Raw genomic sequence first — 53,247 nt, 5'->3', positions numbered from 1 at the left:
GCACGAGGTCCTCGACTCGACCGAGGGCTTCTCGCTGCTCGACCAGGGCACCCTCCCGTTCACCGGGAACGTCGGCGTGCAGGTGTGGAACGACCTGTCCGAAACGGTGTCGCAGAAGTGGGACACCGTGCTCGACGCGATCGACGGCCTGGTGACGGCGCCGGACGTCGACGAGAAGGTGCTGGAGCAGACCGCCGAGGAGCTGGCGGCGTTCCACGAGGAGTCCGCCGAGGCCGAGGCCGGCGCCGAGGGCGAAGAGGACCTCGAAGCGATCGACGCCGCGGACTCGGATGACGACGAGGACGAAGAAGAGGGCCCGGTCGGCTTCTGGGCCGAGGTCGGCATCGACCCGATCAAGATCATCACGTCCGGCGCGGAGTACTACACGCTGCGCTGCTACCTCGACGACGCGCCGGTGTTCCTCGGCAGCGAGGGCGAGATCGACGTCTTCACGTCTACGGGTGCGCTCGCCCGAGCCCTCGCCGACGGCAAGGACCTGGCCGACACCGACCTCGCCGACGTGTCCACCTGGGACGAGGTCCTGGCGAAGGCGACGGCGGGCGAGCTCGAGATCGAGGTCGACCCGGAGAACACGTACGTGCTCACCGGGCTCGACGCCGACATCGCCGAGGGCCCGGAGTCGATCGACCCGACCCAGCTCGAGCTGGCGGTCGAGCTGATCACGGACGCGGCCGAGTGGGCGGGCGACGAGAGCGTCGAAGGGGCGCTGGCGTCGAACGAAAGCCTGGGCTGGCTGGTGTCGTTCGTGCTGCGCCCGGACCCGACGCGCCTCGAGCCGAGCGCGCCGTTCGACGCCGAGCAGAGCGCGTGGCGGAAGCTCGTGGAGACGTTCGAGAACCGCCTGACGGTCGCTTAGTCCTGACGTCGCGAAGGCCGCCTCCCGGGCTCGGGAGGCGGCCTTCGTCGTGTCGTCCCTCCAGGTACGCGAGCCGACCGTCCAGGTACGCGAGATGCCTCCCCGATCACGTGCGGATCCCGTTCCGGCTCCGATCACGCGAGATGCGCGTCCAATCACGCGAGTTACGGGCCTGATCACGCGAGTCACGCGCCTGGAAGGGGCATCTCGCGTGTCTGGAGGGGCATCGCGCCCTGGGGACAACTCGAGCCGCTGTGGCTTCGGCGGACGGTTTCTGTCGGGGGTGGCCGATACGCTGGAGACGGGGGGCGCCCCCGCGGCCGGGCGTCAGTCGTGTTCGGCGCGGACCGGGACCACCGCGAGCGCCAGTGCCGGGAAGATCGCCGCGACGCAGAAGGCCAGTGCGTACCTGCTGTCGCCGATCACCAGGCCCAGCAGGGGCGGGGTCAGCGACGCCGCGATGTTCTGGCCCGTGTTCTGCGTGCCCATCGCGCGGCCCGACCAGGCCAGGCCGGCCAGCTCGGCCGAGGCCGTGAAGCCGAGACCGTTGTCGGCCACGGTGATCACCGCCGCCAGCGCGAGGGCCAGCAGCACCAGCCACGGCCAGGTCGCGTCGCCCAGCGCCACCAGCAGCATGACCAAGCAGCTGGCGAAAGCGAGCTGCCGCATCGGGCGCAGCCTGCTGCCGACGCGGTCGGACCACCAGCCCGATCCCAGCCGTCCCGCGGCACCCAGCACCTGCACCACCGCCAGGTACCAGCCCGCGGAGAGCGGGCTCCAGTGCTGCACCGCCACCAGGTACACCGGCGCGAACGCCGACACCGCGAACTGCGGGACCACCAGCAGCGCGCTCGCGCCGTGCACCCGCCACAGCGTCGCGTGCCGGTACGGCGAAGGCGGCCTGACACCGGTCGACACCCGAGGCGGCCGCGGCGGGTCCGTGACGAGCCACGCCACCAGCAGCGCGACGACGATCGCCAGCCCGGCCGGCAGCAGGATGGCCGCGCGGAACCCGAACTGCGAAGCCAGCGGCGGCAGCCCGAGCGCGGCGACGCCGACGCCGAGTGGCTGGGCCGTCTGGCGGATCCCCATCGCGACGCCGCGCTCCGACTTCGCGAACCAGCCCATGACGACCCGGCCGCTCGCCGCGTTCACCGAAGCCGTCAACGCACCCGCCGCCAGGAACACCCCGAAGAGAAGCTCGACCGGGTGAGTCCCGAGCCCGGCGTACACCAGGAGTAACCCCGAGGCTCCCAGGCCGAGCGCCATGATCAGGCGCTCTCCGTAACGGTCCGCAGCCGCGCCCCACACGATCAAGGTGAACAGCAGCCCGATGCTCGGCGCCGCGACGACCGTGCCGGCCTGGGCGAGGGTGAGCCCTTCCGCGGCTCGCATGGCCGGGACCAGGAACGGGAGGCCGTAAAGGAAGGAGCAACTCGCGGTCTGCGCGGCGAGGCCGAGCGCGAGGATGAGCCACCGCCGCGGACTCGCCTGAAGCTGCTCGACCGAACCGTCCGCGACCTGCGCCATCGTCGTCACCGTCTCAAATTTTGAGAACAACTTCCTACATGGTGAACGATAGTTGGCGTGCCTAAGGACCGCAACCACCATTCGGCGGCCGCGGTCCCGGGCGGAGAAGTCAGGCCAGGGCGGCGTACCCGGGCTTGATCACGTCGTCGATCAGCGCGAGCCGGGCGTCGAAATCGATGAAGGCGGATTTCATCGCGTTGATGGTGAACCAGCGGAAGTCGTCGAGGCCATAGCCGAACGTCTCGTGCAGCGCGGCGAATTCGCTGGTCATCGTGCATCCGCTCATCAGCCGGTTGTCCGTGTTCACGGTCACCCGGAAGCGCAGCTTGGCCAGCAGGCCGATCGGGTGCTCGGCGATCGAGCGCGCCGCGCCTGTTTGGACGTTCGAGGTCGGGCAGATCTCCAGGGGGATGCGGCGGTCCCGGACGTACGCGGCCAACCGTCCAAGGTGGACCGTGCCGTCCGCGTCGGTCTTGACGTCCTCGACGATGCGCACGCCGTGGCCGAGCCGCTCGGCGCCGCAGTGCTGAATCGCCTCCCAAATGGACGGCAGACCGAATGCCTCGCCGGCGTGAATGGTGAAATGCGCATTGTTCTGACGTAAATATTCGAAGGCGTCGAGATTGCGGGTCGGCGGGAATCCGTCCTCCGGGCCGGCGATGTCGAACCCGGCGACGCCGGCGTCGCGGTAGCGGACGGCGAGGGTGGCGATCTCGAGCGCGCGGGCGTGCTGGCGCATCCCGCAGAGCAACGTTCCGATGCGGATGCCGCGGCCGTTCGCGGCCGCCCGCCGGGTGCCCTCCGCGAACCCCGCCTGGACGGCCTCGACCACTGCTTCGAGTGACAGACCGCGTTCGACGAACAACTCCGGTGCGTAGCGCACCTCGGCGTAGACGACGCCGTCGGCGGCCAGGTCCTCCACCGCCTCGGCGGCGACCCTGACCAGGGCTTCCTCCGTCTGCATCACCCCGCAGGTGTGCGCGAAGGTCTCGAGGTAGGAGACGAGCGAGCCGGAATCGGCCGCTTGGCGGAACCAGCTGCCCAGTTCGGCCGGATCGGTCGTGGGCAACCCGGCATAGCCGGTGGTTTCGGCGAGCTCGGCGACGGTCGCGGGGCGCAGGCCGCCGTCGAGGTGGTCGTGCAGCAGCACCTTGGGTGCGCGGCGGAGCGTCTCGGTGGGCAGAACAGGGCTTTCGTCAGGCATCCCCCAACGGTAACCTCAGTGTCATTCCCCTACACGGCGGTAAGTCTCAGGCTCGGGCTAACCCTCAGCGTTGGCGATCCTGTGACGAATCACCCATCCGGGGGCGACCTCCGTAATACGCACTTCACGGGGGTCATACGCGTAGAAATTTCGCAATCGTTAAGCTTCGTGGCACGTCCCTCCCATTTCCCCGCCGACGAAGGACACACAGCAGTGACCACTGACAACCACATTGCCGCCCCGTCCTTCGACCGGATGCGCAACATGCTGGTGCGCGCGGCCGAAGTGCGTGAGAGCGAGCAGCAGCAGATCTTCGACGCGCTCGACGACATCTACGCCCGCCTCGCGCCGGTGGACTCGCTGGGGGCGGTCCGCAAGCGGCTGTCCGAGATGCCCGACCGCACCGAGGTCAGCGTCCTGGCCGAGCGGCTCGACGAGACGATGTCCCGCCTCGAAGCCCAGGACAACGCGATCGCCGCGCTGACCCGCGCGGTCGAGAGCATCGTCGACAAGCTCGCCAAGCCCTTCGCGCAGCTCGACGGCCGCCTCGACGGCGTCGCCGCGCGCTTCGAGGGCGTCGCCGGGCGGATGGACGGGCTCGAGGACAAGCTGCAGAACATCCACCGCCGCATCGACGAGGTCGGCGGCCACCTCGACAAGCAGGACACGAAGCTCGACGCGATCCCGCAGTCGGTGCAGGGTCCGGTCCGCGAGCGGATCGAGCAGGCCGAGTCGTCGCTGCGCGACCGCGTCGACCACGCCGACCACGAGCTGCGGAACAAGGTCGACGAGCTGAGCCGCGTCACGCAGGAGCGGGTCGGCGAACTCGGCCGCGCCACGCAGGAGCGGCTCGACGCGAACACCGAGGCGCTGAAGGTCGCGCTGACCGAGACCGGCGAGATGATCGACGCCTCGGACCGGCTGGAGAACCTGGGCAACCGCCTCGAAACGGTCACCACCCGCCTGGACGACCTGGCCGGCCGCCTCGACAAGGTGGAGGACGGCTTCCTGTCCGGCATCGGCGACCTCGACGGCGCGCTCAAGAGCGGCCTGGCCAAGGTCGAGGGCACGCTGTCGAAGCAGCCGGACACCGACTCGGTGGACACGCTGGTCCGCAAGAGCAACGACGAGAGCGTCCGCCGGATCGGCGGCCAGCTCGACGAGGCGATGGCGACGTTCGCGGAGCTCATGCTCGGCGGCGGCCCGTCGGTCCAGCAGATCTCCCCGCCCCCGCCGGCCCCGCGCCAGCCGCGTCGCAGCTCCCGCAACGGCCGCGCCCCGAAGCCGGCCGACACGAAGGCCAAGCCGGGCGAAGGCTCGGAAGAAGCCACGGAGTAAGCAAGCCACCCGATTAGGCCCCCACCGGTACGCGGGTGGGGGCCTCTTCGTGAGCGGACCCGGATCTCGCGTGATCAGAACCGTAACTCGCGTGACTGGAGCCGTAACTCGCGTGACTGGAGCCGTGACGGCCCGGATCACGCGAGTTACGGCCTCAATCACGCGAGATCCGGCTACCGAACAGCACTCGGACGGGTGATCATCTTCGCGATGATCCTCACACCTCGCCGCGGATCGTCTCCCGGACGATCGGGCCCGGCGCGGGGGCCGAGGAGGCGATCGAGAACCCGCCCTCGAGAGCGGCCAGCGCGGCCGGGACGGCGGACGGCGTGTCCGTGTGCAGCTCCAGCAAGGGCTGCCCCGCGGAGACGGCGTCGCCCGGCTTGGCCAGGCACAGCACACCGGCCGCGGCCTGGACCGGGTCCTCCTTGCGGGCGCGGCCGGCGCCGAGCCGCCAGGCCGCGACGCCCACCGCGTAGGCGTCCAGCGAAGCCAGGACGCCGGAAGCGGGCGCCGAAACCACGTGGACGTGCGAAGGCGTCGGCAGCGGCGCGGACGGATCCCCGCCCTGGGCCGAGATCATCCGGCACCACGTCTCGTACGCCTCGCCCGAAGCCAGCACCGCCGCCGGATCAGCCGAAATACCGGCCAGGGCCAGCATCTCGCGCGCCAACGCGACCGTCAGCGAGACCACGTCCGCGGGGCCACCGCCCTGGAGAACGGCGACCGACTCGGCGACCTCGACCGCGTTGCCGACCGCCCGCCCCAGCGGGACGTTCATGTCGGTCAGCAACGCCGTCGTCGGGACGCCGTGGCCGACGCCGATCGAGGTCAGGGTGGAAGCCAGGACCCGTGCCTGGTCGAGCGTCTTCATGAACGCGCCCGACCCGAACTTCACGTCCAGGACCAGCCCGGACGCCCCTTCGGCGATCTTCTTGCTCATGATCGAGCTGGCGATCAGCGGGATCGACTCCACGGTCGACGTGACGTCCCGCAGCGCGTACAGCTTCTTGTCCGCCGGCGCGAGCCCGGACGTCGCCGCGCAGACGACCGCGCCGACGTCCTCCAGCTGGGCCTGGATCTCCGCGGTCGACAGCGAAGCCCGCCACCCGGGGATCGACTCCAGCTTGTCGAGCGTGCCGCCGGTGTGGCCGAGCCCGCGTCCGGACAGCTGGGGCACCGCCGCACCGCACGCGGCCACGAGCGGCGCCAGCGGCAGCGTGATCTTGTCGCCGACGCCGCCGGTGGAGTGCTTGTCCACCGTCGGGCGGGACACCGAAAGCGACAGCCGCTCGCCCGAGGCGATCATCGCGTGCGTCCACCGCGAGATCTCGTCCGCGTCCATGCCGCGGAGGAAGATCGCCATGGCCAGCGCCGACATCTGTTCTTCGGCCACCACTCCGCGCGTGTACGCGTCGACGACCCAGTCGATCTGCTCGTCGGAAAGCCGGCCACCGTCTCGCTTGGTGCGGATCACGTCGACCGCGGCGAACTCGCTCACGGGAGGTCGTCCGGGCCGAAGGCGTCCGGCAGGACGTCCGACATCGGCAGCACCCCGCGCGGAGTGTCCACCAGGCAAAGAGATCCGCCCAGCTCGAACAGGATCTGCCGGCAGCGTCCGCACGGCATCAGCAGGTCACCGGCGCCGCTGCGGCACGCGACGGCGACCAGCCGCCCGCCGCCGGACAGCCGCAGCTGCCCGGCCATCGTGCACTCCGCGCACAGCCCGAGCCCGTAGGACGCGTTCTCGACGTTGCAGCCGGTGACGACGCGGCCGTCGTCGACGATCCCGGCGACTCCGACGTGCAAACCCGAATAAGGCGCGTACGCATGGGAAGCCGCTTCGATGGCACGAGAGCGCAGCGCGTCCCAGTCCACAGAGGACACAGAGGACACAGTGGTCATCAGTCCTCACCTCGCCGGTACGGCTGGCCGTCGGCCTTCGGCGGCCGCAGCCGCTGCGAAGCCACCGCCAGCACGATCAGCGTCACGAAGTGCGCGGTGTACGGGATCAGGTCGGACGACAGCGTGTCGTTGGACCAGTAGATCGCGTACAGGATGCCCGCGCCGACGACGCCGAGCCCGGCCGCGATCCACTGCCGCCGGAACAGCTGGACGACGACGATCACGGCGACCAGGATCACCGCGCCGTACAGCAGCGCGAGCACCGCTTCGCCGCCACCGGCGAGCTGCAGGCCGTCCGCGTAGCCGAACAGCGCCGCGCCGCCGAGCAGGCCGCCCGGGCGCCAGTTGCCGAAGATCATCGCCGCGAGGCCGATGTACCCGCGGCCGTTCGTCTGGTTCTCCAGGTAGTCCGCGCCGCCGCGCAGCAGCACCAGCGACGCGCCGCCCATCCCGGCGAAGGCGCCGGAGATCAGCATCGCGATGTACTTGTGCCGGTAGACGTTGACGCCGAGGGACTCCGCGGCCACCGGGTTCTCGCCGCACGACCGCAGCCGCAGGCCGAACCGGGTCCGCCAGAGCACCCAGAAGCTCACCGGCACCAGGATGATCGCGATCATCGTCAGCGGAGCCACCTCGGTGACCAGGCCGCGCAGGATGCCGGCGACGTCGGAGACGCCGACGCGCTGCTCCTTCTCCAGGTCGCCGAGCCAGTCCGAGAGGAACGACGCCGAGTAGGTGTCGAACTTCGGCACCACCGGCGACTGCCGCGGGTTGCCGGAGATCGGCTCGAAGACGAGGTTCGCCAGGTACTTCGTGACGCCGAGGCCGAGCAGGTTGATCGCGACGCCGGAGACGATGTGGTTGACGTTGAACGTCACCGTCGCCACCGCGTGCAGCAGCCCGCCGAGCGCGCCGAACACGAGCGCGGCCAGCAGACCGGCCCAGACGCCGCCGTTGTACGAACCCCAGGCGGCGCCCCAGGTCCCGAGGATCATCATGCCCTCGAGGCCGATGTTGACGACGCCCGCGCGTTCGGCCCAGAGGCCGCCCAGCGCGCAGAGCAGGATCGGCAGGGCCAGGCGCAGCGCCGTCTGCGCGGTGTTCGACGACGTCAGCGCGGCGACGCCGGTGGAGTACGAAGCCGTCGAGAGGACGGCGATGGCGACCACGGCCCAGATCACGCCGCGGAGCCAGCCGGGGAGCCGGGATCGTTTGCGGTGCACCGGCATCGTCGAGCTGCTGCCCGGGTCCGGCCGGGAGACGTCGGTGACGGCCATCAGACCGCACCCCCTTCGGCGACCGAAGCGCCCTTGCGGCCGTTGGCCGCGAGTGCGCGGCCGACCCTGCGTTGTTCGGCCGCGAGGTCGGCGCGCCGCACGATCTCGTACGCCACGACGACCGACAGCACGATGATGCCCTGCATGATCGTCGCGATCTCCTTGGACACGTTGATCTGCTCCAGCGACACCGCGGAGGTGTCGAGGAACGCCCACAGCAGCGCGCCGAGCGCGATGCCGCCGGGGTGGTTGCGGCCCAGCAGCGCGACCGCGATGCCGGTGAAGCCGTACATCTGCGTCGCGGTGATGCCGTAGCTGAAGTCGCGGCCGAGCAGTTCCGGCATGGCGACCATGCCGGCCACGCCGCCGGAGAGCAGCATCGCGATCAGCGTCATCTTCTTGGCGTTGACGCCGCCCGCGGCGGCCGCGGTGGTGGACTCGCCGGACGCCTTGAGCTCGAAGCCGAACCGGGTGCGGTTGAGCATGAACCAGTACGCGGCACCGATCAGCACGGCGATGAACACGAACCCGAACAGCGTGCCCGGGCCGAGCGGGATGCCCGGGATCCGGCCGGACGGCTCGATCACGCGGGTGCCGATGTTGTTGCCGGTCTGCACGCCGAACTGGTCGGCGTTGATGAGGAAGGCGATGATCCCGGCGACGATCGCGTTGAGCATGATCGTCGAGATGACCTCGCTCACCCCGCGGGTGACCTTGAGGACCGCCGGGACCGCCGCGTAGGCCATGCCCGCGACCGCCGCGACCACGATGATGGCCAGGGTGTGGATGACCGGCGGCAGCTTCATGGCGCCGCCGGCGATGGCCGCGACGACGGCGGCGAACCGGTACTGGCCCTCGACCCCGATGTTGAACAGGTTCATCTGGAAGCCGATGGCGACCGCGAGCCCGGACAGGTAGTAGACGGTCGCGAGGTTCACGGTGTCGACCGCGGTGGAGCCCTTGAACATCTGGCCGACCATCGTGCCGTACGCCTGCAGCGGGTCGGCCCCGGAGACGATCAGCGCGATCGCCGACAGCAGCACGGCGAAGACGATCGCCAGCAGCGGCGGCAGTAATTTCGTGCGCCAGGAGGTCATTCTTCGTCACCCTCTCCCGCGCCGGTCATCGCGGAGCCCAGTTCCTGCGGGGTCACGGTGGCGGGGTCGGCCTCGCTCACGAGGCGCCCGCGCAACATGACCCGGATCGTGTCGGACAGGCCGATCAGCTCGTCCAGGTCGGCGGAGACCAGCAGCACGGCGAGCCCGGCCGCGCGGGCCTGCCGGATGTTCTCCCAGATCAGCGCCTGCGCGCCGACGTCGACGCCACGCGTGGGGTGCGACGCGATGAGCACCACCGGGTCGCCGGACAGCTCCCGCCCGACGATCAGCTTCTGCTGGTTGCCGCCCGACAGCGCCGCGGCCGGGACGTCGATGCCCGGCGTCCGGACGTCGTAGTCGCGCACGATCCGCTCGGTGTCCGCGCGGGCGCCCGCGATGTCGAGCAACTGTCCTCTGGAGACCGGCCGTCGGGTCTGGTAGCCGAGGATCCGGTTGACCCACAACGGTTGCGTGAGCAGCAGGCTGTGCCGGGTGCGGTCTTCGGCGATGTAGCCGATGCCGGCCTCGCGCCGCGCCAGCGTGCCCGCCTTGGTGAGGTCGCGGGCTTTGGCGTCCGCATCCACCAGCTCGATCGTGCCACCGGACGGCTTGCGCATGCCCATGATCGTCTCGACGAGCTCGGTCTGGCCGTTGCCTTCGACCCCGGCGATGCCGAGCACCTCGCCCGCGCGCACGGTGAAGGTGACGTCGTCGAGCGCGTTGCGGTCGGAGCCCTCGGCGCCCAGCGTCAGCCCGGTCAGCCGGAGCACGGCGCGGTCGGTGACGGTGGATTCGCGGGTCTCCGGGCTGGGCAGCTCGGACCCGACCATCATCTCCGCGAGCTGGTGGGAGGTGATCGTCTTCGGGTCCGCCGTGCCGACGGTCGAGCCGCGCCGGATCACCGTGACGGTGTCGGCGATCGCGCGGACCTCGTCGAGCTTGTGCGAGATGAAGAGGAACGTGTAGCCGTCGGCCTTCATCTCCCGGACGGTCGCGAACAGCGCGTCGACCTCCTGCGGCACGAGCACCGCGGTCGGCTCGTCCAGGATGATGATCTTCGCCCCGCGGTAGAGCACCTTGACGATTTCGACGCGCTGGCGGTCGGCGACGCCGAGCTCCTCCAGCAGCGTGTCCGGCTCGGCGCGCAGGCCGGTCCGCCGCGCGAGCTCGGCCAGCCGGGCGCGAGCGGCGCGGCCGATGCCGTGCAGGGCCTCGGCGCCGAGGAAGACGTTCTCGCCGACCGTGAGGTTGTCGGCCAGCATGAAGTGCTGGTGCACCATGCCGATGCCGGCGCGGATGGCGTCCTGCGGATTGCGCAGCTTCACCTCTTCGCCGTTGATCGCGATGGTGCCCTCGTCCGGCGGCTGCATGCCGTAGAGGATCTTCATCAGGGTGGACTTGCCGGCGCCGTTCTCACCACAGATGGCGTGCACCTCGCCGGCGGCGACGGTGAGGTTGACGTCGGAGTTGGCCACCACGCCGGGAAAGCGCTTGGTGATCCCGGTCAGCTGGACGGCGGGCGCGCCCCGGTCGGGGACGGCCTCGGCCGGGGCCTCGGCTGTGCTCATGGGCGGGAGAATTCCATATCTTCTAAACGCGTGAGGGCTCGGAGGAGAATTCCTCCGAGCCCCGGCACGCGTTGAGCTACTTCTGCGGCTTGTCCGAAACGGTGATCGCGCCCGAGATGATCTGGGCCTTGTAGCCGTCCAGGACGTCCTTGATGTCGTCGACCTTGCCGCCGGAGGTGGCGTAGCCGACGCCGTCGACCTTGAGGTCGAACCGCTTCGGCAGAACGCTCAGGTCGCCCTTGGCGAGGGCCTGGATGTAGGTGAACACCGCGACGTCGACGCGCTTGAGCATGGACGTGATGATGACGTCCTTGTCGGCCGCGACGGTCTTCTGGTTGTACTGGTCGGAGTCGACCCCGATGGCCAGCGCGTTGCCCGCCTTCGCGGCGTCGAAGACACCCTTGCCCGAGGCGCCGGCGGCGTGGTAGATCACGTCCGCACCCTTGGCGATCTCGGCCGCGGCCTTCGCGTTGCCCTTCGGCGGGTCCTGGAACCCGGAGAAGTCACCGGCCGGGGTGAGGTACTCGTCCTCGATCTTGATCTTGCTCGAAACCGTCTTCGCGCCCTGCAGGAAGCCGGCCTCGAACTTCTGGATCAGCGGAGTGTTGACACCGCCGACGAAGCCGATGTGGCAGCTCTTGCTCTTGTACGCGGCGGCGACACCGGCGAGGAACGAGCCCTGCTCCTCGGCGAAGACCAGCGGCTGCACGTTCGGCAGCTTGATCGAGTCGTCGTCGACGATGGCGAACTTGGTGTTCGGGTACTTCGCGGCGACAGCTTCGACCGACTTCGCGTAGGCGAAGCCGACCGCGATGATCGGGTTCAGGCCCGAGGCGGCCATCTGGTCGAGGCGCTGCTGCTTGGCCGACTCGGCCTCGCTGGCGGAGGCGGTGCTCTCGTTGACCGTCGTCACGCCGAGGTCGGACTTCGCCTTGTCGGTGCCCGCGGCGGCGGCGTCGTTGAACGACGCGTCACCGCGGCCGCCGACGTCGAAGGCCAGGCCGATCTTGAGCTTGCTGCCGTCGACCTTCTCGCCGGCCGCGGCCGAGCTGCTCGCCGCGGCGGGCGCCGCCGGCGGCTTCTGCGCGGTGATGCAGTCCGAGCCACCCGACGAAGGCGCGGCGCTGTTGTTGCTGCTGCCACCGCTCGAGTCCTTGGCACAGCCGGCCAGGGCGAGCACCCCGGACATGGCCACGGCGGCCAGCGCGGTTCCACGCATGCGACGCAACGTGTTTCTCCCTCCCCGCTGATCCAGCGGATGGTCAAGGGCACGACCCGGCCCTACTGCCGGGTCGACCGCCAGACCGTACCCAACTGACAGGAATGCGCCATAGGAAAGGCACGCTACGTAACACAAACGTTTACTCACGAGTTGGACGCGCGACGGGCTGGATACCGTCCGTGATCATCCGAACGGCCCAGCCGACGGCGGGAAAAAGCCGCTCAGAAGGCCACCATCAGGGCATACAGTGCCCGCACAGCGGCCTTCGGAGCCCCATTCGGGCTACTCAGGGGCAGGCCTGCGCGCCGGGCGGGGCCTGACAGAGACGGGCGGTGAATCCACCGTTCGCGGCCACCGGAACGGTGAGGACGCTCCCGGATGTCACGCGCTGTGTCGTCACCTGGAGCTTCCCGTCGGCGCCGTCGCCGTAGACCTCGGCCAGCCAATCACCCGGTGGGAGGAATCCCAGCGGCGCGTCGAGCCGCGCCGCCGGCCCCGCCGCCAGCGCCCCGACGTACCACTGCGCGCCGCTGCGGCGAGCGAGCACCGCGAGCTTCCCGGGGTCGCCGGCCAGCAGCAGCGTGTCGTCCCACGCCGTCGGGATGCCCTTGAGGAGCCGCTCGGCGACCGGGTGGGCGGCGTAGCTCGCGACGCTGTCGGCGAAGTGCTGGACGCCGGATTCGAACAGCACGCTCAGCGCGAGCTCGCCGCCGTCGCTGGTCGGCCGGACGCCGGTGAACGTGACCGGCGTGAAGTCCATCGAGCCGGAGAGGTTCCGCGTGAACGGCAGCGTCAGGTAGTGGTCGATCGGGAACGGCTCGCGTCCCGGCTTCGGCTTCGTGCCTTCGGCGCCCCGCACCCCTTCGACGCTCATCACGTTCGGCCAGGTGCGCTGGATGCCGCGCGGGATCGGCGCGCCGTGGAAGTTCACCATCAGGTGGTACTTCGCGGCCGCGGCGAGCACGGCGTCGTACCAGCGGGTGCGGTCCTGCCGCTCGGACTCGACGAAGTCGATCTTGAGCCCGACGACGCCCCAGTCGGCGTACTGCTTGAAGTTCTTTTCCCGCTCACTGTCGGTGTCGGTGATCTTCGCGTCGGCCCACAGCCAGATGCCGACGTTCCGTTGTTTGGCGTAGGCGACCAGGTCCGGCACCCAGGCGGCGTTCCAGCTCGCGTCGACGAGGTTGTACGCCCAGCCCTCCTTCGCCGCGAGGTCGACGTACTTCTCCTGCAGCGCGAGGTCGCCGGTGCCTTCCGACCACCACGACCACGCGCCGGCGCCGGGCTTGATCCACGAGGTGTCGGCGATCTTCGACGGGCTCGCGAGGTCGGCGCTGAGGTCGGACTGCGTGACGGTGGCCAGGTCGCCGACGATCATCGCGCGCCACGGCGTCGACAATGGTCCTTTCGCGACTTCCGCCGGGTCGCCGAGGGTCAGCTGGAAGCGGTGCTGCGGGCTGAGTGTCAGCCGGGAGCCCGCGTAGCTGCCGTTCAGGTCGGATTCCAGGACCGACAGCCAGGCGTCGCCGACGTGGAACAGCGCCGGGTAGCCGTACTCGGCCGGGGCCTGCTGCGCGACCGGCTTGTGGACGTGGATGCTCTCGTAGTCGCTGCGGCCGTTGTCGAACGGCAGCAGGAAGGAGTCGGCGGTCTGCGGGACGGCGTACTCCGACGCTTCACGGACGACCGTCACCCACTTCGGGGTGTCGAAGACGTACCGGTAGGCGACGCCGTCGCGGGACACTCGGAAGACGACGTCGAACGTGCCGCCGGGTCCCTTGACGTTCAGCGTGGTTTCGGCGGCGTCGTAGGTGTGCCGCAAGCGTTTGCCGGTGGTGGTCGTGTACTCGTCGTGGACCGGCCGCTGGCTGAACCCGGTGACCTTCAGGCTTTTCGTCAGGTCGCCGTTCCCGGTTTCGACGCCGAGGGCGGACGGCTCCAGCACCGTCGTCGCGCCGCGAGTCACCGACAGCGTGAGTTTTCCCTGGTCCAACGCGATGTGCGCTTCGGGCATGGGCGCGAAGGACGTCCCCGGCGCGGTGAGCGTCCAGGACGTCACCGGCGCGGGCTGCCCGGCGGCCGGCAACCCGGCCAGTGCCATCCCGACGGCCAGCACGGCCGCCGTTCCCACTCGTTTCCTCATGCGGAGTCCCTTCAGGCGCAGGTGAGCCGGGCCGCGGCCCAGTCGCCGCGGTCGTAGGAGTTGCCGTCGCCGCCGTCGGTGACGACGAGCCGCAGGTACTGGGCGCCGCGCAGGTCCGCGGCCAGGGGCAAGGCCGGGTCCTGCCAGGTGCGCACGCCCGTCGAGGCCGCCTTCGCGCCGTCCGCGTAGATCTCGAACGTCGCGGAGCCCTGCTTGTTCGTCGCCTCGCGCTCGTCGTCGATGCCGACGTCCGCGGTGAACGCCGTGCAGCGACCGCCCAGGTAGAAGACGACTTCGCTGGGCGCGTGGGCGCCGAGGCCTTTCGGGTGGACGACGCCGTTGATCGTCAGCGGCTTGCCGTCGCCGGCGGGGATGCTGCCGTTGGACATGTTCCGCTCGACCGGGCCGTAGCCGTTCTTCTCGGCCGCCCAGCGCAGGTCGCTCGCCCACGCGGATGCCGTCGGCGGTGCCGTGGGCACGGTGAGCCGCTGCTCGCCGGCCCAGCTCGCCTGACCGAACCCGAGGGCCCGGTACGTGACGCCGCCGCGCAGGACCGCTGTCGTGCCTTCGGTGCCGGCCGGCGGAGTCACCCGCCAGCGGCCGGCCGCGGTGTCGCCGGTGCCGAGCACGAACTGCCGGGGCCTGGCCGGCTGCTCGACGCGCCAGCCGGCGGGCGCGGTGAGCGTGACGCGCGGGTCGAACACCGGGACGCGGGCTTCGTCGGTCGCGGAGACCGTGACCTCGAAGGGCTTGCCGGCGGGCGTGATCTCGCCCGGCACGCCCGGGACCGGCGCGGCCAGCTCGATGCCCGTGCTCACCAGAGGCGCGTTCCGCCACCAGGCGCCGCCCGCGTGCACCCGGTACACGACTGTCGCGTGTGGTGGGACGACCGCGGCGAGCCGGCCGGCGGTCTGGAGGTCGCGGTGGGCCCAGAGGTCGCGAGCGGAGTACCCGGCGGCCTTCGGAAGGCCGATGCCGGCCGCGGTGGTGCCGATCGTGGCGGACGACGTCGTTTCGTTGAACAGCGCGACCGCGACGTCACCGTTCGCCAGGGGCTTGGCGAACACCCAGTGTCCGTCCTGGTTGGACAGCACCCGCGCCTGGACCCCGCGGCGGTCCTGGTCGAGCGCGATGACCTCGGCGTTGCGCAGGACGTCGAAGTTCTCCGGCGAAACTTTGCGCAGGTCGGCGCCGATGAGCAGCGGCGCGGCCATCATCGCCCACAGCGAGAAGTGGGACTTGTACTCCTCGGTCGTCATGCCGCCGTTGCCGACCTCGAGCATGTCGGGGTCGTTCCAGTGCCCGGGCCCGGCGTACTGCGCGAGTGGCGCGTTCGCCTTGAGGATCTGGAGCATCTTGGCCCAGTTGTCCTTGATGTCGCCGGTGGTGCGCCAGAGGTGCCCGACGTCGGCGCCCCACGTCCACGGCTTGTTCTCGCCCCACTCGCAGAGCGAATACACGATCGGGCGACCCGTCTTCTTCAACGCGTCACGCATCTTCGTGTAGCGCTCGAGCGCGGGCCGTCCCTGGTTGTTGCAGTTGTCGTACTTGAGGTAGTCGACGCCCCAGCCGGCGAACGTCCGCGCGTCGACGTCTTCGTGGTCGAGCGCGCCCGGCTGGGTCTTCGCGCAGGTCAGCGTGCCCGCGCTGGTGTAGATGCCGAACTTGAGGCCCTTCGAGTGGACGTAGTCGGCGAGGGCCTTGATGCCGCTCGGGAAGCGGGCCTTGTTCGCCTGCATGCGCCCGTCGGCGTCGCGCGCGGCCTCGGCCCAGCAGTCGTCGACGTTGACGTACTCGTAGCCGGCGGCCTTGAGGCCCTTGGCGACGAAGATGTCGGCGGTGTCGCGGATGATCTGCTCGTCGACGGCGCAGCCGGTGGTGTTCCAGTTGTTGAACCCCATGGGCGGCGTCAGCGCCAGGCCGTCGGGCAGTGCTCGCGCGGACGTGACCGACACCACGGGCAGCAGCGCCGCGACGGCGATCACCAAGCCGAGTCGTCTCACCAGAACGTCACCTCGTCGTGAGAGATCCGATGTATTTGCCCGAGACAGTAGGAACGACGCGATCATCGGTCAACGATTAACCGATTTCACCAGCCTTTTGGCGTAGCGCATCAGATATCAGACTTTGCAGAGGTCAGACCTCCAGGGTTCCCGCTGACCGACACCTCCCCACGCCCAAGTGCGCTGCGCCACACCGCCGGGTGGCGGCACGGGAGTACCGGTGTCTGGTCCATCACAGAGAGGAACCCGGAGGTGAGCTGCCTGCCGGGAGCGGGTCTAGCATCCGATTCATCCAGGCTCGATGACGGAGATCTCGGCACTGCCGCCGCGCCGCGGCGACTGCGGACCTCATGGCCACCGGGCGCACAGTCAGACGTTGGAGGCCGTTCACCGATGTCCACCACGGCGAGCACTGCCCCCCAGGCAGCGGCGAGCGATCGGGCGGGTGCCTCGCGCCGGCAGGGGACCTTCTACCGGGGCGACCCCGGAATGTGGTCCTGGGTCCTGCACCGCATCACCGGCGTGCTCACCTTCTTCTTCCTGTTCGTGCACGTGCTCGACACCGCGCTGGTGCGCGTGTCGCCGAACACCTACGACCAGGTCATCGAGACCTACAAGACCCCGATCGTCAACCTCCTCGAGGTCGGCCTGGTCGGCGCGGTCCTCTTCCACGCGCTCAACGGCATCCGCGTCATGCTGGTCGACTTCTGGTCGAAGGGCCCGAAGGTCCAGAAGGCGATGCTGTGGGTCATCGGCGTCGTCTGGGTGGCCGTGATGGTCCCCGGTGCGTTCTTCATGATGAAGCGCACCGTCGAAACGCTCTTCGGGGGTAACTGACATGACCGAGTCGCTCGCCCTCGACAAGCCCCGCTCCCCGAAGCGGCCCGCCGCCCGCCGGAGCAACTTCGAGCTCTACAGCTGGCTGTTCATGCGGATCTCCGGGCTGGCGCTGATCATCCTGGTGCTCGGCCACCTGCTGATCATGAACATCCTCGACGGCGGTGTGCACCGGATCAACTGGGGCTTCGTCGCCGGCCGCTGGGCCTCGCCGTTCTGGCAGTTCTGGGACCTCTCGATGCTCTGGCTCGCCGAGATCCACGGCGGCAACGGGCTGCGCACCATCATCGACGACTACGCGCGCAAGGACAGCACGCGGTTCTGGCTGAAGATCCTGTTGTACGTGTCCATGGCGCTGATCCTGGCCGTCGGCACGATGGTGATCTTCACCTTCGACCCGAACATGCCCGCGAACTGACTGTTCCTACTTCGGAGAACTCCCACCATGCAGTTCCACAAGTACGACGTGGTGATCGTCGGCGCCGGCGGCGCCGGGATGCGCGCGGCCATCGAGTCCGGCCAGCGCGCCCGCACCGCGGTCCTCACCAAGCTCTACCCGACCCGGTCCCACACCGGCGCGGCCCAGGGCGGCATGTGCGCCGCGCTGGCGAACGTCGAAGAGGACAACTGGGAGTGGCACACCTTCGACACGATCAAGGGCGGCGACTACCTGGTCGACCAGGACGCCGCCGAGATCATGGCGAAGGAGGCCATCGACGCGGTCCTCGACCTCGAGAAGATGGGCCTGCCGTTCAACCGCACGCCCGAAGGCAAGATCGACCAGCGCCGCTTCGGCGGGCACACGCGTGACCACGGCAAGGCCGCGGTCCGCCGCGCCTGCTACGCCGCGGACCGCACCGGGCACATGATCCTGCAGACGCTGTACCAGAACTGCGTCAAGTACGGCACGGAGTTCTTCAACGAGTTCTACGTGCTCGACCTCGTCACCAGCGAGGACGAGAACGGCAACCCGGTCGCCTCCGGCGTCGTCGCCTACGAGCTGGCCACCGGCGAGCTGCACGTCTTCCAGGCGAAGTCGATCGTGATGGCCACCGGCGGCGCGGGCAAGATCTTCAAGACGACGTCGAACGCGCACACCCTCACCGGTGACGGCCTCGGCATCATCTTCCGCAAGGGCCTCCCGCTGGAGGACATGGAGTTCTTCCAGTTCCACCCGACCGGCCTCGCGGGCCTGGGCATCCTGATCTCCGAAGCCGTCCGCGGCGAGGGCGGGATCCTGCGCAACGCCTCCGGCGAGCGGTTCATGGAGCGCTACGCCCCCACCATCAAGGACCTCGCGCCGCGCGACATCGTCGCCCGCTCGATGGTGCAGGAAGTGCTGCAGGGCCGCGGGTGCGGCCCGAACAAGGACTACGTCGTCCTGGACGTCACGCACATCCCCGAGGAGACGCTGAACGCGAAGCTCCCGGACATCATGGAGTTCTCCCGGACGTACCTGGGCGTCGACCCGGTGAAGGAGCCGGTGCCGGTCTTCCCGACCTGCCACTACGTGATGGGCGGCATCCCGACCAACATCCACGGCGAAGCACTGCGGGACAACGAGAACGTCATCCCCGGCCTGTACGCCGCGGGCGAGGTCGCGTGCGTGTCCGTGCACGGCTCGAACCGGCTCGGCACGAACTCGCTGCTCGACATCAACGTCTTCGGCCGCCGCGCCGGCCTCGCCGCCGCGGAGTACGCGCTGGCGCACGAGCACGTCGAGCTGCCGGAGAACCCGACGGCGCTGGTCGAGTCGCAGCTCGCCGGCCTGCTTTCCGAGCACGGCGACGAGCGCGTCGCCGACATCCGCAAGGAAATGCAGCAGACGATGGACTCGCACGCTTCGGTGTACCGGACCGAGGACACGCTGAAGCAGGCGCTGACCGACGTCCAGGCGCTGAAGGAGCGGTACCAGCGGATCACCGTGGCGGACAAGGGCAAGCGGTACAACACCGACCTGCTCGAAGCCGTCGAGCTCGGCTTCCTTCTGGAGCTGGCCGAGGTGCTCGTGGTGGGCGCGCTGGCGCGCAAGGAGTCCCGCGGCGGCCACGCCCGCGAGGACTACCCGACCCGCGACGACACGAACTTCATGCGGCACACCATGGCCTACAAGCAGGGTGCCGGGCTGTCCGCGGACATCCGGCTCGACTACAAGCCCGTGACTTTCACCCGCTACGAACCGATGGAGCGGAAGTACTGATGACCACCGCTACTGCTGAGTCGGCTGTCGCTTCTGACGAGCACACGCCGATCACGGTCACGCTGAAGATCCTGCGGTTCAACCCGGAGATCGACGACGAGCCGCACTGGGAGTCCTACGACGTCCCGGCGCAGCGCACTGACCGGCTGCTGAACCTGCTGTTCTACGTCAAGGACTACATCGACGGCACGTTCGCGTTCCGCCGCTCCTGCGCGCACGGCGTGTGCGGGTCCGACGCGATGCAGATCAACGGCATCAACCGGCTGGCCTGCAAGGTGCTGATGAAGGACCTGCTGTCGTCGTCCGGCAAGCCGACCGTGATCACGATCGCCCCGATCAAGGGCCTGACGACGTTGAAGGACCTGTACGTCGACATGGACCCGTTCTTCGAGGCTTACCGGGCCATCAAGCCCTATCTGATCACTTACGGCAACGAGCCGACGCGCGAGCGGATCCAGTCCCAGGCGGACCGCGACCGGTTCGACGACACGACGAAGTGCATCCTGTGCGCGTGCTGCACGTCGTCGTGCCCGGTGTACTGGAACGACGGTTCGTACTTCGGCCCAGCGGCGATCGTGAACGCGCACCGGTTCATCTTCGACTCGCGCGACGAGGGCGCGGAGGAGCGCCTGGACATCCTGAACGACGGCGAGGGCGTTTGGCGCTGCCGCACGACGTTCAACTGCACGGACGCTTGCCCGCGCGGGATCCAGGTCACGAAGGCGATCCAGGAAGTGAAGCGAGCCCTTCTCTTCAAGCGCGTCTGACGCTCGGCTCGGCTTCAAGTCCGTGAAGGCCACCTTGAGGGACGCTGAGTCCCTCAAGGTGGCCTTCACGGCTTTCCAGAGTTATCCACATCAGGTGGGTTGTCCACAGGCTGGCGGTTTGGGGCTGGCGTCGGTATGGACAAGGTCAGCACCATCGGGAGATGCCGAAGAGGGGAAGATGGGCTCAGCATCCCGAACTGCTGAAAGCACTGAGCCGAGAAGGCGTGATTCGGGCGGTCAGCCTGGAGTCGCTCGAAATGAGCAGCAGGGTCATCTACCGGCGATGCCTTCCCGGCGGCCCGTGGCAACGGCTGCTCCCCGGCATCATCCTGCTGCACAACACCGAACCGACCCGGCGCGAGCAGCTCGTCGCGGCGCTGCTCTACGGCGGAAGCCAAGCCGTGATCACCGGAGCGGCGGCATGCCGACAGTACGGCCTTCATGTGCCCGCCGAGTTCCCCGAGGCCGAAGTACACCTGCTGGTGCCTCATGAGCGGAAAATCCTCAGCAGCGAGTTCGTCACGATCGAACGCACCGTGAGGCTGCCAGGCCCCTGGCTGAGGGACGGCCTTCCACTCGCGCCACTGGTGCGCGCGACGACCGACGCGGTCAGGCGGACACGGGCCGAGGAACCCATCGGCCGGCTCCTCATCGAGGCGGTTCAGCGGGGTCGGTGCTCTCCCAAGGCGATCAGCAGAGAACTGGATCGCGGTACGAAGCGCGGCACCGCCATGCCACGCCGTCTGCTGACGAAGTGGGCCGATCTCCGCTCGATCGCCGAAGCGCGGGCCCGACAGCTGAGCCGGCGATTGCCCGTTCCACCGAGCCATTGGAATCCGGCGATCTGCGACGCGTCGGGGAAGTACATCGGGCGCCCGGACGGTTGGTGGGACAACGTGGCGTTGGCCTGGGAGATCGACTCCGTCGACTTCCACTTCTACCGGGATGGCTACGCGAAGACACTGCACCGGAACAACCGATATGCGGCAACCGGAATAACTGTGGTCCAGACCCTCCCGTCGCGCGTCGAGAACGATCCGGACAGCGTTCTGGAAGAACTCCAGTCGGCCTACCGGGAAGCCTCGATGCGCCCACGGCCTGCGGTCTTCCTGAGTGAGGAAGCTGCGTGAAGGCCACCTTGAGGGACTCTGAGTCCCTCAAGGTGGCCTTCACGGACAAACGGTGAGGGGCTACCGGACCGCGTCCAGGGCGTTGACCAGGCCGTGTCCGTAGTAGGAATTGTTCTTCGCCGGGCCCGTGCACGCCGTCTCCGTCGACGCGCACTTCACCACGTCCGCCTCACCCTCCAGCAGCTGGGCGAGCAACCAAGGCGGCGCCCCGCGGAACCGCGACGCCAGCAGCGCCGCCACCCCCGCCACGTGCGGCGAGGCCATCGACGTCCCGCACTTCGAGCCGTAGAGCCCGCCGAACACCGTCGACAGCGGGCAAGCGGGCCCGGCGCCGTCGGGCGGTGTCTGCGAGAAGTCGCCGCCCGGGGCCGTCACGTCGATCGCACCGTAGTTGCTGAACGACGACTTCGTGCCCGCGTAGCCCACCGAGGACACGTTCATGACCCCGTCGATCGCCTTCGGCAGGATGCCGCAGGTCGAATCCACCGGGTGCGGGCGGTTGGGGTCCGTGGTCTGCGCCGTCGTGTCGAAGCCGGAGTTGCCCGCCGCCGCCACGTTCAGCACGCCGCGGTGCGTCGAGTACTCCACCGCCCGGCGGACCGCTTCGAACGCCGCCGCGTCGCCCGGCTGCTTCGGGCAGTAGAACATCCCCGGGTCGATGTAGTAGCTGTTGTTCGTCACGGCGAAGCCGTGCTTGGCCGCCCACACGAACCCGCACACCGCCGACTCCGGGAAGATGTAGCCGGCGTCGTTGACGACCTTCACCGAGGCCAGCCGCACGCCCGGCGCGACGCCCGTGAAGCCCGCCGCCGGGTCCTTGCCCGCGATCGTGCCCGCCACGTGCGTTCCGTGGTCCGACGTCGTCGGCGCCCACGACGCCGGCGAAACATCGGGCGCCCCGGTGAGGCAGCCCGCCGAAGCGGACGCGGAAACCGCCGCGCGAAGGGCCGGGTGAGTCACGTCGATGCCCGAGTCGAGCACGCCGACCGTCACCGCGCGGCTGCCCTGGTAGACCTTGTTCGCCTCGGGCGCGTGAATCGCCTTCATGTCCCACTGCTGCGCCGACACGTCACCGGCGGCGGCCGTCGACCGCGTGTCCTCCAGCGTCCGCACCGCACCGAGCGAGGAACGCGCCGACGCCTGGCCGGCCACGTCCTTGCCGCCCGAGTACGCCCGGTAGACGCCGATCTTCTGCTGGAAGACCGCGTCGCGCGAGCTGGCGATCGCGACGCCGATCTCGGCGTAGTAGGCCACCTTCGTGCCGCACTTGGCGGCCAGCTCCTTGTCGACCGTCGAAGCGCGCGTACCCGGCTGGTAGGTCACGACGTAGGTGTACGGCGTGCTCGTCGTGTCGCAGGCGGCCGGCGCGGCCTCGGCGGCCGGCGCGGCGAACAGGCCACCCGCCACGGCCAGTGCCAGCGGAGCCGCCAAACGGCGTGAACGGGACATGCCACCTCCAGTATTCGGTGGCGCCAACCTAAGCCAGGCCGATACCGGGCGCCACCGACCAAAGGGGGACTTCTCAGGCGCGGGCCCGCACCCCGCGCCAGCCCAGCACGCCGATGATCGTGCCGAGCACGAACGACACGACGGTCAGCACCGCGTGCACGACGAAATACGCGGTCGGAGAGCCCGCTGGGGTCCAGGATCGGTCGCTGTCCCACAGGTTCTTGGCGAAAGTGATCCAGATGATCCACGACCACACGCCGAAGGCCAGCAGGAACAGCGAGGTGCCTCGCGAAATGCGCATGCCCCTGAGTATGCGACGCGGGCCGCGGCGCTAGATTGCGTGGGTGCACTCCGCTGTCTCCCGGTCGCTCAAGGTCTTCACGACGACGCTCGCCACCGCCCTCCTGGCCCTGAGCACGCCGGCGCTGGCGGCCGCCGCGCCGCCGCCGGGACCGTGCGCGAACCGCCAGGCCCCGCCGCCGGCGGTCGACACGTCGGAGAAGCCCGCCCCCGGCCGCGCGGCCCCCGCCCCGCTGGGGGTGCCCGCGGTCCCGGTCGGTGGCCCGCGGATGGCCGAGTGCGGCCTGGTCACTCCGGACGGAGCGCTCAACCCGCCGGACGGCAACACCGCGGCGTCGTGGGTCGTGCAGGACCTCGACACCGGCGCCGTCGTCGCGGCGAAGGACCCGCACGCCCGGCAGCGGCCCGCGTCGCTGATCAAGGCGCTGCTCGCGATGGTCGTCCTCACCGAGCTGAACCCTGAACGGGTGATCGTCGCGACGCAGGAGGACGCGGAGCAGGAGTGCACCTGCGTCGGCCTCGTCGCCGGCGGCCGGTACACCGTCGACCAGCTGCTGCACGGCATGCTGATGCACTCGGGCAACGACGCCGCGCACGCGCTCGCGACGGCGCTCGGCGGGGTCGACTCCACGGTGACGAAGATGAACGCGACGGCGGCCCGCATCGGCGCGCTCGACACCCGCGCCGCGACGCCGTCGGGGCTCGACGGGCCGGGCATGTCGACCTCGGCCTACGACGTGAGCCTGATCTTCCACTACGCGATGAAGCAGCCGGAGTTCGCGAAGGTCATCGCGACGAAGAACTTCGAGATCCCGGCGACCGGCGGCAAGCCGGTCATCCCGATCTACAACGACAACAAGCTGCTCGGCGTCTACCCCGGCTTCCTCGGCGGCAAGACCGGCTTCACGAACGACGCCCGCCACACCTACATCGGCGCGGCGCAGCGGAAAGGGAAGCGGCTGGCGGTCGTCATGCTGCGCGCCGAGCAGAAGCCGACGAGGGTGGTCGACCAGGCGGCGAAGCTGCTCGACTACGGCTTCGCGCTGGAGGACGACCGCGCCGAGGCGGTCGGCCAGATCACCTACCGGTCCGCGACGACGCCGGAGAGCGGCGACTCGTCCGTGCTCGCCGACGGCGGCACCGGCAACAGCGGGACGTCCTCGGCCGCGGCCCCCGCCAAGGACGACCCGTTCGGCGTCACCGGCTGGATCATCACACTGGTCGTGTTCCTGATCATCGTCGGCGGGTTCGTCGTCGGGCACCAGCGCAAGAAGGCCGCGAGCTAGCGGAATCCGGGTCCGGGCCGGCGTCAGGACCGGCGACGGCCCAGCCAGGCGAGCAGGGCCCCGGTGCCGAACGCGCCCGCGACGGCGCCCATGCCGGGTCCGCGCCGCACGGTGACGTGCTGTTCGAGCCGCACCGGCGGTGGGGGTTCGACGACCTTGCGCTGGTTCTCCGTCGCCGTCGCCGTCCACGCGGTGACGAGCAGGAGGAAGCGGGAGACGAGGTTCGCGAACACGAGGAGGCCGATGACCGGCCCGAACAGCGCGAACGCCGGCGACTTCGTGACGGTGGCCAGGTAGAGCGTGGCGGCCTGCTGCAGGATGACGAACCCGACGGCGGCGAACACGGCGCCCTTGACGGCGCTGCGCAGCGCCGCGCGTTCGCGGGGCAGGCGCGCGATCACCCAGAGGAAGACGAGGGTGTTGGCGAGCAGGCCGAGCACGATGGTCCCGCCGCGGAGCAGGACGATCGCCCAGGTCTGCTGCTCGAGGCCGACGAATTCCAGCAGGAACTGCCCGACCCCGCCGCCGACCGCGGTGAGCGCGAAGGACACGACGAGCGCGACGCCGAGCCCGACCAGGGCGAGCAGGTCCTTGAGCGTGGTCTTGACGATGGGTTGATGCCGCTTCTCCTGGCCCCACTGCGCGGTGAGCGCGTCACGCAGGTTCGCCATCCAGCCGATGCCGGAGTAGGCGGCGATGAGCAGACCGAAGATCCCGACGCCGCTGCCCGACTTCAGCGCGGCGTCGACGATGCCGGTCACGAGGGGCTGCAAACCGCCGGGCACGGATCTCTTGATGCCGTCGGAGATCTGCCGGATGATGTCCGGATCGTTCCCGACCGCCAGCCCGACGATGGCGAAGGCGACCATCAGGATCGGGATGACGGACAACACGCTGAAGTAGGTGATCGCTGCGGCGTAGTGGTTGCCGTACCGCTCGGTGAAGGCGTCGTTGGCCCGGATCAGGTGATCGAGCCACGGGTACTTCCGCCGCAACCGCGGCAGGAGCTTTTCCTTCTCTTCTTTCGCCACTGTAAAACGCTAACCACGCGGAGTGACTCCCGCAACGCGAGCGCCCCGGCCTCACCGGACCGGGGGCAGGAACCCGATCCGCTGGTAGGTCTTGGCCAGGGTCTTCGACGCCACCTCACGGGCCCGTTCCGCGCCGGCGGCGAGGACCTTGTCGAGCTCCGCGACATCGTCCAAATAGGACTGCGCCCGGCGCTGAAAGGGGGTCACCCACTCGACGAGCACGTCGGCGAGGTCCTTCTTCAGGTCGCCGTAGCCCTTGCCCTCGTACGCGGCCTCGAGGTCGGCGATCGTGCGCTCGGTGAGCGCCGAGTAGATGGTCAGCAGGTTCGAAACGCCCGGCTTGTTCTCCGCGTCGAACACCACCTCGCGGCCGGTGTCGGTGATCGCCGAGCGGATCTTCTTCGCCGAGCGCTTGGGGTCGTCCAGCAGCTCCACGAGACCGTTCGCGCTGGAGGCCGACTTGCTCATCTTGGCCGTCGGGTCCTGGAGGTCGTAGATCTTCGCCGTGTCCTTGATGATGTACGGCTCCGGCACCGTGAACGTCTTGCCCAGCCGGTTGTTGAAGCGCTGCGCGAGATTGCGCGTCAGCTCCAGGTGCTGGCGCTGGTCCTCGCCGACCGGGACCGCGTCGGCCTGGTACAGCAGGATGTCGGCGGCCTGCAGGATCGGGTACGTGAACAGGCCGACGCTCGAACGGTCGGCACCCTGCTTCGCGGACTTGTCCTTGAACTGGGTCATCCGGCCGGCCTCGCCGAAGCCGGTCTGGCACTCCAGCACCCAGCTCAGCTGGGCGTGCTCCGGCACGTGGCTCTGCACGAACAGGGCGCTGCGCTGCGGATCGATGCCGATGGCGAGCAGCTGCGCGGCCGAGACGCGAGTGCGCTGCCGCAGCACCTTCGGGTCCTGCTCGACGGTGATCGCGTGCAGGTCGACCACGCAGTAGAACGTTTCGTGCGTGTCCTGCATCCGCACCCACTGGCGCAGCGCGCCGAGGTAATTGCCGAGGTGGAACGAGTCGGCGGTGGGCTGGATCCCGGACAGGACCCGCGGGCGGCGCTCTGCTGCGACGGTCTGCTCTTCGGACACGTCAGGATTCTTTCAGGCCGGGACGCGCGGTGGGCGCCGAGGGCCCTCAGGCGTTCGGGCGCGACGTGAGGAACGGGCGGGTCGGCGTGGCGTCGGGCTCGCCGAGGACGGCTTCGGCCAGCGCGGTGACCGGGTCGGGCACTTCCGGCACGGCCGGGGCGGCCTCGGCCAACCGGGTCTTGCGGCGCTGGCGCAGCACACCCAGCGTCATCCCGACGATGCCGAGCGCGACCGCGACCAGGCCCACGGGGCCGAGCACGCCGAAGCTCTCCGCGTTGCCGTCGGCCCGCGCGGTCGTGATGACGTCGGCGGACGCGCTCCCGCCGACGGCCAAGAGCAGGCCGGCGGGGACGAGCGCGACCACCACGGCCGCGCGGAACCCGCGCAGCGTGGACCGCATCAGGAGTTGACCTGGGTTGCGCACCGGAGTGCCTCCCGCGAGTGACGAGCGCAGTGTTTTCACCCAAAGTCTCACCCAACCGAGTGAGACGCTGCGTGCTACTGGTCAAAAAACTACCGAGCGTGTCAATACCTGCCGGTACTGGCTGACTCGAACGCCGAGACTAGCGTCCAACTGTGAACACGGTCCGGGCGACCCCACGGTTCACCTCGCCTCCCCTTTGGCGTCACCGCGCCGGATCGAGTCCGCGGAGCAGCTTGCGCAGGACGTCGTCGACTGCGGCGGTCGTTCGGGTCGAGCGCGCCGCCCGGGTGGCCTAGATGTCGTACGTGGCGGTGACCGGCGCGTGGTCGGACCAGCGCTGGTCGTAGGCCGCGGCGCGTTCGACCACGACTTCGACGACCTTCTCGGCGAGGCCGGGGGTCGCGAGCTGGCAGTCGATGCGCCAGCCGGAGTCGTTGTCGAAGGCCTGGCCGCGGTAGGACCACCAGGTGTAGGGGCCGGGGCCTTCGGGGTCGAGGCGGCGCTGCACGTCGGTGTAGCCCGCCTCGGTGTAGACGCGGCCGAGCCACTCGCGTTCCTCGGGCAGGAAGCCGGAGTTCTTGCGGTTGCCGCGCCAGTTCTTGAGGTCGACGGTGTCGTAGGCGATGTTCCAGTCCCCGACGACCACCACCTCCCGCCCGGCCGCGGCGGCCTTCGCCCGCAGCTCGACGAGGTAGGGCAGGAAGGCGGCCATGAAGCGTTCTTTTTCCGCTTGGCGTTCGGTGCCGACGTCCCCGCTGGGCAGGTAGAGGCTCGCGACGACGACGTTCGGGAGGTGCACCTCGAGGTAGCGCCCGCTGTCCTCGAACTCGGGCTCCCCGAAGCCGACGCGAACCTCCCCGGGCTCGACACGGCTGTAGATGGCGACGCCGTTGCGCCCCTTGACGGCCGAGGGAGCGTGCACCGCGAACCAGCCTTCGGGCTCGACAACCTCGGCGGGCAGCTGACTCGCTTCGGCGCGCACCTCCTGGCAGGCGACGACGTCGGCCTTCGTGGTGGCGAGCCACTCGACGAAGCCCTTCTTGGCGGCGGCCCGCAGGCCGTTGACGTTCACGGTGGAGACGGTCAGCACGCGGTGCACGCTACCGGCCGGGGTGAGGGTGGTCGCCGCCGCTGCCGGGTCGCGCGGGTTGGGCGGTATTCGGGCGCGAGTGGCCAGCGCTGTGGGGCCGGCGCGACCGTGCGGGTCGCCCGGCGCCGTGGGGGCGGCACCGCGGGTCGGACGAAACCGTGCGGGTGGCCGGCGCCGTGCGGCCGGGGCGGCGCCGCGAGGCTGACTCCACAGGGCTGGGCACCACAGGGCCGGCGAAAATCGGTGCTAGTGGCGGCACCTGCTCTGCCAGACTGCCGCGCATGGATGATGCCGTCGGCCGGCTGACCGTGCTCGGCAGTTGCGGTGCCTGGCCGGAGCCCGGCCGGGCGTGTGCCGGGTTCCTGTTGTCGCACCAGGGCTTCCGCGTCGTTCTCGACCTCGGGTACGGCGCCGCCTCGCGGTTGTTCGCGCACTGCCCGGACCGGCTGCCCGACGCCGTCGTCGTGACGCACGAGCATCCCGACCACTGCGCCGACGTGAGCGCGCTCGGGCGGGCCTGGCACTACACCGTCCAGGCGAACGCACCCGGCGACCCGCCGCGGTTGCCGTTGCACTGCACGCCCGGGACCGTCCGGCGGCTCGAAGCGATGGAACCACGGCCTCATCCGGCGGAGCTGTTCGACGTGCACGACCTCGGCGAGCCGGCCGACGTGGGCCCGTTCCGCCTGACGACGCACCCGCTCCCGCACCACGTGCCGAACTTCGGCGTGCGCCTCAGCGCGCCCGGGCTGACGGTGGCCTACACCGGCGACACGGGACCGTCGCCGCTGCTGGCCGACCTCGCCCGCGACGCGGACCTGGTCATCTGCGACGCCACCCTCCGCACCCCACCGCCGGAGGGAGAGCCCCGCTACCTGATGACCGCCGCGGAGGCGGGCCACTGGGCGGCACGAGCCGGAGCGCGCCGGCTCATGCTGACCCACTTCTGGCCCGGCACCGACCGCGCCGCGGCCGCCGCCGAAGCCGGCACCGAGTTCGGCGGCGAGGTGCTGATCGCCGAAGAGGACCTCATCGTCGCGCTCTGACCCCCGTCGAAACGCAACCCACCGAGGATCCCCACCACCACGCCCCGACCCCCGTCGAAGCGCGACCCACGAAGATCCCACCGCCGCGCCTCAACCCCCGTCGAAGCGCGACCCACGAAGACCCCCGCCACCACACTCCGACCCCCGTCGAAGCGTGGCCTCCGGACTCGACCTCCCAGCACCGTCCGATCCGCACGCCGCCCGGCCGCTTCGCCCGCGGAACTCCCCCTGGAGACCCCGCGGACACCATCCGCGCCCGTGCCGCATTCAGTTGTCGCCCACCCTCAGGCGTCTCCTCCTTCCCCGGCGACCCCACCGCCGACCTGCGCTTTCCGACCTGATCAGTTCTAGCAGCACCCACCGACAAAAACGGCGCCTTGACGCCACAAGCTATGTCTATTAGCTTTCAAGCTATGCCAAGTAGCCGCCGAGCCCATGTCTCCTAGAGCAGGCCTCACGACCGAAGCGGTGGTCGCCCTCGCTCTCGAGATCGTCGACGAATCCGGCCCGGAAGCCCTGACCCTCGCCAAGATCGCCGAACGCGCCGGCGTCGCCGCACCGTCGCTCTACAAGCACGTCAAGGGCCTCGCCGACCTCCGCCGCCTGATCGACCTCCGCGTCGTCCGGGAGATGACCGAAACCCTGCGCACCGCCGCGACCGGCCGCGAAGGCGCCGACGCCGTCGCCGCGCTCGCCGATGCCTACCGCGCCTACCTGCGACGCCACCCGCGCCGCACGCAAGCGCTTGCCACCGCCCCGGACCGCGGCGACGCCGAACTGAGCACCGCGACTCACGCCGTCGCCGAAGTCGCCTTCGCCGTCCTACGGCCCTTCGGCTTCGACCACGCGCAGGCCGTGCACGCGACCCGCTGCCTCCGCGCCGCCGTTCACGGCTTCGCCGAACTCGAAGCGTCCGGCGGCTTCGGCCGCCCCGAAGACGTCGGCCAGAGCTTCGAAGTCCTCAAAACCATGCTGGTCCAAGGCATCACCGACTACGCAAGAAAGCAGAAGAAGCACTGATGACCTTCATCCTCGCTGTCCTCCTCTTCACCGTCGGGCTGGGCGTGCTCGACGCCCGCTTCCCCTGGACGGAGGAGCGCAGATGATCGCCGGGCACTTCGGGCTGGCCGCCGCGGTCAAGGCGGGCCGGCCCGCCATCCCCGTCTGGACCCTGATGCTGGCCACGGCCTGGCTCGACGTCGTGTTCGTCCCGCTCTACCTGAGCGGCGTCGAAACGATCGACGGCGCCGGCTACGGCGGGGGTGTCATCCACGCCGACTACACGCACTCCCTCGTCGGCGCGCTCGTCCTCGCCGCGGTGTTCGGCGCCGTCGCGGCGTGGCGGCTCGGCCGCGAAGCCGGCCTCGTCCTGGGCGCCGTCGTGTTCTCGCACTGGCTGCTCGACCTCGTGGTGCACCGCGCCGACCTGCCGATCCTGCCCGGCAACGCGGGCGACCTGCCCACGTTCGGCTTCGGGCTCTGGCGGCTGTCCGCCGTCTCGGCCGTCGTCGAACTGCTGATGCTGGCCGTCGGCATCGGGCTCTACTGGCGCGCCGCGGCGAAACGCGACCCGAAACGCGCCCGCACACTGGGCCTGTCGGCCGCCGCGTTCGGCGTCGTCACCCTGGCGGCCGACCTCCTGGGCGTCTGATCAGCAGGCGGAACCCGAGACCGGCTCGGTGAACGCGGCGGCCACCCACTTGTCGTCGGCCACCTTCCGGAAGCCGTTCTGCACGCCGGGCAGGGCGTCGAACTGGGCGTCACGCAGGTACTTGCCGACGATCTTGGCGTTGCCGTCGGCCGTCTCGCGGGCGTTGAGGACATCCGCGGTCACCGTCACCTTGCAGCCGGTGGCCGACGCACCCGCGGCCTGCTTGTTCGTGTTCAACGCGTAAATGACGATGACCGCGATGATGGCGCCGATGACAAGGGTCTTCTTCGACATTCCGAGGACCACGCCTTCCTCCAACTGCGAATCCCGTCCACGACAAGGTTAGGCAATCCTTTACCCGCACCGACACCCCTGGATGCCGCAACCACCCGGAGGCGCCAACGGAGTCACTCGTCGTGACAGTGCGTGAACACGCGAAAAGCCCCCTTCCGGCGAACCGGAAGGGGGCTTTCACGCGGAAATGCCGGAAACTCAGCCCTGGGCGATCTTCTTGGCCAGGTTGTCGTCCAGCGTCGCGAGGAACTCCTCGGTCGTCTGGAACGGCTGGTCCTTGCTGATGAGCAGCGCCAGGTCCTTCGTCATCTGACCGCTCTCGACGGTCTCGACGACGACCTGCTCCAGCTTGTTCGCGAAGCCGATCAGCTCCTGGTTGCCGTCCAGCTTGCCGCGGTGCTCGAGACCACGGGTCCAGGCGTAGATCGACGCGATCGGGTTGGTCGACGTCGGCTTGCCCTGCTGGTGCTGGCGGTAGTGCCGGGTGACCGTGCCGTGCGCGGCCTCGGCCTCGACGGTCCGGCCGTCCGGCGTGCGCAGCACCGACGTCATCAGGCCGAGCGAGCCGAAGCCCTGGGCGACCGTGTCGGACTGGACGTCACCGTCGTAGTTCTTGCACGCCCAGACGTAGCCGCCCTCCCACTTCATCGCCGCGGCGACCATGTCGTCGATCAGGCGGTGCTCGTAGGAGATGCCCTTGGCGTCGAAGTCGGCCTTGAACTCGCTCTGGTAGATCTCCTCGAACACGTCCTTGAACTGGCCGTCGTAGGCCTTGAGGATGGTGTTCTTGGTGGAGAGGTAGACCGGGAGCCCGCGGTCGAGGCCGTACTGCAGCGAGGCGCGCGCGAAGTCCTCGATGGACTTCTTGAAGTTGTACATCCCCATCGCGACGCCGCCGCCCTCGGGGAACTTCGCGACCTCGAACTCCATCGGCTCGGAGCCGTCGTCCGGGGTGTAGCTGATGGTCAGCGTGCCCGGGCCCGGGACCTTGAAGTTGGTCGCCTTGTACTGGTCGCCGTGGGCGTGCCGGCCGATGATGATCGGCTTCGTCCACGTCGGCACCAGCCGCGGGATGTTCTGGATGACGATCGGCTCGCGGAAGATCACGCCGCCGAGGATGTTGCGGATGGTGCCGTTGGGCGACAGCCACATCTTCTTGAGGCCGAACTCCTCGACCCGCGCCTCGTCGGGCGTGATCGTGGCGCACTTGACGCCGACGCCGTGCTTCTTGATGGCGTTCGCGGAGTCGATCGTGACCTGGTCGTCGGTGCGGTCCCGCTCCTCGATACCCAGGTCGTAGTAGTCCAGGTTCACGTCCAGGTACGGGTGGATCAGCTTGTCCTTGATGAACTGCCAGATGATGCGGGTCATCTCATCGCCGTCGAGTTCGACGACGGTGCCCTGGACCTTGATCTTGGCCATGAGCAGCGGTGCTCCTTCCGCGGATCTTCGCGTTGCTTCATACGTCTCGCCGGTAGCGGTACAAGCGTACTGCTTGACGGAGCCGGCTGGGTCCCGTAGTGGTCGGTATCAAGTCTCCCCCGGCCGTTTGTGGCGGGGATCACCGGGCGGGACCCGCTGCTCAGCGATCCGACCGCTCACCGAGTGACAGTCGCGCTCGGCGGTGAACCAAGGCACGATGCCACCCGTGAACCCAGCATGAGGGAGGTGACCGGCCATGACGACTCATCGGTACGCCGACCACGACGAGACCTACGACGACTACGAGGGTTATGACGAGTACGAGGAGACCCCCGCCGTCGCGCCCGACGAGCGGCCGCGCCGGGGTAGCTCGCACGTGGTCAGCGCGCTCGGCGGGCTCGTGCTCACACCGGTCGCCCTGGGCCTCCTGAGCTGGGGCGGCCTGCGCCAGCAGCAGCTCATCCAGGCCACGCTCAGCACCAACCGCGACCCGCTCGGCATCGCGCTGCTGGCCGGCGGGGCGATCCTGCTGCTGGTCGTCGCCGCGTTCGGCGCGTTGTCGGCGGTCGGCCCGATCCTGGGCGGGCTGATCTACGGCGTGCTGCCCGGCGTCGCCGCGATGGCCGTGCCCGAATGGGGCTTCCGGCTGGTGAACCTGATGCCGAAGAGCGACATCGCGTACGGCGTCATGGACTTCCTCTTCATCGGCGGGCTGCTCGGCGTCGGCTTCCTGCTCGTCGGCAGCGGCCTGGCCAACGCACTGGTCCGGCGGCGGCGCGCCGCCTGACGCACGCCGGTGAGATCATCGGCGGATGGGACTGTTCACCGTCGCGGAGGCACGCGACGAACTGGCGCGGCTGCGGCCGGTCCTCGACGAGCTGGTGCGCGTCCGCGCCGACGCGGCCGAGCTCGCGGCATCGCTGCGCCCGGGTGGCCGGGCCACCGACCTCGGCGGGCTGCCGGAGTGGAAGGCCGCTCAGGCCCGCCTCGACGACCTGATGACGACGGTGCAGCGCACCGGCGCCGAGCTCAAGGGGTTCGCACCGCTGCTGGTCGACTTCCCGGCCGAGCTCGACGGCACCGACGTGCTGCTGTGCTGGCTCGAAGGCGACCTCGAGCTGGGCTGGTACCACCGCGCCGATCTCGGCTTCGCGGGCCGTCGTCCGCTGAAAACCGCTGGCGGCCCCGGCTAGGTTGAGTCGGTGGACCACGACTCCAGGGCCGCCTTCTTCGACGGCACGGCCGAGCACTACGACGAAGACCCCACCTTTCACGCGGCAGTGGCGGACGCGCTGGTCGCGCCGCTACCCGAGGGCCCGGAGCTGGTCCTCGACGTCGCCACCGGGACCGGCTTCGCGGCGTACGCGGCGTTGCGGCTGAAGCCGGCTCGCGTGCTGGCCGTCGACCTGTCGCCGGCGATGCTCGCGAAGGCCGAGGCGAAGGCGCCGGAGCTGGATCCTTCGGGGCTGATCTCGTGGCGGGTGGCGCCCGCGGTGCCGATGCCCGCCGAGGACCACTCGGCCGACGTCGTGCTCTGCGCGTCCTCGCTGCACTTCCTGGGGGCCGAGGCGTTCCCGGACTGGCTGCGCGTGCTGCGGCCGGGCGGGCGGCTGGCGTTCTCGGTGGTGTCGGGGGCTCGGTTCAAGCCGTCCGGGGAGTTCGCGCCTTTCGTGCCGCGGGACCTCGACTTTCCGCACGACGAAGCCGGGGCCGCCGCGCTGGCGAAGGACTTCGTGGACGTTTCGGCGAAGACGTTCACCGTCGACGACGGCGACCGCGTCCGAAGCGTCTTCGTCGTGCACGCGACGGCCCCGTGACTCAGGCCGTGAAGTGGACCTCGCCGTGGGTGGCCGGGCCGTCCGGGCTGCCGCAGTGCTGGACGAACGTGACGTCCACCCCCGTGGCGTCGAGCCGGTCGATCGTGAAGTCCGCGTAGTCGTCGCCGCAGCCGAAGTTGCCACTGACCACGAAGATCCCCGGTGTGCTCAGCGCCGGGTCGCTCTGGCCGCGGAAGCGCGCGCCCGTGTACGTCCCGGTGTGCAGGGCCTCCCCCGCCGGGGCGCTCAACTCGACGCGCAGGTCCTTCAGGCCCGACTGGACGTCGATCTTCAGCCTGCCGTCGTACTCCCACACGGCGATCTCGTCGCCTGGCGCCGCGTACTGGGCACTGCCCTGCAGCGGCCAGGCCCCCTCTTCCGAGGTGTAGGCGACCGTCTGCACCGGGTCCGCCGAAGCGACCGGCACGAGCGCCAAGCCCAACCCGGCCGCCGCCGACAAGACCACGCAGGCACGACGAAGTGAATTCACGGAACCTCCCCATTCCGGGCCGCCTTCCGCGGCACCACCGATCATGGTGCCAGCGCGGGCTACGGCCGGACAGTGGGTTTTCACTCACCGGTGCAGCGATGCCCCCTTGAAGATCTTGTCCACCGCGTTCTTCGGTCCGTGCACCGCCAACCCCGCCAGGGCCAGCTTCTCGCCCGGCACCGCACGGACCGCGGCCCGGTTGTCCGCGTCGTTGCCCGTGTGGAACAGCTCGTCGGTGAAGATCGAAATCCGCAGTCCGCGGCCCAGTGCCCGGCCGTGCGCCGCGGTCAGGACGTCCGCGCCGCCCGAGAAAACCAGCACCGGCTGGCCGAACATCGGCAGGTACTCCGTGTCGTCCGCGTCGAAGTACGGCTCGCCCATCAGCTCGGGCGTCACGTGGGCGATGCCGCTCACCAGGAACGCGGTGACGTTCAGCCGCTGCCAGGACGCCAGGTCGTCGCGGAGCAGGACGGCGATCTTCGTGTCGAAGGAAGTCATGCCCCGAAGACTCGCCCGGCCACCACCACCGCGTCTTGTACGTTCTTGACATGGCCCACGTGGAAGCTTGGCGGCCGGCGGTCCCGGGGATCGCCGAGGTCTTCCACGCGCGGTTCACCACCCACGCCTACCCGCTCCACACGCACGACACGTGGACGCTGCTGATCGTCGACGACGGCGTCATCCGGTACGACCTCGACCGCCACCACCACGGCGCGCTCGGCCCGGCCGTGACGCTGCTGCCGCCGAACGTCGCGCACGACGGGCGGGCCGCGACCAGCCACGGCTTCCGCAAGCGCGTGCTCTACCTGGACACGTCCGTGCTGGGCGAGGACCTCGTCGGCGCGGCGGTCGACCGGCCGAGCGTCGCCGACGGCCTGCTGCGCACTCGGGTCCACCAGCTCCACGAGGCACTGGCCGAACCGGGCGACGCGCTCGAGGCCGAGAGCCGGCTCGTGCTGGTCGCCGACCGGCTGCGCACCCACCTGGGACGGCCGGCTTCACCCGAACCGAAGCGCGGCCTCGCGGACGACCTGAAAGACCTCCTCGACGCGAAGCTCCCCGAAGCGCTGACGCTGGCCGAAGCCGCCGAGACGCTCGGCGCGCACCCCGCGTACCTCGTCCGCTGCTTCGGGGCGCGGTTCGGCCTGCCACCGCACCGCTACCTGACCGGCCGCCGCGTCGACCGCGCGCGCCGTCTGCTGCTCGACGGCGCCCCGGCCGCCGACGTCGCCGCCGCGGCCGGGTTCACCGACCAGGCCCACCTGACCCGGCACTTCAAGCGCTACCTCGGCACGACGCCGTCGCGGTACTCGAAAACCCGTTGACGCGGCGGCGGCGCTGGTCATCGCCCATCTGCCGGCGAAGGAAGTTGTGTCAAGATGACGGCATGCTGCGCGAACTGCACCTGACCGGCGACCCGGCCGCAGACAAGCTGCTCAACGACGACCCGTTCGCCCTGCTCGTCGGGATGCTCCTGGACCAGCAGTATCCGATGGAGCACGCGTTCGCCGGTCCGCGGAAGATCGCCGACCGGATGGACGGGTTCTCCCTCGCGAAGATCGCCGCGACCGACGTCGAGGCGTTCGTCGAGATGTGTGTGGTGCCGCCGGCCATCCACCGCTACGGCGGTTCGATGGCCCGCCGCGTGCACGCGCTCGCGCAGCACATCATCGAGCACTACGACGGCCGCACCGAGGGCATCTGGCTCGACGGGCGCCCGAAGCCCGACGGCCCCGAAGTCCTGAAGCGGCTGAAGGCGCTGCCCGGCTTCGGTGAGCAGAAGGCGAAGATCTTCCTGGCCCTGCTGGGCAAGCAGCGCGGGGTCGCGCCGAAGGGCTGGCGCGAAGCGGCCGGCGCGTACGGCGACCGCGGCTCACGGCGCTCCATCGCCGACGTCACCAACGCCGAAACCCTGGCCGAGGTCCGCGCGTTCAAGAAGGCCGCCAAGGCCGCGGTCGCCGCGAACTAACGCACCCACACGCGTAGCGGCCCGAGCGGTTCCGCGCCGTGGGACAGTGCCACTGCCAAGGCCTCGCCGTATTCGTAGCCGACCACCGGATCGCCGGGGAACGCGGCCGCGACCGCCGCGACCGCCGCCGGGCCAGCTCGCCGCCGGGGCCGTGAAGTTCGACAGTCCCGTGACCCCGGGGCCGCGGTGCACGACGACCACGCCGTCGCCGCGCGACAGCACCGCCACCGCCGCGTCGACCGGGAACCCGTGCTCGGTGACGTGCTGCCAGCCCGGTTCGGGGACACCCGGCCCGCACGCGATCCACGTCGCGTCGAACAACACCGCGAAGCCCTCGCCGGAGAGGTCGAGGGTGGCGAAGCTGTCCTTGACCGAGCAACCCGCCGAACCGTCGACGAACGGGAGGACGTCGGCCGCCGTGGCGCGGGGGTCGAGCGTCACCGCGTCCGGGTAGCAGGGCGGCGTGCGCCGCGGGTGCGTCCAGGCCCGCGCGCCGAACCGTCCGCCGCGGCAGACGGCCTCGCACCAGGACGCGTTCTCCGCCGCCGCTAGGGCGTGTTTCTTGGATCTCGTTCGATGAGAGTCGGGATCCAGGTGGTTCCTGGCGGTGCCGCGGGAACGTCCTCGTACCGGGTTGTACTCGGGCGATCCCGCGGTGCCGCCAGGGGCCGCCTGGGCCCGGCTATCGCGAACACGGATCCGAGAAACACGCCCTAGTTCCGCGCGAACCACAGCACGTCCGGCTCGCCGCGCGGGACCTCGACCGGGACCTCGCGGACCTCGGCGAACTGGGCACGGAGCCGCTCCGTGAACGCCGGGGCCGCGTCCGCGCTCCACATCGCGAGCACGCCGCCGGGCCTGAGCAACCCGGCCGGCCGCGCCACCCCGGCCGGGGAATACAGCTGCGCGTTGCCGGCCGTGACCGTCCACTCGGGACCGTTTTCGCCGTCGCGCCGCAGCACCAGTTCGCCGCCGCGGCCCCGGACCTTCTCCAGCACCTCGCCCACGTCACGACTTTCTCACGACCGGCCAGCGAGTTTACCCATTCGGCACGCTCCCGGGCCTATCCGCGCGCCCGGCACGCTCTTACCCTGGACACGGAGGTGAAGCCCATGCACGCCACAGTAGGAGACGAGATCCAGGTACACGGCCGGACGGTCGGGTCGGCCGAGCAGCACGGCGAGATCCTCGAAGTCCGCGGGCCCGACGGTGCGCCGCCCTACCTCGTCCGGTTCGCAGACGGGCACGAAGCGCTCGTCTGCCCCGGGCCCGACTCCGAAGTCCAAGCACACGCCGACTAGCCGACAGCGACCTCTTCCCGGCGGTCACGGCCGCGGACCCGGCCCCACGCGAAGCCCACGAGCAGCAGGGCGACCAAGGTCAGCGCGGCCGCGACCTCCGGGAGCAGCAGCGGCCCGCCGAAGCCGAGCACCGCGCCCCCGAGGATGCCGGACAGCCCGACACCCAGGTAGATCGCGGACGCGTTGAGCGAAAGCACCAGACCCGCGTGGCCCGGGGACAGCTCGATCAGGCGATGCTGCACCGGCGGGTTGAACGACCACGTCGCCACGCCCCACACGAACAGCGTGACGCCGGCCGCGACCGGCGTTCCGGTCGTGACGGGCAGCAACGCCATCACGACGGTGCCGGCCACGATGACCACGAGCAGCGGCGTCCGCGAACCCCAGCGGTCGGTCGCCCGGCCGCCGGCGAAGTTGCCGACCGCGCCGCCGACGCCGTAGCAGAAGAGCAGGATCGTGACGGTCGTGCCGTGCACGCCCGCGGTCGCGGCCAGCAGCGGCGAGACGAACGTGTAGACCATGAACGCGGCCAGGCAGGCGAGGACCGTCGTGGCCAGCATGACGAGCACCCGCGGGTCGCGGCCGGCGGCGAACCGCTCGGCGAGGCCGACCCGCGGCGGCGCGGCGACGCTGGGCAGCGCGAGCCGGACGGCCAGCGCGCTCGCCAGCGAGAACGCGGCGACCAGCGCGAACGCCGGCCGGTAGCCGAGGTGCTGCGAGATCAGGCTGCCGAGCGGCACGCCGAAGATCAGCGCGACGGTCAGGCCGCCGAACACGAGCGCGACGGCGCGCCCCCGGCGTTCGGGGGCGGTCAGCTGGGCCGCGACGGCGCTGGCCGCCGGCGTGAACACCGCGGCGCCGACCGCGGTCACCACGCGGGCCAGCAGGAGGGTGCCGTAGCCGGGCGCGAGCGCGGCGAACAGGTTGCCGGCGCCGGTGACGACCAGGGCGGCCACCAGCAGCGTCCGGCGTTCCCAGGTGCCGGTGGCGGCGGCGAACAGCGGCGAGCCCACCGCGTACGCGATGGCGAAGGCGGTCACGAGCTGCGCGGCGGCCGTGGCGGAGACGTGCAGCTCACCGGTCAGCGCGGGCAGCAGCCCGGCGACGATGTAACCGCTGGTCCCGACGCCGAACGCGCCGAGGGCGAGGACCGAGATCCTCGAGGACGAGGGTGCGGACATGGCTGGGGCCCCCAAGCGAAGCAGGGATTGGTTCGACGAACGTCGTAGTTCGACAGTCACCGTACTACGCCGCTGCCAGAAATTCGACCGTTGTCGTACTATGGGCTCATGTCCAAGTCCGTCGCCCTGCCGCCGATCGTCATGCCCGCCCGGGACGAGATCACCGTCGAGGGCGTGCTTCGCGCCCTAGCCGACCCGGTGCGGCTGGCGATCGTCCGGCAGCTCGCGGCGGCCGGCCACGAGATCGCGTGCGGCGGGCTCACCGTGCCGGTGACCAAGTCCACACTCACCCACCACCTGAGCATCCTGCGCCAGGCCGGCGTCGTGTCCGGCCGCCAGGAAGGCACGACGCGGTTCAACTCGTTGCGCCGCAAGGATCTTGACGCGCTGTTCCCGGGCCTCCTGGACGGCGTGCTGGCCGCTCCCCGCTGAGCCGGGCGTTACGGTGTGGATCGTCACCCGATATCGGGATGACAACGCCCCCCTCCGTCGGTTGGACTGTGTGTAGGACAGCTCGCGGCGCCGTCGCCGCTCGGCTGTCTTTAATTTTGTCCCCGAACTGAACCGATCCAGTACCGAATACCGGATTGGTCATGTAATCGATTTCTCGCACTGACCCCTGGAAGGAGCGCCGTGCCCGTCGCGCTGCTCGCGCTCGCCATCGGAGCCTTCGGCATCGGGACCACCGAGTTCGTCATGATGGGCGTGCTGCCCCAGACGGCCGCCGACTTCGGCGTCGACATCCCGACCGCCGGCTACCTCATCTCCGGTTACGCCCTCGGCGTCGTCATCGGCGCCCCCCTGCTCACCGCGGCCGCCGTCCGGCTGCCGCGCAAGACCATGCTGCTGGCCATGATGGGCCTGTTCACGCTGGGCAACGCCCTCTTCGCGCTCTCCCCCAACCAGGAGTTCGGCGTCGCGTTCCGGTTCCTCGCCGGCCTGCCCCACGGCGCGTTCTTCGGCGCCGGCGCCGTCGTCGCCTCCGGCCTCGTCGGCCCGGGGGAACGCGCCAAGGCCGTGTCGATGATGTTCCTCGGCCTGACCCTGGCGAACGTCATCGGCGTGCCGCTCGGCACGCTGCTCGGCCAGCAGGTCGGCTGGCGCGCCACCTTCGGCGTCGTCGCCCTGATCGGACTGGTCGCCATCGCGGCCATCGCGAAGCTGGTGCCGCACCAGGGCAAGCCCGCCGACGCGTCGCTGCGCACCGAACTGGGCGCGTTCCGGCGCCCGCAGGTGCACCTCGCGCTGGCGATCGTCACGTTCGGACTGGGCGGCGTGTTCGCCTGCCTGTCCTACATCACGCCGATGCTGACCGACGTCGCCGGCTACTCGCCGGGCAACGTCACCCTGCTGCTGTCGCTGGCCGGCGTCGGCATGACGATCGGCAACCTGCTCGGCGGCCGGCTGGCCGACCGCGCGCTGATGCCGAGCCTCTACATCGCACTGCTGGCGCTGGCGTCGGTGCTGGGCATCTTCACGATCACGGCGCAGGGCAAGGTCGGCGCGGCGATCACGATCTTCTTCGTCGGCGTCGCCGGGTTCATGATCGGTCCGATGATGCAGGCGCGAATCATGGAGAAGGCGGGCGGCACGCCGTCGCTGGTGTCGGCCGCCGTGCAGTCCGCGTTCAACATCGCCAACTCGATCGGCGCCTACCTCGGCGGCCTGGTGATCGCGGGCGGCCTCGGCCTCGTCGCACCCAACTGGGTCGGCGCGCTACTGGCCGTCTTCGGACTGACCCTCGCCATCGTCTCGGGCACCTTGGACCGCCGCGAAGCCCGCGTCGAACGCCGGCGCGAGCTCGCGATGGCGTCCTAAGGAGAGTCCTAAGAGGAACTGAACGGGCCGCCGATGATCGTCAGGGCGACGTAGAGGACGGCCGCGGCGAGCCCGGCGTACGTCACGATGTCGACGATCTTGCCGCGGATCGCCAGCAGCCCGGCCTTGGCCGTCGGCAGCACCGCCCGCAGCGCCCCGGCGAGGAGGAGCGCGGCGCCGATCAGCGCCGCGCCCTCCCGCCAGTGGTACTGGACGATCCGCAGCACCGCGACGGCAGCCACCAGCAGCACCAACGCGAACGGAAGCTGGGTGAACCGGGACTGCCTGCTCCGGCGGTCGTGGACGTCCCGCCGGTCCTCCGTCATGGTCATCGGCCCTGGACCGAGCGTTCCGCCGCTTCGACGACGTTGCTGACGAGCATCGCCCGGGTCATCGGCCCGACCCCGCCCGGGTTCGGCGAGATCCAGCCGGCGACCTCGGCGACTCCCGGGTGGACGTCACCGGTCAGCTTGCCGTCCACATGGGACACGCCGACGTCGAGCACCGCGGCGCCCGGAGCGACCATGTCCGGCGTGATGATCCCCGGCACGCCGGCCGCGGCGACCACGACGTCGGCGCGGCGGACCTCGGCGGCGAGGTCGCGGGTGCCGGTGTGGCACAGGGTGACGGTGGCGTTCTCGCTGCGGCGGGTCAGCAGCAGGCCCAGCGTGCGGCCGACGGTGATGCCGCGGCCGACGACGGTGACGCGCGCGCCGTTCAGCTCGACGCCGTGATGCTTGAGCAGCTCGATGATCCCGTACGGCGTGCACGGCAGCGCGCCCCGCTCGCCGAGCACCAGCCGGCCGAGGCTGACCGGCGCGAGGCCGTCGGCGTCCTTCTCCGGGTCGATCCGCTCGAGCACGCGGTTCGCGTCGAGGTGCTTCGGCAGCGGCAGCTGCACGATGTAGCCGTGACAGGCCGGGTCGGCGTTCAGCTCGTCGATGACGGCTTCGAGCTTCTCCTGGGTGATGTCGGCGGGCAGGTCGCGGCGGATCGAGTTGATCCCGATCTTGCCGCTGTCGGCGTGCTTCATCCGCACGTACGAATGCGACCCGGGGTCGTCGCCGACCAGGACGGTGCCGAGGCCCGGCGTCACCCCTTTCGCGGCCAGTGCCGCGACGCGGGGCGCGAGCTCCGCGAATATGGCGTTCTTGGTGGCCTTGCCGTCGAGAATCTTCGCCGTCACGCGGCCCATTCTGGCAAAGGGACCGCCATCGTGCCCCCGCGCGTCGCTCCAGGCGTGCCTCCATCGCGGCGCGTAGGGTGATCGCTACCCCACACGGTCCATTCGCGACGTTGCCCGCGACCAAGCTGTGATGTACCACACGTCACATCCGCCGAGGTCAGGACGTGTGCCACCGGGTCGCCGAGTGGCAAAACGGCCGTGCGGGGTGCACAGGCGCGCGCGAACAGTCAAAATGTCTCCGTGGCACAACCGACGACGCAGCTGAACGCGACCGAGCAGGACACCCTGGTCAAGCAGATCGGCCTTGCCCTGCTCCGTGCCGCCCCGCGCGACTGGCGCAAGGTCACCGCGGAGTACCGAGCCGTCGGGAGGTACCACGAGCTGACCGGCGAGATCATCACCGAGGACGGCTCGGTGCACGACTGGCTCGCGACCCATGACATCGCCACCCTGTTCGGCAGGCTGCGCGGCGGCATGTACCGGGACGGCCGTGGCACCTGGTTCAACGCGCGGTACCAGCTCGACCACCCGTCCAGCTACAACCTCGAGTACAACCGCGACGAACCGGTGTGGAACCTCGCGCCGCCGCCGCAGGCCTACTCCGACGAGCTGCGGATGTTCCCCCGCACCGAGGACAACGTGCCCGAGTGGCTGATCCGCCGGATGTCGGGGCTCGGCCCGGAGCAGCCGGGGCCGCACTTCCGGATCGCCCGGATCTTCGACAACGTCGGCCCGGCGGGCCGCCCGGTGATCAACCGGCCCGACCTCGAGGCCGAGGAGCAGGACCGGCTGCTGGAGTACCTGGAGCACGCGCCACTGGTGGTGCCCGAGCGCGGCTACGACATCGACCGGCTGGCCGCGACGCCGGAGGCCGCCGTCCCGGTCGCCTTCCACAGCGACGGCCAGTGGATCTGGCCCGCCGCCGTCAACTTCTACCTGCACAAGTACGGCGTCTCGCCGGAGCCGGACCTGGTCGAGCACGTCCGTGCGGTGGGCTTCAAGCTGCCGCCGCTCGACGAGCCGACGCTCCAGGCCGCCGCCGCGTACCTGACCCGGGGCAACCAGCCCCCGCCGCCGCAGCAGCGTCCGGCCGGGCCGCCGCCGCAGGGCCCGCCGCCCCAGCAGCAGATGCCGCCGCAGCAGGCCCCAGCGGGCCCGCCACCGGCCGCGGCCGCCATGGCGGCGGCCCCGCCTGTCCCGCCCGCCGCGCCGCCGCAGCAACCGCTGCAACCGCCGCGACCGCCGCACGAGGACGAGCCGCCAGCACCGGTGGAGTCGCCGCTTTCGGTGCACGCCCCGGCCGAGCCGGAGGCCCCGGCCGAAGAGCACGAGTACGCCGAAGACGGCTACGACGACCAAGAGTTCGACGACCGCTTCGCCGAAGACGACCAGTACGGTGACGAGGACTACGAACAGCAGGCCGAGCACGGGGCGGAGTCGAACGGCTCGGTCCCCGAACCGGGCCGGGTGCCCGACCTCGAAGAAACCGCGGAGTACGTCCCCGACCAGCCGATCCGGCAGGAAGAGGAGCCGCCGCGGGACGACGAGTCCTTCCAGCTCCAGCGGGACGACGAACCGGCCGTCCACGAGGAGGACGAGCCGGCGCACACCGCGTTCGAGGACGAGCCGCCGTCCGCGTTCGAACCCCAGCCGCCGCACCCGCCGCACTATGAGGACGAGCCGGCGCCCGCCGCGTTCGACCCGGGCCCGCCGACCATGATCACCCAGCCCGAGGTGCCCGGCGTGCTGCCGGTGCCGGAACCGCCGTCACCCCAGCCCGCGGCCCAGGCGGAGCCGCCCGCGCCGCCGCAGCAGGCTCCCCGGTCGGGCCGTCGCGCGCTGCGCCGCGAGACCCCGGACCACCCGGTCCTCGCCGGGCTGCAGGCCAAGCTGGACGAGCTCGACGTGCCCGAAAGCGGGTACAAGCTGGGCGAACCCGCCGAGCACGGCTGGAGCGTCGAGCAGGTCGAGGACGGCTGGCGCGTCGGCTGGTACGACGGCAAGCTCAGCAACCCCGCGGTGTTCGGCGACGCCGAGGACGCGGCCGCGTTCATGCTCGGCAAGCTGCTGCTCAACCCGGAGGGCCACGTGCCCGCCGAGGAGCCGCCCGCGCCGGAACCCGAACCGGAGCCCGAGCCCGAGCCGGAACCGGCGCCGCAGCGGGTCGTCGCGACGCTGTCGCCCGAGATCGCCACCGGGTCGTACCCGGTCCGCAAGCCCGAGCCGGTGCCCGCCCAGGAGCAGACGGCGTTCACCAGCGCCGCGGAGCTGTTCGGCGACGTCGAGGACGACGAGCCGCCGGTCCCGCCGCGCCGGCCCGCGACGGCCCCGGCCGGTCCGCCGGTGGCGCAGCAGCAGGCCGGGCCGCCGCCCGCGATGCCGGCGCCACCCCGTCGTGAGCCGCCGCAGTCGGCCCCGACGGTCCTGGCCCCGGCGCCGCAGGGCGTCCTGCCGGTCCCGCCGCCCGCCCCGCCCGCGCCGCCGCGACGTGAGGAGCCGGCTCGCCCGGCCGTCAACGGCGGTGGTGGCAGCGGCCAGCAGCAGTGGCCGATCGGGCCGATGGCCGGCGAGCCGCCGCTGACGCTGTTCCGCGGCAAGGAGCTGCGCGAACTGCCCGCGGGCAGTGAACTGGACCGCTTCGGCGGCCCGAACGGCAACCTGACGTACTCGGCGGGCACGCCGTTCGCCGAGCGGTCGCTGGTGCCCGAGTGGGTGAACCGCCCGTACCACGTCTACCGCGTGCAGCGGCCGCTCGAGGCACTGGCCGGCGTCGCGATCCCGTGGTTCAACCAGCCGGGCGGCGGGTCGGCGTACCTGCTGCCGGCGTCGATCGAGGAACTGCTCGCGGAGGGCGATCTGATCGAGCTCGACCCGGGCGAACCCCCGATCGACTGACGCCGTTGCCGCTGAAGGCCACCATCAGGCGTTTGATGCCCTGATGGTGGCCTTCAGCCGCTTTCAGCGGATGACCAGGCCGTGGGCGGCGGCGAACGAGATCGCCGTCTCGATGTCGACCTGCGCGCCCCTCAGGTTGGCCTGGACCAGGGCGTTCGCGTCGAGTTTCGCGCCACGAAGATCGGCGCCCTCGAACTTCGCGCCCTGCAGGCGGGCGCCGGTCAGGTCGCTGCCGCGGAGGTCGGCGCCGGTGAGGTCGGCCTCGGTCAGGTTGGCTTCCCGCATCCGCAGCCCGGACAGCCCGAGCTTGCGCAGCCGCGCCTTCGCGAGCGACGCCATCGAAAGGTCGCATTCGGTGAGCGCGATGCCGCCGAACCCGCTGTCGGCGAACGACGTGCCCAGCAGCGAGCACGCCGTCCAGCGGCTCTCGACGAGCACTGTGCGATCGAAGGTGCACGAGCGAAACGCCGACGCGTCGTGCCGCGAGCGCGACAGGTCGGCCCGGCTGAACACGCAGTCGTCGAACGTGCACCCGCGGGTCCGCAGCCCGCTGAGGTCCGCGCCCGTGAAGTCGCAGCCGGTGAACCGGCGCTTTTCCCACCACTGCCCGGACAACACCGCTTCGCGGTAGTCCTCCCCGGTCTCCAGCACGGCCCCAGGGTGCCACATCGCCGGGGAGGCCCCGCGTCCGTCCACTAAGGACGGCGGTTGACCAGCTCCGCGCTCTGCACGTACTTCATCGCCTCGACGTACTCGGGCAGCTGCCAGCGGCGCATGATCTCGGCCTCGTCGAGGTCTTCCAGGCGGGTCTGGATCCACCAGAGATTGCCGAACGGGTCGCGCACCCGGCCGACGCGGTCGCCGAACGCCAGCACGGTCTGCCGTGTCACCTCGGTGGCGCCCGCTTCGATCGCCCGGCGCTGGGTCTCCTCACTGTCGGGCACGTAGAGCCGCAGGTAGCCGGGGGTGTCGGCCCAGTCGTCACGGCTGTCGAACGCCATCACGACGGCGTCGCCGATGCGGACCTCGGCGTGCCCGATCTTCCCGTCCTCCCCGACGACCCGGCCGAGTTCCTCGGCGTCGAAGGCCCGCTTCAGGAAGTCGATCAGCGCGGCGGTGTCCCGGCCGATGATCCACGGGGTGACCGTCGTGTAGCCGTCGGGAACGGGGTTGGCCATGTTTCCTCCTCGGTTGGATACCGCGAAGGTAATGGTGAAATAGGACAGTTATTGACCGCTGCATACTGGGAACCATGGGAGTTCCGCTGCGGCCGCTGGCGGTCACCGCGCGCACGCGGTCGAGCTACCGCGAGGTCGCGCCGCCACCCGCGCTGGCGGGCGTGCTGGCCTGCGGCTGGCATGGGAACACCGGCTGGGCGCGACCGCTGCGCGTGCTTCCGGACGGCTGCGCGGACCTGGTCTGGGACGGCGAGGCGCTCTCGCTGGTCGTCACCGTCGGCGCCCCGCTGCGGCTGTGGATCCCGGCGTCGTCGTCGCGCGTCGGCGTGCGGCTGCGGTGCGGCGCCGCGGCCGCCGTGCTCGGCACGCCGATGCCGGAACTGCCGGCGGGCACGACCCCGCTGAGCGACGTCTGGGGCGCCGACGCCCGCCGAGCCGCGGACACCCTCGCGGCGACGAGCGACCCCGAGGTCCAACGCGGAGTCCTCGAAGGTCTCGTCGCCCGGCGAGGAGCGACACCGGATCGTCGCGTGCTGGCCGCGGTCCGGGCGCTGGGCCGTCCCGTGGTCCGCGCCGGGGAGATCGCCGACGAGCTGGGCGTCAGCGAACGCGCGCTGCGACGGCACCTGGTCCACGCGGTCGGCGCCGGGCCGAAGCGACTTCACCGCGTCCGGCGGTTCCAGCGATTCCTGCGCCGGCTCGAACCCCTGGCCGCCCGGCGGACGTCGCTGGCCGAGGTCGCCACCGAACTCGGGTACGCCGACCAGTCGCACCTCGGCCGCGAATGCCGCCGCCTGTCCGGCTCCTCCCCCGCGGCGCTCGTGCGGGTGGCCGAAAAGTTCCAGACGGTGCCCTCGCCCGCGCGCCACGATCAGCCGCATGTTCCGAGTCACGATCGCGGTGCGCGCTGACGACATCGACGCCAACGGCCACGTCCGCGGCCCCGCTTACCTCGCCTACGCCGACCACGCGCGCTGGTCGTGCGTGCGGGCCGCGGGAATCGAACCGGCCAGGCTGGCCGCGCGCCGGATCGGCCCGGTCAACCTGGAGACGACCGTGCGGTTCCACCGCGAGCTCGTCCCGGGTGGCGAGGTTTCGGTCGGCTGCGTGTTCCATTGGGGCACGGGCAAGACCTCACAGGTGACGCAGGAGTTCCGCGCGCCGGACGGCGTGCTCGTCGCCGAGGTTTCGAGCGTGTCCGGCCTGCTGGACCTCGACCGGCGGCGGTTGCTGCCCGACCCCGGCGCGCACTGGCGGGAGCTGGCCACGCACCCGGAGCTGCTGGGGCTGGCCCCGAAAACCGGGTGAGCGCCGGGGCGATGATCACTACGGTCGTGGGCGTGCCCGACCACGACTACGTCGATCCCGGCCTCGCCGCGCTGTACGACGCGTTCAACCCCCGGGAAATCTCCGGCGATTTCGAGTTCTACCTGCCGATGATCATGGCGGCGGCGACGGTGCTGGACGTCGGGTGCGGCACCGGGTCGCTGCTGCACTGGGCGCGGGAGTCCGGCCACACCGGACGGCTGACCGGCCTCGACCCCGCCGAAGGGATGCTCGCGCAGGCCCGCCGCCGCGACGACGTCGAGTGGGTGCTCGGCGATTTGTCGACCGTTTCCTGGACGGACGAATTCGACTTCGCGGTGATGACCGGGCACGCGTTCCAGGTGCTCCTGACCGACGACGAGCTGCGGACGGCCTTCGCGGCGATCCGGCGGGCCCTGGCTCCCGGCGGGCGGTTCGGCTTCGACACGCGCAATCCCGCGGCCCGCGGCTGGGAACGGTGGACGTCCGCGCACGCGAGCGAAGTCGTCACCGCCGACGGCATGAAGGTGCGGTCGTGGAACGACGCCGGGCCGTTCGAAAACGGGTACGTCACCTTCACGACGACGTACGAGAGCCCGAGCTGGGACGCTCCACAGTTCAGCGAGAGCACCTTGCGGTTCCTCGATGTGCCGGAGCTGGCGAGGTTCCTGGGCGAAGCCGGGCTCGTCGTCGAAGCCCAGTACGGCAACTGGGACCGCACTCCGGTGACCGGGACCAGCCCGGAGATCATCACCATCGTCCGGCGCGCCTGAGCCTCACCGGAAGTCCCGGGACTTCGCCTTGATACGCATCGGCAGCGCCTCGACGCGGTCGGCGAGGACGCTGACCACGCCGTCGGCCTTCTCGACCACCCCGCGGATCAGCAGCGCCGAGCTGGCGCGCGCGACGCGGTGGTAGCGCTGCCACAGGCCGAGCGTGCAGATCACGTTGACCATCCCCGTTTCGTCCTCGATGTTGAGGAAGGTGACCCCGCCCGCGGTCGCCGGGCGCTGGCGGTGCGTGACCGCGCCACCGATCAGCACGCGCGCGCCGTCGTCGAGGTCGGCCAGGCCGCTCGCCGGGACGACGCCGAGCGCGTCGAGACGGTCGCGGATGAACTCGGTCGGGTAGCTGCCCGGTGACACGCCCGTCGCCCAGACGTCCGCCGACGCGACGTCGAGGCCGTCCATCCCGGGCAGCGCCGGCGCCTGCGCGACGGACAGGCCCGGCAGCTTTTCCGGGCGTTCCCCGGCGACCGCGCCCGCGGTCCACAGCGCCTGACGGCGATCGCCGCCGAAGCCCGCGAACGCGCCGGCCGTGGCCAGAGCCTCGATCTGCGGTGTCTTCAGCCGGACCCGGCGGGCGACGTCGGCCATGTCGATGAAGTCGCCGTTCGCCTTTCGCTCGGCCACGATCCGCTTCGCGACGTCCTCCCCGATGGTCCGAACGGTGCTCAACCCGGTGCGCACGGCGTGCAGCTTTCCCTTGTCCGGCTGTGTTTTCTGGGGCCGAGCCCCAGACCCCAGCCGGGGGGCAAGCCCCCCTGGACCCCCCAAAGACGGCAAGGGTTCCAGCGTCGCGTGCGGCAGGCTGCAGTTGATGTCCGGGCCGTGCACGGTGACGCCGTGGCGCCGCGCGTCGGCGACCAGCGACTGCGGTGAGTAGAACCCCATCGGCTGCGCGCGCAGCAGCCCCGCCAGGAACGCGTCCGGGTGGTAGTACTTGAAGTAGGCGCTCGAAAACACCAGGTGCGCGAAGCTCAGCGCGTGGCTCTCCGGGAAACCGAAGTTCGCGAAGGCCTTGAACTTCAGAAAGATCTTCTTCGCGAGTTCGTCTTCGACGCCGTTCGCGGCGGCGCCGTCGAGGAACCGCTGCCGCAGCCGGTCCATCTTCCGGTCCGACCGCTTCGACCCCATCGCGTGCCGCAGCTGGTCGGCCTCCGCCGCGGTGAAGTTCGCGACGTCCAGCGCGATCTGCATCATCTGCTCCTGGAACAGCGGCACGCCCTTGGTCTTGTGCAGCGCCTTCTCCAGCAACGGGTGGTCGTACGTCCAGGACTCCCGGCCCTGCTTGCGGCGGATGTACGGGTGCACCGAGCCGCCCTGGATCGGGCCGGGCCGGATCAGCGCCACTTCGACGGCGAGGTCGTAGAACTCGGTGGGTTCGAGGCGGGGCAGCGTCGCCAGCTGCGCCCGGCTCTCCACCTGGAACACGCCGATCGCGTCGGCGCGGCACAGCATGTCGTAGATCTTCTCGTCGGCGAGGTCGAGCTCGGCCAGGTCGACGCGCTCGCCCTTGTACTCCTCGACGAGGTCGATCATGTAGTGCAGCGCCGACAGCATGCCGAGGCCGAGCAGGTCGAACTTGACCAGCCCCGCGCTCGCGCAGTCCTCCTTCTCCCACTGGATCACGCTGCGGTCGGCCATCCGCGCCCACTCGACCGGCACGACCTGGCTCACCGGCTCCTGGCACATGACCATCCCGCCGGAGTGGATGCCGAGGTGCCGCGGGAAGTCCTCGAGCGCGAACGCGAGCCGCACGACTTCGTCCGGGATGTCGTGGTCGTGGTCCTTTTCGGTGCTGCGCAACGAGCCCCAGCGGTCGATCTGCTTGCTCCAGGCGTCCTGCTGGCCGGGCGAGTAGCCGAGCGCTCTCGCGGCGTCGCGGACGGCGGACCGAGCGCGGTAGGTGATCACGTTCGCGACCTGGGCGGTTCTCAGGCGGCCGTGCTTTTCGAAGACGTACTGGATGGCTTCTTCACGGCGGTCGGACTCGATGTCGAGGTCGATGTCGGGGTAGCCGTCCCGGTCCGGGGCGAGGAAGCGCTCGAAGAGCAGCTCGTACGCGACGGAGTCGACCTTCGTGATGCCGAGCGCGTAACAGACCGCCGAGTTCGCGGCCGAGCCGCGGCCCTGGCAGAGGATGTCGTTCTCGCGGCAGAACCGCACGATGTCCCAGACGATCAGGAAGTAGCCGGGGAAGCCGAGCTCCTCGATGATGGCCAGCTCGTGCTCGATCTGGGCCTTCGCCTGGTCTTCGTGCTCCTTGCCGCCGAAGCGTTCCTTCGCGCCTTCCCAGGTCAGTTGCCTGAGATACGTCGTCTCGGTGTGCTCCCCGGGGACGTCGAAGGGCGGCAGCTTCGGCGCGAGCAGCTTCAGCGGAAACGTGCATTCCATGCCCAGCAACGCACTGCGCCGCACCGCGCCGGGATAGCGACGGAACATGACGTCCATCTCGGCGCCGCTGCGCAGGAACGCCGTCCCGGCCGCGGGGAGCCAGCCTTCGAGTTCGTCGATCCCCCGCCGGGCGCGGATCGCGGCGAGCGCGTCGGCCAGCGGAGCGCGTTCGGGCCGGGCGTAGTGCGCGGCGGTGGTGGCGACGGTCGGCAGGTTCAGTTCTTCGGCGAGCCGCGCCAGGAGGTCGTTGTGGGTGCTGTCGAGCGGCTGGCGGTGGTCGGTCAGTTCGACGTAGACGTTGTCGTGGCCGAAGCGCTCGACGAGTATCCGGAGTTGTTCCGCGGCCGCCGACGGGCCGTGCCTGACGAGCGCCGAGCGCACCGCGCCCTTGCGGCAGCCCGTCAGCACCACACACTGCCCGGCGACCTCCTCGGCGACCGCACCGAGGTCGTAGATCGGTTTCCCCTTCTCGGCTTCCCGGTGGATCTGGCCGGCGGTGATGGCGCGGCAGAGGGCCCGGTAGCCCTGGTCGCCGCGGGCCAGGAGCAGGAGGTGCTCGCCTTCGGGATCGGCGACGCCGTTCTGCGGGCCGGTGAGCCCGAAGCTCAGCTCGGTGCCGAACACGGTGTTGACGCCCAGTTCCCTGGCCGCCTCGGCGAAACGGACGACGCCGTACATGCCGTCGTGATCGGTGAGCGCGATGGCGTCCAGTTCGAGGCGCGCGGCCTCCTCGACGAGTTCCTCGGGGTGGCTGGCACCGTCGAGGAAGCTGAAGTTGGAGTGGCAGTGCAGTTCGGCGTAAGGCACGCGGACGGCCTCGCCGCCGTCGTCACTGCCGCGCGCGGGGAGGTCTTCGGGCCGCCGGTAGGCCTCGCGGTGCCGTCCCCAGGCGGGGCTGTCGCCGTGGTCGCCGGGTGGCAGGCCCCCGGCGAGGGTCCGGGCGAGGTCCTTCCAGCGGACGGGTGGGTTGTTCCAGCCCATTCAGCGCCTCCCGGGCTCGTCCCGCCGACGGCGCTCCTCGGCCTCGCGGCGGCGGTGCCAATTGGCGGGGTGGTTCCAGCGGCTGCGCTGCTCGGCCTCGCTCATGCGACACCCGTTCTCGCGGGTGGGGCGAGGGAAGGGGATCACCACTGCCAGAATGCCGTTCTGCGAGTCGTCCGCGGGGTGAGGCGCCGGAACCTCCGGCAGTTGCCCGCGAACCGACCACCTTTCCTGCGACTCCGGCTCCGGGACCTCCGCGCGGTGCCTGCGAGCCACCTCAGCGTCACGTTGAGGTGCCGAGCCCTCTGCGCGGTACTCGCGACCCCCCTCAGTCTCAGGGTGAGGGGTCGGGATTTCGCGCAGCCAGTCGCGCTCGGCGGCGGCCGAGCCGGATGCTGGGCCGGGGGCGGGGGCCGCGCGCAGCCAGTCGCGCAGGCGCCTTGCGTAGTGGTTGTCCATGCTCAGTCGTACACTCCCTCGACCGTCCACAGTGGATTTTCGGAGCCCGCGCAGTGCACCAGCACCGCCTCGGGCGGCTCCTCTCCCGCTCCGGCGAGCACCAGCTGCAGCCGCGCCCGCCGCGGGCCCGGGCGCCGCCGGTCGCCCGCCAGTGGCCACGGGCCCGCCCAGCCGATGACCTGCCGGCGCACGCCGCCGGTGATGCTCAGCTGCCGCGGGGGCGCCGTGACCTGGTCGCGGGCGGTGAGCCCGACCGGCCGCCCCTCGACGTCGTAGACCTGTGCGGGCACCGGACGGTCGAGGACCGTCGCCGGGGACGGTGCCGGCAACCGTCCCGGCCAGGTCGCCTCCGGCGACGCCGTCCGCTCGCGCGGGTCGCCCCAGGGCACCAGCCGGACGCGGCCCGCGGGGTCGCGGCCGCCGTCGAGCAGGGGGGTGAGCACACCCTCCGGCCCGAGCAGGCCCTGGACCCGGACGAACGCCCGCGCCGCGCGTTCGTCGTCCTCCTCCGAACCGCCGTTCTGCCAGAGGTCGAGCTGCAGGGACCGGCCTTCGACGGTCTCCTCGGGTTCCAGCACCAGCCGCGTCACGCCGGACGTCGGGCGTTGCCCCGGCGCGGCGCGCAGCCAGCCTTCGAACTGCCAGCGCACGCGGTCGGCGACGCCGGCGGGGGTCAGCGGTTCCGCGCACCGCCACACCCGGCCGAGGTGCTCGCCTTCTTCGGTGACCGCGTAGATGCCGAGCCGGGTGCAGGCCAGGCCGTGCCCGGCGAGGCCCGCGCAGAACCGCGTCGCGAGGCCCTTGGCGAGGAACGCCGCGACGTCGACCCGCTCGACGACCGGGTCGAACTCCTCGGTCAGCGTCAGTTCCGGCGGCGGCCGGCGCCGCAGCGGCGGCCGTTCGGACCGGCCCCGCGCCAGCCGGTGAGCGAGCATCCCGGCCGCGCCGAAGCGGTTGACGACGTCGCGTTCGGGGAGGTCCGCGAACGCGCCCAGCGTGCGGAGCCCGAGCCGGCGCAGCAGGTCGACCAGGTCCGCGCGGTCGGCGCCGGGCTGGTCGAGTTCGGTGATCGGCAGCGGGGCAAGGAACTCGGCGACGCGCCCGGGTTCGACGAACGCACCGCGCCGGGCGGCGAGCGTCGCGGCGAAGAGCCCCTCGGCGACGCCGACCTGGCACTCCACGCCTGCGGCGGCCGACACTTCGTCGACGAGCCGCTCGACGAGCGCGTGTTCGCCACCGAAGTAGGCGGCGGCGCCGGCCACGGGAACGGCGACGAGCCCCGGCCGCACGACCTCGACACCGACAACGAGCGCC

51 protein-coding genes and 1 pseudogene are annotated in these 53,247 nt (G+C 70.7%); 24 read left to right on the top strand and 28 right to left on the bottom strand.

From position 1 onward, the window contains the following. The coding region (locus tag AB0M82_RS40990; protein WP_364734329.1) for a primosomal protein at positions 1-877 on the top strand (877 nt) is incomplete at its 5' end. A 327-nt stretch (positions 878-1,204) separates the two neighbouring features. Here the strand turns inward: AB0M82_RS40990 and AB0M82_RS40985 are convergent. Both AB0M82_RS40985 and AB0M82_RS40980 read right to left on the bottom strand, forming a co-directional pair. Beyond that, the gene (locus AB0M82_RS40985; protein WP_364734326.1) at positions 1,205-2,407 is read right to left on the bottom strand and encodes an MFS transporter; all 1,203 of its coding nucleotides are present in this window, start codon (positions 2,405-2,407) and stop codon (positions 1,205-1,207) included. A gap of 109 nt (positions 2,408-2,516) precedes the next feature. Continuing rightward, positions 2,517-3,611: an adenosine deaminase gene (locus AB0M82_RS40980; protein WP_364734323.1), complete on the bottom strand. Its 1,095-nt coding sequence runs from the start codon at positions 3,609-3,611 to the stop codon at positions 2,517-2,519. 213 nt (positions 3,612-3,824) lie between these two features. Here AB0M82_RS40980 and AB0M82_RS40975 point away from each other — a divergent pair, with 213 nt between their 5' ends. After that, positions 3,825-4,949 (top strand): PA containing protein, encoded by a 1,125-nt coding sequence (locus AB0M82_RS40975; RefSeq protein WP_364734320.1) that lies wholly within the window; start codon positions 3,825-3,827, stop codon positions 4,947-4,949. A gap of 217 nt (positions 4,950-5,166) precedes the next feature. Here the strand turns inward: AB0M82_RS40975 and AB0M82_RS40970 are convergent, their stop codons facing one another. From AB0M82_RS40970 to AB0M82_RS40935, 8 genes are all read right to left on the bottom strand, one after another. Beyond that, a complete protein-coding gene (locus AB0M82_RS40970; RefSeq protein ID WP_364734318.1) occupies positions 5,167-6,450 on the bottom strand; it encodes a thymidine phosphorylase in 1,284 nt (427 codons plus the stop codon). After that, a complete protein-coding gene (locus AB0M82_RS40965) occupies positions 6,447-6,836 on the bottom strand; it encodes a cytidine deaminase (protein WP_364734331.1) in 390 nt (129 codons plus the stop codon). Before AB0M82_RS40965 ends, AB0M82_RS40970 begins: the two co-directional genes overlap by 4 nt. Positions 6,837-6,853: 17 nt before the next feature. Next, on the bottom strand, positions 6,854-8,131 hold the full coding sequence (locus AB0M82_RS40960; protein WP_364734316.1) for an ABC transporter permease: 1,278 nt from the start codon (positions 8,129-8,131) through the stop codon (positions 6,854-6,856). Beyond that, the gene (locus AB0M82_RS40955; RefSeq protein WP_364734313.1) at positions 8,131-9,228 is read right to left on the bottom strand and encodes an ABC transporter permease; all 1,098 of its coding nucleotides are present in this window, start codon (positions 9,226-9,228) and stop codon (positions 8,131-8,133) included. The genes AB0M82_RS40960 and AB0M82_RS40955 overlap by 1 nt, the downstream gene beginning before the upstream one ends. Further along, positions 9,225-10,796, bottom strand: a complete 1,572-nt coding sequence (locus tag AB0M82_RS40950) for an ABC transporter ATP-binding protein (RefSeq protein WP_364734311.1) — start codon at positions 10,794-10,796, stop codon at positions 9,225-9,227. Before AB0M82_RS40950 ends, AB0M82_RS40955 begins: the two co-directional genes overlap by 4 nt. Before the next feature lie 76 nt (positions 10,797-10,872). Further along, the gene (locus tag AB0M82_RS40945) at positions 10,873-12,015 is read right to left on the bottom strand and encodes a BMP family ABC transporter substrate-binding protein (RefSeq protein WP_364734308.1); all 1,143 of its coding nucleotides are present in this window, start codon (positions 12,013-12,015) and stop codon (positions 10,873-10,875) included. A gap of 289 nt (positions 12,016-12,304) precedes the next feature. Continuing rightward, complete coding sequence (locus tag AB0M82_RS40940; protein ID WP_364734306.1) at positions 12,305-14,161, bottom strand: glycoside hydrolase family 97 catalytic domain-containing protein; 1,857 nt, start codon at positions 14,159-14,161, stop codon at positions 12,305-12,307. A gap of 11 nt (positions 14,162-14,172) precedes the next feature. Next, on the bottom strand, positions 14,173-16,164 hold the full coding sequence (locus tag AB0M82_RS40935) for an NPCBM/NEW2 domain-containing protein (RefSeq protein ID WP_364734303.1): 1,992 nt from the start codon (positions 16,162-16,164) through the stop codon (positions 14,173-14,175). Between the two features lie 393 nt (positions 16,165-16,557). Between AB0M82_RS40935 and sdhC the strand changes: the two genes are divergently transcribed. The 5 genes from sdhC (at position 16,558) to AB0M82_RS40910 (ending at position 21,098) form a co-directional block, all read left to right on the top strand. After that, a complete protein-coding gene (gene sdhC, locus AB0M82_RS40930) occupies positions 16,558-17,001 on the top strand; it encodes a succinate dehydrogenase, cytochrome b556 subunit (RefSeq protein ID WP_364734301.1) in 444 nt (147 codons plus the stop codon). A 1-nt stretch (position 17,002) separates the two neighbouring features. Further along, positions 17,003-17,419 (top strand): succinate dehydrogenase hydrophobic membrane anchor subunit, encoded by a 417-nt coding sequence (locus tag AB0M82_RS40925; RefSeq protein ID WP_364734299.1) that lies wholly within the window; start codon positions 17,003-17,005, stop codon positions 17,417-17,419. Between the two features lie 27 nt (positions 17,420-17,446). After that, entirely contained in the window at positions 17,447-19,201 is a 1,755-nt protein-coding gene (gene sdhA / locus AB0M82_RS40920; RefSeq protein ID WP_364734297.1) for a succinate dehydrogenase flavoprotein subunit, read from the top strand. Then, positions 19,201-19,968: a succinate dehydrogenase iron-sulfur subunit gene (locus AB0M82_RS40915; protein WP_364734295.1), complete on the top strand. Its 768-nt coding sequence runs from the start codon at positions 19,201-19,203 to the stop codon at positions 19,966-19,968. Before sdhA ends, AB0M82_RS40915 begins: the two co-directional genes overlap by 1 nt. A 161-nt stretch (positions 19,969-20,129) precedes the next feature. Further along, positions 20,130-21,098, top strand: coding sequence for a hypothetical protein (locus AB0M82_RS40910; RefSeq protein ID WP_364734292.1), 969 nt, complete (start codon positions 20,130-20,132; stop codon positions 21,096-21,098). Between the two features lie 60 nt (positions 21,099-21,158). Here the strand turns inward: AB0M82_RS40910 and AB0M82_RS40905 are convergent, their stop codons facing one another. Then, positions 21,159-22,547 carry a S8 family serine peptidase gene (locus AB0M82_RS40905; RefSeq protein ID WP_364734289.1) on the bottom strand — a complete coding sequence of 463 codons (1,389 nt, stop codon included), beginning with the start codon at positions 22,545-22,547 and terminating at the stop codon, positions 21,159-21,161. Between the two features lie 73 nt (positions 22,548-22,620). Further along, on the bottom strand, positions 22,621-22,848 hold the full coding sequence (locus AB0M82_RS40900; protein WP_364734287.1) for a hypothetical protein: 228 nt from the start codon (positions 22,846-22,848) through the stop codon (positions 22,621-22,623). Between the two features lie 43 nt (positions 22,849-22,891). On the opposite strand from AB0M82_RS40900, the gene AB0M82_RS40895 reads away from it, so the two are divergent. Then, a complete protein-coding gene (locus tag AB0M82_RS40895) occupies positions 22,892-24,133 on the top strand; it encodes a D-alanyl-D-alanine carboxypeptidase family protein (RefSeq protein ID WP_364734284.1) in 1,242 nt (413 codons plus the stop codon). Between the two features lie 23 nt (positions 24,134-24,156). Here the strand turns inward: AB0M82_RS40895 and yhjD are convergent, their stop codons facing one another. The 4 genes from yhjD to AB0M82_RS40875 form a co-directional block, all read right to left on the bottom strand. Next, positions 24,157-25,164, bottom strand: coding sequence for an inner membrane protein YhjD (gene yhjD / locus AB0M82_RS40890; RefSeq protein ID WP_364734281.1), 1,008 nt, complete (start codon positions 25,162-25,164; stop codon positions 24,157-24,159). A gap of 51 nt (positions 25,165-25,215) precedes the next feature. Continuing rightward, positions 25,216-26,250 (bottom strand): tryptophan--tRNA ligase, encoded by a 1,035-nt coding sequence (gene trpS / locus AB0M82_RS40885; protein WP_364734279.1) that lies wholly within the window; start codon positions 26,248-26,250, stop codon positions 25,216-25,218. Between the two features lie 46 nt (positions 26,251-26,296). Continuing rightward, positions 26,297-26,650 carry a hypothetical protein gene (locus AB0M82_RS40880; protein WP_364734276.1) on the bottom strand — a complete coding sequence of 118 codons (354 nt, stop codon included), beginning with the start codon at positions 26,648-26,650 and terminating at the stop codon, positions 26,297-26,299. A 316-nt stretch (positions 26,651-26,966) separates the two neighbouring features. After that, positions 26,967-27,773, bottom strand: coding sequence for an exodeoxyribonuclease III (locus AB0M82_RS40875; RefSeq protein ID WP_364734273.1), 807 nt, complete (start codon positions 27,771-27,773; stop codon positions 26,967-26,969). A gap of 272 nt (positions 27,774-28,045) precedes the next feature. On the opposite strand from AB0M82_RS40875, the gene AB0M82_RS40870 reads away from it, so the two are divergent. From AB0M82_RS40870 to AB0M82_RS40860, 3 genes are all read left to right on the top strand, one after another. Further along, on the top strand, positions 28,046-28,810 hold the full coding sequence (locus AB0M82_RS40870; RefSeq protein WP_364734271.1) for an MBL fold metallo-hydrolase: 765 nt from the start codon (positions 28,046-28,048) through the stop codon (positions 28,808-28,810). Positions 28,811-29,245: 435 nt separating this feature from the next. Further along, positions 29,246-29,830: a WHG domain-containing protein gene (locus tag AB0M82_RS40865; protein WP_364734268.1), complete on the top strand. Its 585-nt coding sequence runs from the start codon at positions 29,246-29,248 to the stop codon at positions 29,828-29,830. An 82-nt stretch (positions 29,831-29,912) separates the two neighbouring features. Beyond that, positions 29,913-30,461 (top strand): permease, encoded by a 549-nt coding sequence (locus tag AB0M82_RS40860; protein ID WP_364734266.1) that lies wholly within the window; start codon positions 29,913-29,915, stop codon positions 30,459-30,461. Here the strand turns inward: AB0M82_RS40860 and AB0M82_RS40855 are convergent, their stop codons facing one another. After that, the gene (locus tag AB0M82_RS40855; RefSeq protein WP_364734263.1) at positions 30,462-30,755 is read right to left on the bottom strand and encodes an SH3 domain-containing protein; all 294 of its coding nucleotides are present in this window, start codon (positions 30,753-30,755) and stop codon (positions 30,462-30,464) included. Between the two features lie 198 nt (positions 30,756-30,953). Beyond that, entirely contained in the window at positions 30,954-32,177 is a 1,224-nt protein-coding gene (locus tag AB0M82_RS40850) for an NADP-dependent isocitrate dehydrogenase (protein ID WP_364734260.1), read from the bottom strand. Between the two features lie 256 nt (positions 32,178-32,433). Between AB0M82_RS40850 and AB0M82_RS40845 the strand changes: the two genes are divergently transcribed. Genes AB0M82_RS40845 through AB0M82_RS40835 form a run of 3 tightly spaced genes read left to right on the top strand, consistent with a single transcriptional unit; the run spans position 32,434 to position 33,994 of the window. Continuing rightward, positions 32,434-32,964, top strand: coding sequence for a hypothetical protein (locus AB0M82_RS40845; RefSeq protein WP_364734258.1), 531 nt, complete (start codon positions 32,434-32,436; stop codon positions 32,962-32,964). 25 nt (positions 32,965-32,989) lie between these two features. After that, positions 32,990-33,370: a DUF2203 domain-containing protein gene (locus AB0M82_RS40840; RefSeq protein ID WP_364734255.1), complete on the top strand. Its 381-nt coding sequence runs from the start codon at positions 32,990-32,992 to the stop codon at positions 33,368-33,370. 9 nt (positions 33,371-33,379) lie between these two features. Beyond that, on the top strand, positions 33,380-33,994 hold the full coding sequence (locus tag AB0M82_RS40835; protein ID WP_364734252.1) for a class I SAM-dependent methyltransferase: 615 nt from the start codon (positions 33,380-33,382) through the stop codon (positions 33,992-33,994). 1 nt (position 33,995) lies between these two features. Here AB0M82_RS40835 and AB0M82_RS40830 read toward each other — a convergent pair whose 3' ends face one another. Both AB0M82_RS40830 and AB0M82_RS40825 read right to left on the bottom strand, forming a co-directional pair. Next, positions 33,996-34,484: a hypothetical protein gene (locus AB0M82_RS40830; RefSeq protein ID WP_364734250.1), complete on the bottom strand. Its 489-nt coding sequence runs from the start codon at positions 34,482-34,484 to the stop codon at positions 33,996-33,998. An 84-nt stretch (positions 34,485-34,568) separates the two neighbouring features. After that, positions 34,569-34,982: a DUF2000 domain-containing protein gene (locus tag AB0M82_RS40825; protein ID WP_364734248.1), complete on the bottom strand. Its 414-nt coding sequence runs from the start codon at positions 34,980-34,982 to the stop codon at positions 34,569-34,571. 50 nt (positions 34,983-35,032) lie between these two features. On the opposite strand from AB0M82_RS40825, the gene AB0M82_RS40820 reads away from it, so the two are divergent. The 3 genes from AB0M82_RS40820 (at position 35,033) to AB0M82_RS40810 (ending at position 36,907) form a co-directional block, all read left to right on the top strand. Further along, on the top strand, positions 35,033-35,809 hold the full coding sequence (locus AB0M82_RS40820) for an AraC family transcriptional regulator (RefSeq protein ID WP_364734245.1): 777 nt from the start codon (positions 35,033-35,035) through the stop codon (positions 35,807-35,809). Positions 35,810-35,871: 62 nt separating this feature from the next. Beyond that, the gene (locus AB0M82_RS40815) at positions 35,872-36,453 is read left to right on the top strand and encodes an HhH-GPD-type base excision DNA repair protein (RefSeq protein WP_364734243.1); all 582 of its coding nucleotides are present in this window, start codon (positions 35,872-35,874) and stop codon (positions 36,451-36,453) included. Between the two features lie 169 nt (positions 36,454-36,622). Then, complete coding sequence (locus tag AB0M82_RS40810; RefSeq protein ID WP_364734240.1) at positions 36,623-36,907, top strand: hypothetical protein; 285 nt, start codon at positions 36,623-36,625, stop codon at positions 36,905-36,907. Positions 36,908-37,166: 259 nt separating this feature from the next. Here AB0M82_RS40810 and AB0M82_RS40805 read toward each other — a convergent pair whose 3' ends face one another. Beyond that, positions 37,167-37,460: a hypothetical protein gene (locus AB0M82_RS40805; protein ID WP_364734238.1), complete on the bottom strand. Its 294-nt coding sequence runs from the start codon at positions 37,458-37,460 to the stop codon at positions 37,167-37,169. Between the two features lie 105 nt (positions 37,461-37,565). On the opposite strand from AB0M82_RS40805, the gene AB0M82_RS40800 reads away from it, so the two are divergent. After that, positions 37,566-37,754, top strand: a complete 189-nt coding sequence (locus AB0M82_RS40800; RefSeq protein ID WP_364734236.1) for a DUF1918 domain-containing protein — start codon at positions 37,566-37,568, stop codon at positions 37,752-37,754. Here AB0M82_RS40800 and AB0M82_RS40795 read toward each other — a convergent pair. Beyond that, the gene (locus AB0M82_RS40795) at positions 37,751-38,935 is read right to left on the bottom strand and encodes an MFS transporter (protein WP_364734234.1); all 1,185 of its coding nucleotides are present in this window, start codon (positions 38,933-38,935) and stop codon (positions 37,751-37,753) included. The genes AB0M82_RS40800 and AB0M82_RS40795 overlap by 4 nt on opposite strands. 108 nt (positions 38,936-39,043) lie before the next feature. Between AB0M82_RS40795 and AB0M82_RS40790 the strand changes: the two genes are divergently transcribed. Next, positions 39,044-39,367 carry a metalloregulator ArsR/SmtB family transcription factor gene (locus tag AB0M82_RS40790; protein ID WP_364734232.1) on the top strand — a complete coding sequence of 108 codons (324 nt, stop codon included), beginning with the start codon at positions 39,044-39,046 and terminating at the stop codon, positions 39,365-39,367. Positions 39,368-39,568: 201 nt separating this feature from the next. Further along, on the top strand, positions 39,569-40,753 hold the full coding sequence (locus AB0M82_RS40785; RefSeq protein WP_364734230.1) for an MFS transporter: 1,185 nt from the start codon (positions 39,569-39,571) through the stop codon (positions 40,751-40,753). Between the two features lie 8 nt (positions 40,754-40,761). Here AB0M82_RS40785 and AB0M82_RS40780 read toward each other — a convergent pair whose 3' ends face one another. Together AB0M82_RS40780 and AB0M82_RS40775 are read right to left on the bottom strand one after the other, a co-directional pair. Beyond that, on the bottom strand, positions 40,762-41,085 hold the full coding sequence (locus tag AB0M82_RS40780) for a DUF3017 domain-containing protein (RefSeq protein WP_364734227.1): 324 nt from the start codon (positions 41,083-41,085) through the stop codon (positions 40,762-40,764). Beyond that, positions 41,082-41,939 carry a bifunctional methylenetetrahydrofolate dehydrogenase/methenyltetrahydrofolate cyclohydrolase gene (locus AB0M82_RS40775; protein WP_364734225.1) on the bottom strand — a complete coding sequence of 286 codons (858 nt, stop codon included), beginning with the start codon at positions 41,937-41,939 and terminating at the stop codon, positions 41,082-41,084. The genes AB0M82_RS40780 and AB0M82_RS40775 overlap by 4 nt, the downstream gene beginning before the upstream one ends. 240 nt (positions 41,940-42,179) lie before the next feature. Here AB0M82_RS40775 and AB0M82_RS40770 point away from each other — a divergent pair, with 240 nt between their 5' ends. Continuing rightward, positions 42,180-44,834, top strand: a complete 2,655-nt coding sequence (locus AB0M82_RS40770) for a TNT domain-containing protein (protein WP_364734222.1) — start codon at positions 42,180-42,182, stop codon at positions 44,832-44,834. A 63-nt stretch (positions 44,835-44,897) separates the two neighbouring features. On the opposite strand, the gene AB0M82_RS40765 is transcribed toward AB0M82_RS40770, so the two are convergent. Together AB0M82_RS40765 and AB0M82_RS40760 are read right to left on the bottom strand one after the other, a co-directional pair. After that, the gene (locus AB0M82_RS40765; RefSeq protein ID WP_364734220.1) at positions 44,898-45,485 is read right to left on the bottom strand and encodes a pentapeptide repeat-containing protein; all 588 of its coding nucleotides are present in this window, start codon (positions 45,483-45,485) and stop codon (positions 44,898-44,900) included. A gap of 44 nt (positions 45,486-45,529) precedes the next feature. Next, positions 45,530-46,012: a VOC family protein gene (locus AB0M82_RS40760; RefSeq protein ID WP_364734217.1), complete on the bottom strand. Its 483-nt coding sequence runs from the start codon at positions 46,010-46,012 to the stop codon at positions 45,530-45,532. Between the two features lie 74 nt (positions 46,013-46,086). Between AB0M82_RS40760 and AB0M82_RS40755 the strand changes: the two genes are divergently transcribed. The 3 genes and pseudogenes from AB0M82_RS40755 to AB0M82_RS40745 all read left to right on the top strand — a co-directional run bounded on the left by AB0M82_RS40755 (position 46,087) and on the right by AB0M82_RS40745 (position 48,122). Next, complete coding sequence (locus AB0M82_RS40755) at positions 46,087-46,923, top strand: helix-turn-helix domain-containing protein (protein ID WP_364734215.1); 837 nt, start codon at positions 46,087-46,089, stop codon at positions 46,921-46,923. Next, on the top strand, positions 46,892-47,320 hold the full coding sequence (locus tag AB0M82_RS40750) for an acyl-CoA thioesterase (RefSeq protein WP_364734213.1): 429 nt from the start codon (positions 46,892-46,894) through the stop codon (positions 47,318-47,320). Before AB0M82_RS40755 ends, AB0M82_RS40750 begins: the two co-directional genes overlap by 32 nt. A gap of 32 nt (positions 47,321-47,352) precedes the next feature. Next, positions 47,353-48,122: pseudogene (locus AB0M82_RS40745) on the top strand (methyltransferase domain-containing protein). Here AB0M82_RS40745 and AB0M82_RS40740 read toward each other — a convergent pair. Next, entirely contained in the window at positions 48,094-51,474 is a 3,381-nt protein-coding gene (locus AB0M82_RS40740) for an error-prone DNA polymerase (protein ID WP_364734211.1), read from the bottom strand. The pseudogene AB0M82_RS40745 and the gene AB0M82_RS40740 sit on opposite strands and share 29 nt — an antisense overlap. Before the next feature lie 461 nt (positions 51,475-51,935). After that, positions 51,936-53,247 (bottom strand): DNA polymerase Y family protein (locus AB0M82_RS40735; protein WP_364734209.1); only part of this gene is annotated, 1,312 nt, incomplete at its 5' end.

This window comes from Amycolatopsis sp. NPDC051128, assembly GCF_040682715.1.
Classification (GTDB): Bacteria; Actinomycetota; Actinomycetes; order Mycobacteriales; family Pseudonocardiaceae; genus Amycolatopsis.
This window is presented reverse-complemented; position numbering and strand designations above follow the sequence as displayed.

What these genes read in the sequence shown, in the direction of transcription:
- AB0M82_RS40980 (WP_364734323.1), bottom strand. Translation starts at nt 3,611, where the DNA reads ATGCCTGACGAAAGCCCTGTTCTGCCCACCGAGACGCTCCGCCGCGCA.
- AB0M82_RS40790 (WP_364734232.1), top strand. Translation starts at nt 39,044, where the DNA reads ATGTCCAAGTCCGTCGCCCTGCCGCCGATCGTCATGCCCGCCCGGGAC.
- AB0M82_RS40850 (WP_364734260.1), bottom strand. Translation starts at nt 32,177, where the DNA reads ATGGCCAAGATCAAGGTCCAGGGCACCGTCGTCGAACTCGACGGCGAT.
- AB0M82_RS40960 (WP_364734316.1), bottom strand. Translation starts at nt 8,131, where the DNA reads ATGGCCGTCACCGACGTCTCCCGGCCGGACCCGGGCAGCAGCTCGACG.
- AB0M82_RS40900 (WP_364734287.1), bottom strand. Translation starts at nt 22,848, where the DNA reads ATGCGCATTTCGCGAGGCACCTCGCTGTTCCTGCTGGCCTTCGGCGTG.
- AB0M82_RS40825 (WP_364734248.1), bottom strand. Translation starts at nt 34,982, where the DNA reads ATGACTTCCTTCGACACGAAGATCGCCGTCCTGCTCCGCGACGACCTG.
- AB0M82_RS40945 (WP_364734308.1), bottom strand. Translation starts at nt 12,015, where the DNA reads ATGCGTGGAACCGCGCTGGCCGCCGTGGCCATGTCCGGGGTGCTCGCC.
- AB0M82_RS40880 (WP_364734276.1), bottom strand. Translation starts at nt 26,650, where the DNA reads ATGCGGTCCACGCTGCGCGGGTTCCGCGCGGCCGTGGTGGTCGCGCTC.
- AB0M82_RS40950 (WP_364734311.1), bottom strand. Translation starts at nt 10,796, where the DNA reads ATGAGCACAGCCGAGGCCCCGGCCGAGGCCGTCCCCGACCGGGGCGCG.
- AB0M82_RS40905 (WP_364734289.1), bottom strand. Translation starts at nt 22,547, where the DNA reads ATGTCCCGTTCACGCCGTTTGGCGGCTCCGCTGGCACTGGCCGTGGCG.
- AB0M82_RS40955 (WP_364734313.1), bottom strand. Translation starts at nt 9,228, where the DNA reads ATGACCTCCTGGCGCACGAAATTACTGCCGCCGCTGCTGGCGATCGTC.
- AB0M82_RS40865 (WP_364734268.1), top strand. Translation starts at nt 29,246, where the DNA reads ATGTCTCCTAGAGCAGGCCTCACGACCGAAGCGGTGGTCGCCCTCGCT.
- AB0M82_RS40815 (WP_364734243.1), top strand. Translation starts at nt 35,872, where the DNA reads ATGCTGCGCGAACTGCACCTGACCGGCGACCCGGCCGCAGACAAGCTG.
- AB0M82_RS40860 (WP_364734266.1), top strand. Translation starts at nt 29,913, where the DNA reads ATGATCGCCGGGCACTTCGGGCTGGCCGCCGCGGTCAAGGCGGGCCGG.
- AB0M82_RS40985 (WP_364734326.1), bottom strand. Translation starts at nt 2,407, where the DNA reads ATGGCGCAGGTCGCGGACGGTTCGGTCGAGCAGCTTCAGGCGAGTCCG.
- AB0M82_RS40855 (WP_364734263.1), bottom strand. Translation starts at nt 30,755, where the DNA reads ATGTCGAAGAAGACCCTTGTCATCGGCGCCATCATCGCGGTCATCGTC.
- AB0M82_RS40870 (WP_364734271.1), top strand. Translation starts at nt 28,046, where the DNA reads ATGGATGATGCCGTCGGCCGGCTGACCGTGCTCGGCAGTTGCGGTGCC.
- AB0M82_RS40915 (WP_364734295.1), top strand. Translation starts at nt 19,201, where the DNA reads ATGACCACCGCTACTGCTGAGTCGGCTGTCGCTTCTGACGAGCACACG.
- AB0M82_RS40940 (WP_364734306.1), bottom strand. Translation starts at nt 14,161, where the DNA reads ATGAGGAAACGAGTGGGAACGGCGGCCGTGCTGGCCGTCGGGATGGCA.
- sdhC (WP_364734301.1), top strand. Translation starts at nt 16,558, where the DNA reads ATGTCCACCACGGCGAGCACTGCCCCCCAGGCAGCGGCGAGCGATCGG.
- AB0M82_RS40795 (WP_364734234.1), bottom strand. Translation starts at nt 38,935, where the DNA reads ATGTCCGCACCCTCGTCCTCGAGGATCTCGGTCCTCGCCCTCGGCGCG.
- AB0M82_RS40820 (WP_364734245.1), top strand. Translation starts at nt 35,033, where the DNA reads ATGGCCCACGTGGAAGCTTGGCGGCCGGCGGTCCCGGGGATCGCCGAG.
- AB0M82_RS40840 (WP_364734255.1), top strand. Translation starts at nt 32,990, where the DNA reads ATGGGACTGTTCACCGTCGCGGAGGCACGCGACGAACTGGCGCGGCTG.
- AB0M82_RS40740 (WP_364734211.1), bottom strand. Translation starts at nt 51,474, where the DNA reads ATGGGCTGGAACAACCCACCCGTCCGCTGGAAGGACCTCGCCCGGACC.
- AB0M82_RS40925 (WP_364734299.1), top strand. Translation starts at nt 17,003, where the DNA reads ATGACCGAGTCGCTCGCCCTCGACAAGCCCCGCTCCCCGAAGCGGCCC.
- AB0M82_RS40750 (WP_364734213.1), top strand. Translation starts at nt 46,892, where the DNA reads ATGTTCCGAGTCACGATCGCGGTGCGCGCTGACGACATCGACGCCAAC.
- AB0M82_RS40780 (WP_364734227.1), bottom strand. Translation starts at nt 41,085, where the DNA reads ATGACCATGACGGAGGACCGGCGGGACGTCCACGACCGCCGGAGCAGG.
- AB0M82_RS40800 (WP_364734236.1), top strand. Translation starts at nt 37,566, where the DNA reads ATGCACGCCACAGTAGGAGACGAGATCCAGGTACACGGCCGGACGGTC.
- AB0M82_RS40845 (WP_364734258.1), top strand. Translation starts at nt 32,434, where the DNA reads ATGACGACTCATCGGTACGCCGACCACGACGAGACCTACGACGACTAC.
- AB0M82_RS40910 (WP_364734292.1), top strand. Translation starts at nt 20,130, where the DNA reads ATGCCGAAGAGGGGAAGATGGGCTCAGCATCCCGAACTGCTGAAAGCA.
- sdhA (WP_364734297.1), top strand. Translation starts at nt 17,447, where the DNA reads ATGCAGTTCCACAAGTACGACGTGGTGATCGTCGGCGCCGGCGGCGCC.
- AB0M82_RS40755 (WP_364734215.1), top strand. Translation starts at nt 46,087, where the DNA reads ATGGGAGTTCCGCTGCGGCCGCTGGCGGTCACCGCGCGCACGCGGTCG.
- AB0M82_RS40760 (WP_364734217.1), bottom strand. Translation starts at nt 46,012, where the DNA reads ATGGCCAACCCCGTTCCCGACGGCTACACGACGGTCACCCCGTGGATC.